This is a genomic window from Pseudomonas sp. A39 (assembly GCF_058145955.1).
In genome coordinates, this window is the sequence record NZ_JBYVMD010000032.1 from 1 (window position 1) to 54,492 (window position 54,492).

Annotated in this window: 59 protein-coding genes and 2 pseudogenes (1 of these 61 only partly in view); 34 read left to right on the plus strand and 27 right to left on the minus strand. The window is 60.2% G+C overall.

The annotated features are described in order from the left end of the window. Positions 1-159: 159 nt before the first annotated feature. Together AC3ZU9_RS21780 and AC3ZU9_RS21785 are read right to left on the minus strand one after the other, a co-directional pair. Positions 160-759 carry a LysE/ArgO family amino acid transporter gene (locus tag AC3ZU9_RS21780; protein ID WP_015885562.1) on the minus strand — a complete coding sequence of 200 codons (600 nt, stop codon included), beginning with the start codon at positions 757-759 and terminating at the stop codon, positions 160-162. A gap of 5 nt (positions 760-764) precedes the next feature. Beyond that, positions 765-1,166, minus strand: coding sequence for an ACT domain-containing protein (locus tag AC3ZU9_RS21785; RefSeq protein ID WP_015885561.1), 402 nt, complete (start codon positions 1,164-1,166; stop codon positions 765-767). 96 nt (positions 1,167-1,262) lie between these two features. Between AC3ZU9_RS21785 and AC3ZU9_RS21790 the strand changes: the two genes are divergently transcribed. From AC3ZU9_RS21790 to AC3ZU9_RS21835, 10 genes are all read left to right on the plus strand, one after another. After that, entirely contained in the window at positions 1,263-2,156 is an 894-nt protein-coding gene (locus AC3ZU9_RS21790; RefSeq protein ID WP_015885560.1) for a LysR family transcriptional regulator ArgP, read from the plus strand. A gap of 52 nt (positions 2,157-2,208) precedes the next feature. Continuing rightward, the gene (locus AC3ZU9_RS21795) at positions 2,209-3,207 is read left to right on the plus strand and encodes an NAD-dependent epimerase/dehydratase family protein (protein ID WP_490091303.1); all 999 of its coding nucleotides are present in this window, start codon (positions 2,209-2,211) and stop codon (positions 3,205-3,207) included. Positions 3,208-3,321: 114 nt separating this feature from the next. Next, positions 3,322-4,167 carry an ATPase gene (locus tag AC3ZU9_RS21800; RefSeq protein WP_102061310.1) on the plus strand — a complete coding sequence of 282 codons (846 nt, stop codon included), beginning with the start codon at positions 3,322-3,324 and terminating at the stop codon, positions 4,165-4,167. 115 nt (positions 4,168-4,282) lie between these two features. Then, positions 4,283-5,542, plus strand: a complete 1,260-nt coding sequence (locus AC3ZU9_RS21805; protein WP_490091304.1) for a D-mannose isomerase — start codon at positions 4,283-4,285, stop codon at positions 5,540-5,542. 104 nt (positions 5,543-5,646) lie between these two features. Beyond that, the gene (locus AC3ZU9_RS21810; protein ID WP_046035482.1) at positions 5,647-6,933 is read left to right on the plus strand and encodes an ABC transporter substrate-binding protein; all 1,287 of its coding nucleotides are present in this window, start codon (positions 5,647-5,649) and stop codon (positions 6,931-6,933) included. A gap of 142 nt (positions 6,934-7,075) precedes the next feature. Then, positions 7,076-7,984 carry a carbohydrate ABC transporter permease gene (locus tag AC3ZU9_RS21815; RefSeq protein WP_003175732.1) on the plus strand — a complete coding sequence of 303 codons (909 nt, stop codon included), beginning with the start codon at positions 7,076-7,078 and terminating at the stop codon, positions 7,982-7,984. Then, entirely contained in the window at positions 7,977-8,822 is an 846-nt protein-coding gene (locus tag AC3ZU9_RS21820; RefSeq protein WP_015885553.1) for a carbohydrate ABC transporter permease, read from the plus strand. The genes AC3ZU9_RS21815 and AC3ZU9_RS21820 overlap by 8 nt, the downstream gene beginning before the upstream one ends. Positions 8,823-8,824: 2 nt before the next feature. Next, entirely contained in the window at positions 8,825-9,985 is a 1,161-nt protein-coding gene (locus AC3ZU9_RS21825) for an ABC transporter ATP-binding protein (protein ID WP_015885552.1), read from the plus strand. Between the two features lie 84 nt (positions 9,986-10,069). Then, entirely contained in the window at positions 10,070-11,416 is a 1,347-nt protein-coding gene (locus AC3ZU9_RS21830) for a carbohydrate porin (RefSeq protein ID WP_102061307.1), read from the plus strand. Between the two features lie 103 nt (positions 11,417-11,519). Then, positions 11,520-12,365 (plus strand): D-hexose-6-phosphate mutarotase, encoded by an 846-nt coding sequence (locus AC3ZU9_RS21835; RefSeq protein WP_046035480.1) that lies wholly within the window; start codon positions 11,520-11,522, stop codon positions 12,363-12,365. A gap of 121 nt (positions 12,366-12,486) precedes the next feature. Here AC3ZU9_RS21835 and AC3ZU9_RS21840 read toward each other — a convergent pair whose 3' ends face one another. Continuing rightward, positions 12,487-13,347: a MurR/RpiR family transcriptional regulator gene (locus AC3ZU9_RS21840; RefSeq protein WP_170039859.1), complete on the minus strand. Its 861-nt coding sequence runs from the start codon at positions 13,345-13,347 to the stop codon at positions 12,487-12,489. Positions 13,348-13,565: 218 nt separating this feature from the next. Between AC3ZU9_RS21840 and zwf the strand changes: the two genes are divergently transcribed. The 3 genes from zwf to AC3ZU9_RS21855 are packed head-to-tail and all read left to right on the plus strand — an operon-like array spanning position 13,566 to position 16,415. Then, entirely contained in the window at positions 13,566-15,032 is a 1,467-nt protein-coding gene (gene zwf / locus AC3ZU9_RS21845) for a glucose-6-phosphate dehydrogenase (RefSeq protein ID WP_015885549.1), read from the plus strand. Then, entirely contained in the window at positions 15,019-15,732 is a 714-nt protein-coding gene (gene pgl, locus AC3ZU9_RS21850) for a 6-phosphogluconolactonase (RefSeq protein WP_093543163.1), read from the plus strand. The genes zwf and pgl overlap by 14 nt, the downstream gene beginning before the upstream one ends. Before the next feature lie 17 nt (positions 15,733-15,749). Further along, positions 15,750-16,415, plus strand: a complete 666-nt coding sequence (locus tag AC3ZU9_RS21855; RefSeq protein WP_026013852.1) for a bifunctional 4-hydroxy-2-oxoglutarate aldolase/2-dehydro-3-deoxy-phosphogluconate aldolase — start codon at positions 15,750-15,752, stop codon at positions 16,413-16,415. Between the two features lie 115 nt (positions 16,416-16,530). Here AC3ZU9_RS21855 and AC3ZU9_RS21860 read toward each other — a convergent pair whose 3' ends face one another. Together AC3ZU9_RS21860 and AC3ZU9_RS21865 are read right to left on the minus strand one after the other, a co-directional pair. Then, entirely contained in the window at positions 16,531-17,706 is a 1,176-nt protein-coding gene (locus AC3ZU9_RS21860; protein ID WP_490091305.1) for an aminotransferase class V-fold PLP-dependent enzyme, read from the minus strand. A gap of 9 nt (positions 17,707-17,715) precedes the next feature. Beyond that, positions 17,716-17,952 carry a DUF3820 family protein gene (locus AC3ZU9_RS21865; protein WP_010208204.1) on the minus strand — a complete coding sequence of 79 codons (237 nt, stop codon included), beginning with the start codon at positions 17,950-17,952 and terminating at the stop codon, positions 17,716-17,718. Between the two features lie 205 nt (positions 17,953-18,157). On the opposite strand from AC3ZU9_RS21865, the gene AC3ZU9_RS21870 reads away from it, so the two are divergent. Continuing rightward, positions 18,158-18,625: a ferritin-like domain-containing protein gene (locus AC3ZU9_RS21870; RefSeq protein WP_015885545.1), complete on the plus strand. Its 468-nt coding sequence runs from the start codon at positions 18,158-18,160 to the stop codon at positions 18,623-18,625. Between the two features lie 134 nt (positions 18,626-18,759). On the opposite strand, the gene AC3ZU9_RS21875 is transcribed toward AC3ZU9_RS21870, so the two are convergent. Continuing rightward, positions 18,760-19,230 (minus strand): MaoC family dehydratase, encoded by a 471-nt coding sequence (locus tag AC3ZU9_RS21875; protein ID WP_015885544.1) that lies wholly within the window; start codon positions 19,228-19,230, stop codon positions 18,760-18,762. A 57-nt stretch (positions 19,231-19,287) separates the two neighbouring features. Next, complete coding sequence (locus AC3ZU9_RS21880) at positions 19,288-20,232, minus strand: alpha/beta hydrolase (RefSeq protein WP_015885543.1); 945 nt, start codon at positions 20,230-20,232, stop codon at positions 19,288-19,290. A 249-nt stretch (positions 20,233-20,481) separates the two neighbouring features. Between AC3ZU9_RS21880 and fadD2 the strand changes: the two genes are divergently transcribed. After that, positions 20,482-22,170, plus strand: a complete 1,689-nt coding sequence (fadD2, locus tag AC3ZU9_RS21885; protein ID WP_046035477.1) for a long-chain-fatty-acid--CoA ligase FadD2 — start codon at positions 20,482-20,484, stop codon at positions 22,168-22,170. Between the two features lie 392 nt (positions 22,171-22,562). Beyond that, a complete protein-coding gene (gene fadD1, locus AC3ZU9_RS21890; protein ID WP_046035476.1) occupies positions 22,563-24,254 on the plus strand; it encodes a long-chain-fatty-acid--CoA ligase FadD1 in 1,692 nt (563 codons plus the stop codon). A gap of 114 nt (positions 24,255-24,368) precedes the next feature. On the opposite strand, the gene AC3ZU9_RS21895 is transcribed toward fadD1, so the two are convergent. Beyond that, complete coding sequence (locus tag AC3ZU9_RS21895; protein WP_015885540.1) at positions 24,369-24,746, minus strand: hypothetical protein; 378 nt, start codon at positions 24,744-24,746, stop codon at positions 24,369-24,371. A gap of 199 nt (positions 24,747-24,945) precedes the next feature. Between AC3ZU9_RS21895 and AC3ZU9_RS21900 the strand changes: the two genes are divergently transcribed. The 3 genes from AC3ZU9_RS21900 (at position 24,946) to def (ending at position 26,804) form a co-directional block, all read left to right on the plus strand. Then, complete coding sequence (locus AC3ZU9_RS21900) at positions 24,946-25,131, plus strand: CsbD family protein (RefSeq protein ID WP_028617689.1); 186 nt, start codon at positions 24,946-24,948, stop codon at positions 25,129-25,131. Between the two features lie 179 nt (positions 25,132-25,310). Next, positions 25,311-26,261: a YihY/virulence factor BrkB family protein gene (locus tag AC3ZU9_RS21905; protein ID WP_015885539.1), complete on the plus strand. Its 951-nt coding sequence runs from the start codon at positions 25,311-25,313 to the stop codon at positions 26,259-26,261. Between the two features lie 3 nt (positions 26,262-26,264). Next, positions 26,265-26,804, plus strand: coding sequence for a peptide deformylase (def, locus tag AC3ZU9_RS21910; protein WP_015885538.1), 540 nt, complete (start codon positions 26,265-26,267; stop codon positions 26,802-26,804). 75 nt (positions 26,805-26,879) lie between these two features. Here the strand turns inward: def and AC3ZU9_RS21915 are convergent, their stop codons facing one another. From AC3ZU9_RS21915 to gstA, 3 genes are all read right to left on the minus strand, one after another. Continuing rightward, positions 26,880-27,698 carry a class I SAM-dependent methyltransferase gene (locus tag AC3ZU9_RS21915; RefSeq protein WP_015885537.1) on the minus strand — a complete coding sequence of 273 codons (819 nt, stop codon included), beginning with the start codon at positions 27,696-27,698 and terminating at the stop codon, positions 26,880-26,882. A 59-nt stretch (positions 27,699-27,757) separates the two neighbouring features. Beyond that, positions 27,758-28,195 carry a GNAT family N-acetyltransferase gene (locus AC3ZU9_RS21920; protein ID WP_490091306.1) on the minus strand — a complete coding sequence of 146 codons (438 nt, stop codon included), beginning with the start codon at positions 28,193-28,195 and terminating at the stop codon, positions 27,758-27,760. 364 nt (positions 28,196-28,559) lie between these two features. After that, entirely contained in the window at positions 28,560-29,162 is a 603-nt protein-coding gene (gstA, locus tag AC3ZU9_RS21925) for a glutathione transferase GstA (RefSeq protein ID WP_102061305.1), read from the minus strand. Between the two features lie 96 nt (positions 29,163-29,258). Here gstA and AC3ZU9_RS21930 point away from each other — a divergent pair, with 96 nt between their 5' ends. The 3 genes and pseudogenes from AC3ZU9_RS21930 to AC3ZU9_RS21940 form a co-directional block, all read left to right on the plus strand. Next, positions 29,259-30,128, plus strand: a complete 870-nt coding sequence (locus AC3ZU9_RS21930; RefSeq protein ID WP_043205797.1) for a LysR family transcriptional regulator — start codon at positions 29,259-29,261, stop codon at positions 30,126-30,128. A gap of 167 nt (positions 30,129-30,295) precedes the next feature. Then, a pseudogene (locus AC3ZU9_RS21935) lies at positions 30,296-31,072 on the plus strand (PAS domain-containing protein); the annotation flags it as partial. A gap of 117 nt (positions 31,073-31,189) precedes the next feature. Further along, positions 31,190-31,615 (plus strand): annotated as a pseudogene (locus tag AC3ZU9_RS21940) (methyl-accepting chemotaxis protein); the annotation flags it as partial. Positions 31,616-31,776: 161 nt separating this feature from the next. Here AC3ZU9_RS21940 and AC3ZU9_RS21945 read toward each other — a convergent pair. The 8 genes from AC3ZU9_RS21945 to gntR form a co-directional block, all read right to left on the minus strand. Beyond that, positions 31,777-32,298, minus strand: a complete 522-nt coding sequence (locus AC3ZU9_RS21945) for a hypothetical protein (protein WP_015885532.1) — start codon at positions 32,296-32,298, stop codon at positions 31,777-31,779. Positions 32,299-32,450: 152 nt separating this feature from the next. Beyond that, a complete protein-coding gene (locus AC3ZU9_RS21950; RefSeq protein ID WP_102061304.1) occupies positions 32,451-32,936 on the minus strand; it encodes a hypothetical protein in 486 nt (161 codons plus the stop codon). A 129-nt stretch (positions 32,937-33,065) separates the two neighbouring features. Then, complete coding sequence (locus AC3ZU9_RS21955) at positions 33,066-34,475, minus strand: MFS transporter (protein ID WP_064053696.1); 1,410 nt, start codon at positions 34,473-34,475, stop codon at positions 33,066-33,068. A gap of 8 nt (positions 34,476-34,483) precedes the next feature. Continuing rightward, positions 34,484-35,221, minus strand: a complete 738-nt coding sequence (locus tag AC3ZU9_RS21960; protein WP_093543155.1) for an NAD-dependent epimerase/dehydratase family protein — start codon at positions 35,219-35,221, stop codon at positions 34,484-34,486. Positions 35,222-35,236: 15 nt separating this feature from the next. Further along, positions 35,237-35,869, minus strand: coding sequence for a glutathione S-transferase family protein (locus AC3ZU9_RS21965; protein ID WP_015885529.1), 633 nt, complete (start codon positions 35,867-35,869; stop codon positions 35,237-35,239). A gap of 152 nt (positions 35,870-36,021) precedes the next feature. Next, the gene (locus AC3ZU9_RS21970; RefSeq protein ID WP_490091307.1) at positions 36,022-36,447 is read right to left on the minus strand and encodes a hypothetical protein; all 426 of its coding nucleotides are present in this window, start codon (positions 36,445-36,447) and stop codon (positions 36,022-36,024) included. A 224-nt stretch (positions 36,448-36,671) separates the two neighbouring features. Beyond that, positions 36,672-36,902, minus strand: coding sequence for a DUF6124 family protein (locus AC3ZU9_RS21975; RefSeq protein WP_043205792.1), 231 nt, complete (start codon positions 36,900-36,902; stop codon positions 36,672-36,674). Between the two features lie 315 nt (positions 36,903-37,217). Then, positions 37,218-38,249, minus strand: coding sequence for an HTH-type transcriptional regulator GntR (gntR, locus tag AC3ZU9_RS21980; protein WP_162471082.1), 1,032 nt, complete (start codon positions 38,247-38,249; stop codon positions 37,218-37,220). 213 nt (positions 38,250-38,462) lie between these two features. Between gntR and AC3ZU9_RS21985 the strand changes: the two genes are divergently transcribed. Together AC3ZU9_RS21985 and AC3ZU9_RS21990 are read left to right on the plus strand one after the other, a co-directional pair. After that, positions 38,463-38,996, plus strand: a complete 534-nt coding sequence (locus tag AC3ZU9_RS21985; protein ID WP_015885525.1) for a gluconokinase — start codon at positions 38,463-38,465, stop codon at positions 38,994-38,996. An 84-nt stretch (positions 38,997-39,080) separates the two neighbouring features. After that, positions 39,081-40,433, plus strand: a complete 1,353-nt coding sequence (locus AC3ZU9_RS21990) for a GntP family permease (RefSeq protein ID WP_122811937.1) — start codon at positions 39,081-39,083, stop codon at positions 40,431-40,433. A gap of 157 nt (positions 40,434-40,590) precedes the next feature. On the opposite strand, the gene alaC is transcribed toward AC3ZU9_RS21990, so the two are convergent. Next, a complete protein-coding gene (gene alaC / locus AC3ZU9_RS21995; protein ID WP_015885523.1) occupies positions 40,591-41,802 on the minus strand; it encodes an alanine transaminase in 1,212 nt (403 codons plus the stop codon). Positions 41,803-41,998: 196 nt separating this feature from the next. On the opposite strand from alaC, the gene AC3ZU9_RS22000 reads away from it, so the two are divergent. Continuing rightward, positions 41,999-42,481 (plus strand): GyrI-like domain-containing protein, encoded by a 483-nt coding sequence (locus tag AC3ZU9_RS22000; RefSeq protein WP_043205791.1) that lies wholly within the window; start codon positions 41,999-42,001, stop codon positions 42,479-42,481. 43 nt (positions 42,482-42,524) lie between these two features. Here the strand turns inward: AC3ZU9_RS22000 and AC3ZU9_RS22005 are convergent, their stop codons facing one another. The 4 genes from AC3ZU9_RS22005 to AC3ZU9_RS22020 are packed head-to-tail and all read right to left on the minus strand — an operon-like array spanning position 42,525 to position 45,183. Then, entirely contained in the window at positions 42,525-43,130 is a 606-nt protein-coding gene (locus AC3ZU9_RS22005; RefSeq protein ID WP_064053690.1) for a pyridoxamine 5'-phosphate oxidase family protein, read from the minus strand. A gap of 36 nt (positions 43,131-43,166) precedes the next feature. Then, positions 43,167-44,375, minus strand: coding sequence for a type II toxin-antitoxin system HipA family toxin (locus AC3ZU9_RS22010; protein WP_490091308.1), 1,209 nt, complete (start codon positions 44,373-44,375; stop codon positions 43,167-43,169). Then, positions 44,368-44,622, minus strand: a complete 255-nt coding sequence (locus AC3ZU9_RS22015; protein WP_102061301.1) for a helix-turn-helix domain-containing protein — start codon at positions 44,620-44,622, stop codon at positions 44,368-44,370. Before AC3ZU9_RS22015 ends, AC3ZU9_RS22010 begins: the two co-directional genes overlap by 8 nt. A gap of 42 nt (positions 44,623-44,664) precedes the next feature. Further along, positions 44,665-45,183 carry a GNAT family N-acetyltransferase gene (locus tag AC3ZU9_RS22020; RefSeq protein WP_102061300.1) on the minus strand — a complete coding sequence of 173 codons (519 nt, stop codon included), beginning with the start codon at positions 45,181-45,183 and terminating at the stop codon, positions 44,665-44,667. A 147-nt stretch (positions 45,184-45,330) separates the two neighbouring features. Between AC3ZU9_RS22020 and AC3ZU9_RS22025 the strand changes: the two genes are divergently transcribed. From AC3ZU9_RS22025 to AC3ZU9_RS22040, 4 genes are read left to right on the plus strand one after another with little or no spacing between them, the layout of a single operon-like run. Next, complete coding sequence (locus tag AC3ZU9_RS22025; protein ID WP_015885519.1) at positions 45,331-45,750, plus strand: YybH family protein; 420 nt, start codon at positions 45,331-45,333, stop codon at positions 45,748-45,750. 42 nt (positions 45,751-45,792) lie between these two features. After that, a complete protein-coding gene (locus AC3ZU9_RS22030; RefSeq protein WP_064053688.1) occupies positions 45,793-46,137 on the plus strand; it encodes a YciI family protein in 345 nt (114 codons plus the stop codon). Positions 46,138-46,169: 32 nt separating this feature from the next. Beyond that, positions 46,170-46,649, plus strand: coding sequence for an SRPBCC family protein (locus tag AC3ZU9_RS22035; protein ID WP_046036465.1), 480 nt, complete (start codon positions 46,170-46,172; stop codon positions 46,647-46,649). Next, a complete protein-coding gene (locus AC3ZU9_RS22040) occupies positions 46,646-47,869 on the plus strand; it encodes an RNA polymerase sigma factor (protein WP_250947210.1) in 1,224 nt (407 codons plus the stop codon). The genes AC3ZU9_RS22035 and AC3ZU9_RS22040 overlap by 4 nt, the downstream gene beginning before the upstream one ends. 36 nt (positions 47,870-47,905) lie before the next feature. Here AC3ZU9_RS22040 and AC3ZU9_RS22045 read toward each other — a convergent pair whose 3' ends face one another. Then, entirely contained in the window at positions 47,906-48,760 is an 855-nt protein-coding gene (locus AC3ZU9_RS22045; protein WP_015885515.1) for a LysR family transcriptional regulator, read from the minus strand. 89 nt (positions 48,761-48,849) lie between these two features. On the opposite strand from AC3ZU9_RS22045, the gene AC3ZU9_RS22050 reads away from it, so the two are divergent. Next, on the plus strand, positions 48,850-49,362 hold the full coding sequence (locus tag AC3ZU9_RS22050) for a multidrug/biocide efflux PACE transporter (RefSeq protein WP_064053685.1): 513 nt from the start codon (positions 48,850-48,852) through the stop codon (positions 49,360-49,362). On the opposite strand, the gene AC3ZU9_RS22055 is transcribed toward AC3ZU9_RS22050, so the two are convergent. Continuing rightward, the gene (locus AC3ZU9_RS22055; protein ID WP_490091309.1) at positions 49,261-50,019 is read right to left on the minus strand and encodes an SDR family NAD(P)-dependent oxidoreductase; all 759 of its coding nucleotides are present in this window, start codon (positions 50,017-50,019) and stop codon (positions 49,261-49,263) included. The genes AC3ZU9_RS22050 and AC3ZU9_RS22055 overlap by 102 nt on opposite strands. 106 nt (positions 50,020-50,125) lie before the next feature. Between AC3ZU9_RS22055 and AC3ZU9_RS22060 the strand changes: the two genes are divergently transcribed. Then, entirely contained in the window at positions 50,126-51,022 is an 897-nt protein-coding gene (locus AC3ZU9_RS22060) for a LysR family transcriptional regulator (RefSeq protein ID WP_046036461.1), read from the plus strand. Here the strand turns inward: AC3ZU9_RS22060 and AC3ZU9_RS22065 are convergent. Further along, on the minus strand, positions 51,019-51,936 hold the full coding sequence (locus AC3ZU9_RS22065; protein ID WP_046036460.1) for a LysR family transcriptional regulator: 918 nt from the start codon (positions 51,934-51,936) through the stop codon (positions 51,019-51,021). The two genes, AC3ZU9_RS22060 and AC3ZU9_RS22065, sit on opposite strands and share 4 nt — an antisense overlap. A 120-nt stretch (positions 51,937-52,056) precedes the next feature. On the opposite strand from AC3ZU9_RS22065, the gene AC3ZU9_RS22070 reads away from it, so the two are divergent. The 3 genes from AC3ZU9_RS22070 to AC3ZU9_RS22080 form a co-directional block, all read left to right on the plus strand. After that, complete coding sequence (locus AC3ZU9_RS22070; protein ID WP_490091310.1) at positions 52,057-52,818, plus strand: 5-oxoprolinase subunit PxpA; 762 nt, start codon at positions 52,057-52,059, stop codon at positions 52,816-52,818. 283 nt (positions 52,819-53,101) lie between these two features. Further along, positions 53,102-53,980, plus strand: a complete 879-nt coding sequence (locus AC3ZU9_RS22075; protein WP_043205785.1) for a 5-oxoprolinase subunit B family protein — start codon at positions 53,102-53,104, stop codon at positions 53,978-53,980. Continuing rightward, a protein-coding gene (locus tag AC3ZU9_RS22080) for a 5-oxoprolinase subunit C family protein (RefSeq protein ID WP_015885509.1) crosses the window boundary here: on the plus strand, positions 53,977-54,492 show its 5' portion. 459 nt of this gene lie beyond the right edge of the window; the window shows 516 of its 975 coding nt (coding positions 1-516); it begins with the start codon at positions 53,977-53,979; its stop codon lies off the right edge, out of view. Before AC3ZU9_RS22075 ends, AC3ZU9_RS22080 begins: the two co-directional genes overlap by 4 nt.

Genomic DNA, 54,492 nt, shown 5'->3' on the forward strand with positions numbered 1-54,492 from the left:
TCAGTTGCGGTGAGCGCAAGGCCGATCACGGGCGGCCAAACAAGCGCCGGGGAGTTTGTACTCTTTGCGGCGCAGGGTCCGGATCATAGCACCGGGGGTGCGGCAAAACCACGCAACAACTGTGTGGGATAGAGGTTCCAGAGCGTTTTGGAATATTCATCAAGCGCTGATCAATTGATAGGCCACGCTGAACATCATCACTGCCACCAACAGGTCCAGCAGACGCCAGGTGGCAGGGCGTGCCAGCCAGGGTGCCAGCCACGCCGCGCCGAGCGCCAGGGTGGAGAACCACAGCAACGAAGCGCTGGCGGCACCGGCCACATAGGCGCCGGGCTCGGTTTGTTGGGCGCCGAGTGAGCCAATCAGCAACACGGTGTCCAGGTACACGTGAGGGTTGAGCAGCGTGACGGCCAACGCGCTCAGCAGCACCGCACGCAGTGAGCGCACCTTGAGATTATCCGCCTGGTCCAGGCTCTGTTTCGAACAGGCCCGGCGCAGTGCGCACGTCCCGTACCAGAGCAGAAACGCCGCGCCACCCCAACGTGCGACCGCCAGCAGCACCGGGCTTTGCGCCAGCACCGTCGCCAAACCGAACACCCCGGCAGCCACCAGCAGTGCATCGCACACCACGCACAGCGCCGCCACGGGCAAATGATGTTCACGGCGCAGGCTTTGCGCCAATACAAAAGCATTCTGGGTGCCGATGGCCATGATCAGGCCGAGGGCTACCAGCAGACCGTTCAGATAACTCTGCCACATAGGATTTACTCCGCGTCCGCTGCCAGTTGTTGCAACACCTGTAGGGCGCGCTGGGCATCGGCACGGCCAACGAACAGGTGATCGTGGTAATAGCCGGCAATCACGTTGCAACTGATGCCGGCGTTGCCCAGTGCACTGGCGACCGCGGCGGTCAGGCCCACGGCGTCCAGGGCCGAGTGCACATTCAAGGTGATCCACGCGGCGACATAGTCAAACGCCAGCCCGGCCTGTTGCGCGTGCTGGCGTTCGAGGATCAGCGTCAGGCCTTCCTGCTCGCGGAAACTGCCGATCACCTCGCAACCGGCAGGAATTCGGTGATCGGGCAGGGTGCAGAACACATAGTCACCGTCGTTGAGATGGGGGCTCATGCTGCGCAGCAGGGTTGCCAGAGCGGTTTCGCCAGCCATGGGAGATTCCTTATAAAGAGAAGCGATGCTGGCTATTCTCGTGAGGCAGGCTGTATAAGAAAAACAAATATTGCTGATCGCTCATTAGAGAAACTGATGTTCGACTATAAATTGCTTTCCGCGCTGGCGGCGGTGGTGGAACAAGCGGGCTTCGAGCGTGCCGCTCAAGTCCTGGGCCTTTCGCAATCGGCGATCTCCCAGCGCATCAAGTTGCTGGAAGCGCGTATCGGCCAGCCGGTACTGGTGCGCGCCACGCCGCCGACGCCCACCGATATCGGCCGGCGTCTGCTCAACCACGTGCAACAGGTGCGCCTGCTGGAACGTGACCTGCAAAGCCAGGTGCCGGCGCTGGACGACGAAGGCATGCCTGAGCGCCTGCGCATCGCGTTGAACGCCGACAGCCTTGCCACTTGGTGGGCCGAGGCTGTCAGCGGTTTTTGCGCCGAGCAGCATCTGCTGCTGGACCTGGTTGTAGAGGACCAGACCGTGGGCCTCAAGCGCATGCGCGCCGGGGAGGTGGCGGCCTGTATCTGCGCCAGCGAGCGCCCGGTGGCGGGCGCGCGCAGCCTCTTGCTGGGGGCCATGCGCTATCGCGCGTTGGCCAGTCCGGCCTTTATTGCCCGGCACTTTGCGCACGGCGTGCGCGCGGACCAACTGGCGCGTACGCCGGCCTTGGTCTTCGGTCCGGATGATTTCCTGCAACACCGCTACCTGGCATCCCTCGGTGTGGACGGCGGGTTCGAGCACCATTTATGCCCATCCTCCGAAGGTTTTATCCGCCTGACGGAAGCGGGGCTGGGCTGGGGGCTGGTGCCGGAATTGCAGGTACGTGACCAACTGGAAAAGGGCCTATTGGTCGAGTTATTGCCAGATAAGCCCATCGATGTGCCGTTGTACTGGCATCATTGGCGCAGTGGCGGGCAACTGCTGGGCTTGTTGACCGACCACCTGGCCCAGGCGTGTGGCCAATGGTTGGTGCCGTTGGAGTGATGGCGCGCGTCAAGGCAACAGCGATGAAAAATGAAAGAACACGGGGTAATACATGAAGATTCTGGTCACCGGCGCAAGCGGCTTCATTGGCGGGCGCTTTGCGCGTTTCGCTTTGGAGCAGGGCCTGGACGTACGGGTCAACGGGCGACGCGCCGAAGGTGTGGAACACCTGGTCAGGCGCGGCGCCGAGTTTATCCAGGGTGATTTGAATGACGCCGAGCTGGTGCGTGACCTGTGCCGCGATGTCGAAGCCGTGGTGCATTGCGCGGGCGCCGTTGGGCTGTGGGGGCGTTACCAGGACTTCCACCAAGGCAATGTGCTCGTTACCGAGAACGTCGTCGAAGCCTGCCTCAAGCAGCGCGTCGGCCGGTTGGTCCACCTGTCGTCACCGTCGATCTACTTTGATGGCCGCGATCATCTGGGCGTGACCGAAGAACAAGTTCCCAAGCGTTTCAAGCACCCCTATGCCGCCACCAAATACCTGGCCGAGCAGAAGGTGTTCGGCGCCCAGGAGTTTGGCCTCGAGGTACTGGCCTTGCGCCCGCGCTTCGTGACGGGCGCGGGTGACATGAGTATCTTCCCGCGGTTGCTGAAAATGCAGCGCAAGAACCGCCTGGCGATCGTCGGCGACGGGCTGAACAAGGTCGACTTCACCAGCGTGCACAACCTCAACGAGGCGCTGCTCAGCAGTCTGCTTGCCCCCGGCTCGGCACTCGGCAAGGCCTACAACATCAGCAACGGTGCGCCAGTGCCGGTGTGGGATGTGGTGAACTACGTGATGCGCCAGATGGAAATGCCGCAGGTGACGCGGTATCGGTCCTACGGCCTTTCCTACAGCGTGGCGGCACTTAACGAAGCGTTCTGCGCGATGTGGCCGGGGCGGCCGGAACCCGCGTTGTCTCGCCTGGGCATGCAAGTCATGAACAAAGATTTCACCCTCGACATCAGCCGTGCCAGGCATTATCTGGACTATGAGCCCAAGGTCAGCCTGTGGACCGCCCTCGACGAGTTCTGCAGTTGGTGGAAAGCCCAGGCGCCGGGGATCCAGTAAGCACACAACAGGCAACACTTCGGGAACCGATTTCGGCGTTCCGGGTCGATCAGTGCGCCGGGATCACGGTTTATACTCCCGTCGCTCGCCATTTCACCGATTCAGGGTTGATTCATGCGCAACGATGCTAAAGACGACTTCGACAACGTTCCCAGCCTGCGGGCCGATGTCGGGGATGATGATGATTTCGAGCCTTCTCCCGCCACCTCGGTGCGGTCACGCACAACCAAGGTGGTCAAGGTCAAGAGCGCCAGCACCGGCCCATTGTGGGCCTTGATCGGCGCGTTGCTGATCGCCTTTGCGGGCCTGGCCTGGTGGAGCTTCCAGCAGATCTCCTTGATGGGCCAGCAGTTGGTTGCCACCCAGGAAAGCTTTGCGCGCATCAGCGAAGAAGCGGCGGGGCGCCTGCAGGATATTTCCGGCAAGGTGGTGGCCAGTGAAGCCAGCGTCAACAATGGCAGCGAGGCGCTGAAACTGCAGATCAAGCAACTTGAAAGCCAGTTGCTGGAGCAGGGTAAACAGCAAGTCGGCGTGGCCGGCCAGGCGACCGAGTTGGATAAGCGCCTGGCGCAAATGACGGCCAGCACCACTGAGCTGTCCAACGCCAACAGCAAGCTGCAAGGCCAGGTCCAGGCCCTGACCGATGCTGTGGCAACGCTCAAGGCGGCGCAAGGTGATGCGAGCAAGCGCGATAGCGAAATCAAGGAGCTTTCCGCTGACGTGGCGGCCTTGAAGAAACAGGGCAACCCCAGTGCGGCCATCGCCCGTATCGAGCAGGATCTGGTAGTGCTCAAAAGCGCGCAGGATAACCAGCCGGTCAACAGCGATGCGCCCACCAATAAAGAGTTTGATGTGTTCCGCATCCAGACCACGCGCAATATCACCACGTTGCAGAGCCAAGTGCAGACGCTCAACCAGCAACTCAACGCGCCGGCGAAGATCACGCCCCTCGGCCAATAAGAGTGTAATGGCAAATGTCACCACTCGGTGACATTTCCCTTCCCCTTCGTTACTTGCCCCCACCGTGCCCTTGTTTAGACTCCGTTCATCCCACAAAAAATAATAAGGGCCACCCATGACCACGCAACCACTGCCTGCCAGCAGTTGGCTGAACGCGCCTGCCCATCACGCCTGGCTCGCCGCCGAAGGCCAGCGTCTGCTGGCATTTGCCAAGGCTTCTCGACTGCCCGACGGCTTCGGCAACCTGAACGATAAAGGCCAATTGCCGGCCGATGCTCGCGCCGAAACCATGAATACCGCCCGCATGACCCACAGCTTCGCCATGGCCCACGCCATGGGGTTGCCCGGTTATGCCGAGCTGGTTGAACACGGGGTTGCCTGCCTCAACGGCCCATTACGCGATGCTGAGCATGGCGGCTGGTTCGCCGCGCCCCACGCCCTCGATGGTAACCGTGGCAAGGCCGCTTACCTGCACGCCTTTGTCGCCCTGGCCGCCAGCTCTGCGGTTGTGGCCGGCGCTCCCGGCGCGCGCACCCTGCTGAACGACGCCATCCCTATCATCGACCAGTTTTTCTGGAGCGAGGAGGAGGGCGTGATGCTCGAGTCGTTTGCCCAGGACTGGAGCGGCGTCGAGGCCTACCGCGGCGCCAACAGCAACATGCACGCCACCGAGGCCTTCCTCGCCCTCGCCGATGTGACCGGCGATACGCGCTGGCTGGATCGCGCGCTGCGGATCGTCGAGCGTGTGATCCACACCTACGCCGCCGGTAACCAGTTCATGGTGATCGAGCATTTCGACGTTCATTGGCAACCTTTGCTCGGCTACAACGAAGACAACCCCGCCGATGGCTTTCGTCCCTATGGCATTACCCCCGGCCACGGCTTCGAGTGGGCGCGGCTGGTGCTGCACCTGGAGGCGGCGCGCCTGCAAGCCGGGCTCGTCACACCTGAATGGTTGGTGACTGACGCCAAGGGCTTGTTCGCCAGTGCCTGTGAATACGCCTGGGCAGTGGATGGCGCCCCCGGCATCGTCTACACGCTGGACTGGAACCATCGCCCAGTGGTGCGTGAACGCCTGCACTGGACCCATGCCGAAGCCAGCGCCGCTGCCCAGGCGTTGCTCAAGCGCACGGGCGAGTTGCATTACGAAACCTGGTACCGGCGTTTCTGGGAGTTTTGCGAGGCCCACTTTATCGACCGTCTCCACGGCAGTTGGCACCACGAACTCAGCCCGCACAACCAACCCAGCAGCAACATCTGGGGCGGCAAGCCAGACCTGTACCATGCTTGGCAAGCGGTCGTGCTGCCTGCACTGCCCTTGGCACCGAGTATGGCCAGTGCCATCGGGGCTGGGCTTTATGTCACCAGTTGGTGACATTTGTGCATCCCTTTGTTACCTGCGCCTCAAAAATCCATGTTTAAACTCCGTGCAGCGCAAGCTTAAGACTTGCATGCATAACAACAAGAAAAGGTACTCAGATGAACGCGATTAATCGCCTCGCCGTCGCTATTTCCATTGCCTCGTTGTTTCCCCTCAGTGCATTTGCCGCCGACTCGAAAGGGACGGTTGAAGTTGTGCATTGGTGGACCTCGGGTGGTGAGAAGGCGGCTGTAGATGTCCTGAAGGCCCAAGTTGAGAAAGACGGCTTCACCTGGAAAGACGGTGCCGTCGCAGGTGGCGGTGGCGCCACGGCCATGACCGTGCTGAAAAGCCGCGCGGTCGCCGGCAACCCGCCAGGTGTTGCCCAGATCAAAGGCCCCGACATCCAGGAATGGGCGTCTACCGGCCTGCTCGACACCGACGTGCTCAAAGACGTCGCCAAAGAAGAAAAGTGGGACTCCCTGCTCGACAAGAAAGTCTCCGATACCGTGAAGTACGACGGTGACTACGTCGCCGTACCGGTCAACATCCACCGCGTGAACTGGCTGTGGATCAACCCGGAAGTCTTCAAGAAAGCCGGTATCACCAAGAACCCGACCACCCTCGAAGAATTCTACGCCGCGGGCGACAAGCTGAAGAAAGCCGGCTTCATCGCGCTCGCCCACGGTGGCCAGCCGTGGCAGGACAGCACGGTGTTCGAAGCCGTCGTCCTGTCGGTGATGGGCGCAGAGGGTTACAAAAAAGCCCTGGTCGACCTGGATAACGGCGCGCTGACCGGTCCGGAAATGGTCAAGGCCCTGACTGAACTGAAAAAAGTCGCGACCTACATGGACGTCGACGGCAAAGGCCAGGACTGGAACCTCGAAGCGGGCAAGGTTATCAACGGCAAGGCCGGCATGCAGATCATGGGTGACTGGGCCAAGTCCGAATGGACGGCCGCCAAGAAAGTCGCCGGTAAAGACTACGAGTGCGTAGCCTTCCCAGGCACCGACAAAGCCTTCACCTACAACATCGACTCCCTGGCGGTGTTCAAGCAGAAAGACAAAGGCACGGCTGCGGGTCAGCAGGACATTGCCAAGGTCGTGCTGGGTGAAAACTTCCAGAAAGTCTTCAGCATCAACAAAGGCTCGATCCCGGTTCGTACCGACATGCTCAATGAAATGGACAAGCTCGGCTTTGACTCTTGTGCCCAGACTGCCGCCAAGGACTTCCTGGCAGACGCCAAGACCGGCGGCCTGCAGCCAAGCATGGCGCACAACATGGCCACCACCCTGGCTGTGCAAGGTGCGTTCTTTGATGTCGTGACCAACTACATCAACGACCCGAAAGCCGACCCGGCCGACACCGCCAAGAAACTCGGCGCTGCGATCAAGTCTGCCAAGTAACACCTTTTGTAGGAGTCGGGTTGCTGTGGCGAGGGAGCTTGCTCCCGCTGGGGTGCGAAGCACCCCCAAAGGCGGAGCGCCTTCGCCACAACACACTGGCTCCGACAGGCTGTAGTCCTTTTTCCCTGTACTGGATTTTCCCATGAGTTCTGTTGCTGTGTTCAGCAAAGCCTCGCCGTTCGATGCACTGCAGCGCTGGCTACCCAAACTGGTGCTGGCGCCCAGCATGTTCATCGTGTTGGTGGGCTTTTACGGCTACATCCTGTGGACGTTTGTACTGTCGTTCACCACATCGACGTTCCTGCCGAGTTACAAATGGGCAGGGCTTGCACAGTACGAGCGCCTGTTCGACAACGATCGCTGGTGGGTCGCGAGCAAAAACCTGGCCTTGTTCGGCGGGATGTTTATCGGTATCACCTTGGTCATCGGCGTGACACTGGCGATCTTCCTCGACCAGAAAATCCGTCGTGAAGGCTTTATCCGCACCATTTACCTGTACCCGATGGCGCTCTCCATGATCGTCACCGGTACCGCCTGGAAATGGCTGCTCAACCCGGGCATGGGCCTGGACAAACTCCTGCGTGACTGGGGCTGGGAAGGCTTCCGTCTCGACTGGCTGATCGACCCGGACCGCGTGGTCTACTGCCTGGTGATCGCCGCCGTCTGGCAAGCCTCGGGCTTCATCATGGCGATGTTCCTCGCCGGCCTGCGTGGCGTTGATCAATCGATCATCCGTGCCGCACAGATCGACGGTGCGAGCCTGCCGCGCATCTACTGGAGCGTGGTGCTGCCAAGCCTGCGTCCGGTGTTCTTCAGTGCGGTGATGATCCTGGCGCACATTGCGATCAAGAGCTTCGACCTGGTGGCGGCGATGACGGCCGGCGGCCCGGGCTACTCGTCCGACCTGCCAGCGATGTTCATGTACTCGTTCACCTTCAGCCGTGGCCAGATGGGCATGGGCTCGGCCAGTGCAATCCTGATGCTCGGTGCGATCCTCGCGATCATCGTGCCTTACCTCTATTCCGAGCTGAGGACCAAACGTAATGACTAGTCTCGCCTCCAAACCTGCCATCAGCCTGAGTCGCATCGCGATCTACGCGGTGCTGATCCTCGCCGTGCTGCTGTACCTGGTGCCGCTGGTGGTGATGCTGCTGACCAGCTTCAAGACCCCGGAAGACATCAGCACCGGCAACCTGCTGAGCTGGCCGACCGTGGTCTCCGGCATCGGCTGGGTCAAGGCCTGGGCCACCGTGGATGGCTACTTCTGGAACTCGATCAAGATCACCGTTCCCGCTGTGCTGATCTCCACCGCCATCGGTGCGTTGAACGGTTATGTGCTGTCGTTCTGGCGCTTCCGTGGTTCGCAGCTGTTCTTCGGTTTGCTGCTGTTCGGCTGCTTCCTGCCGTTCCAGACCGTACTGCTGCCGGCGTCGTTCACCCTCGGCAAGATGGGCCTGGCCAGCACCACCACCGGCCTGGTGTTTGTGCACGTGGTCTACGGCCTGGCGTTCACCACGCTGTTCTTCCGTAACTACTACGTGAGCATTCCGGATGCGCTGATCAAGGCGGCACGCCTGGACGGCGCCGGTTTCTTCACCATCTTCCGTCAGATCATTCTGCCGATGTCCACTCCGATCATCATGGTCTGCCTGATCTGGCAGTTCACCCAGATCTGGAACGACTTCCTGTTCGGTGTGGTGTTCTCCAGCGGCGACTCCCAGCCCATCACGGTGGCGCTGAACAACCTGGTCAACACCAGCACCGGGGCCAAGGAATATAACGTGGATATGGCGGCGGCGATGATCGCCGGGCTGCCGACCCTGCTGGTCTATGTGATCGCAGGCAAGTATTTCGTGCGCGGCCTCACGGCCGGCGCGGTCAAGGGGTAATCATGGCTACGCTTGAACTTCGCAATGTAAACAAGACCTATGGCGCCGGCCTGCCCGACACCTTGAAGAACATCGAACTGTCGATCAAGGAAGGCGAGTTCCTGATCCTGGTCGGCCCTTCGGGGTGCGGCAAATCCACGCTGATGAACTGCATCGCCGGCCTGGAAACCATCACCGGCGGCGCGATCATGATCGGCGACCAAGACGTGAGTGGCATGAGCCCCAAGGACCGTGACATCGCCATGGTGTTCCAGTCCTACGCGCTGTACCCGACCATGAGCGTGCGCCAGAACATCGAGTTCGGCCTCAAGATCCGCAAGATGGCCCAGGCGGACATCGACGCCGAAGTGGCGCGCGTGGCCAAGCTGCTGCAGATCGAACACCTGCTCAACCGCAAGCCGGGTCAACTGTCCGGTGGCCAGCAACAGCGTGTGGCCATGGGCCGGGCCCTGGCGCGCCGGCCGAAGATCTACCTGTTCGACGAGCCGCTGTCCAACCTCGACGCCAAGCTGCGCGTCGAGATGCGCACCGAAATGAAACTGATGCACCAGCGCCTCAAGACCACCACGGTCTACGTGACCCACGACCAGATCGAAGCGATGACCCTGGGCGACAAAGTGGCGGTGATGAAGGACGGCATCATCCAACAATTCGGCACGCCGAAAGAAATTTACAACGACCCGGCCAACCTGTTTGTGGCAAGCTTTATCGGTTCACCACCAATGAACTTCGTTCCTATGCGCCTAAAACGCAAGGAAGGTCGTTTGGTCGCGCTGCTCGACAGCGGCCAGGCCCGTTGCGAATTGCCGCTAGGCATGAACGACGCAGGCCTGGAGGACCGTGATGTGATTCTGGGCCTGCGCCCGGAGCAGATCGTGTTGGCGGCGGGTGAGGGCAACGGTTCGTCGAGCATTCGCGCTGAAGTCCAGGTCACCGAACCGACCGGTCCGGACACCCTGGTGTTCGTGCAGCTCAATGACACCAAGGTCTGCTGCCGTTTGGCGCCGGATGTGGCGCCCCAGGTCGGCGAGACCCTGACCCTGCAATTTGATCCGGCCAAGGTATTGCTGTTCGACGCCAACACTGGCGAACGCCTAGGCACTGCTTCTTCATTGCCCGCACAGGGGCATGCCGACAACGTGGCCCAATTCAAAGGCCGCTGAAGCAGCTAAGTTGTTGTTTTAAATAAAAAAGTAACCCGCGTTAGATAAAAACAGTTTAATAACAATAAAGACGAGGATGTAGGGATGAAAAAGCAACACAACAACACTCGGCTGATCTGCCAAATGTCAGCTGCAGCAGCCCTGGTTTTGTCCGCCAATGCGATGGCGGCCGATGCATTCAGTGCCGACTCCAAGTGGATGACCGGCGATTGGGGTGGTGAGCGTACCAAGCTGATCGAGCAAGGTATCGACATCAAGGCTGACTACGTAGGGGAAATGGGCGCCAACCTGCGCGGCGGCTACAACGACGACAGGACCGGCCGTTACTCTGACCAGTTCGGTCTGGGCGTAGCACTGGACCTGCAAAAGCTGTGGGGCTGGGATAACACCCAGGCCAAGATCCAGTTTACCAACCGTAATGGCCAGAACATCTCCAACGACCGCATTGGCGACCCGCGTGCCGGCACGCTGAGTTCCTCCATGGAAGTCTACGGCCGTGGCCACATGGTGCGTCTGACCCAGTTCTGGATCCAGCACCAGATGTTCGACAACAAGTTGGACGTGAAACTCGGTTACTTCGGTGAAGGCGAAGACTTCAACACCTTCCCATGCGACTTCCAGAACCTGTCGTTCTGCGGCTCGCAGGTCGGTAACTATGTGAACACCTGGTACAACTGGCCCGTCAGCCAAGCCGCGATCCGCGTGAAATACAACATCACGCCTGAGCTGTATGCGCAAATCGGTGCGTACAACCAGAACCCATCGCAGCTCGAGCACGGCAATGGCTTCAAGCTCAGCGGCAGCGGCACCAAAGGTACCGTGATTCCGGTGGAATTGGTCTGGTCGCCGAAGGTTAATAACCTGCCGGGCGAATACCGTGTGGGTTACTACAAAAGTGCCGCCGATGCCGCTGACGTACGTGAAGACGTGAACGGCAACGATGCCGCCACCACGCGTGCTGCATACCGTACCCGCAGCAGCAAGAAAGGCTACTGGTTCGTTGCCCAACAACAACTCACCACGCACAACGGCGACGCTTCGCGTGGCCTGAACATCGCGGCTAACGCGACCTTCCACGACAAAGAAACCAACCTGGTCGATAACTACCAGTCGTTGATGCTGGTGTACAAAGGCCCATTCGATGCGCGTCCAAAAGACGACGTGGGTATTGGTGCCGCACGTCTGCACGTCAACGACGACGTGAAGAAAAACGCCGAACTGCTCAACGTCGCCAATGGCGTGAACGACTACGACAACGCGCTGTTCTCGCCGATCCGCGAAACCGAGTACAACTTCGAAATCAACTACGGCTTCCACGTCACCAACTGGCTGACCGTGCGTCCCAACCTGCAATACGTCGTCCAACCGGGCGGCGTGGATAAAGTCGACAACGCGCTGGTGGCGGGCCTGAAAATTCAGTCTACGTTCTAACGCTGTTGCGATAAGCTCCTTCTCTCTGTGCGCATTTTGCGGGTAGCCATGGCTATCCGCTTTTTTTTGGGTTGCATTGTGAAGATATTCAGGACCGTGGCACATGCATGAGCAACCGCTGCAACGCTTTTTCAAATCCCTGCGCGAGCGTCCTGTGTTCGCCTGGGAGCGCTTCCAGATGCGCGACGTGCTGGTGATCGACCACCCGCTGTGCCAGGCGGTGTTCAGTCGCCAGGGCGCGCAACTGTTGCATTTCCAGCCCCGTGGCCAAAAACCCTGGCTGTGGTGTGCAGCCAAGTGGCCGCAAGTTGGCGCCATCCGTGGTGGCGTACCGGTGTGCTGGCCGTGGTATGGCCGCCATCCGAGTGAGAATGCCTGGCCGTCCCATGGCTGGGCGCGCTTGATCGACTGGAAACTGCTCGACAGCAGCACCGACGATGACGGCGTGCGCCTCCACTGGCAATTGCAGCTGTGCGACTGGCAGGTCGACCTCCACGCGCACTTGGGCGACACCCTGGAATTGCGCCTGAGCACCGAGCATCAGGACGAGCTGCCGTGCCAGTTGAGCCATGCGTTGCACGCTTACTGGCGTATTGGTCACGTTGACGAGGTAGCGCTGTCTGGGCTCGACGGTGCACAAGGTTACGACCAGCTCAATCGCCAGGTTTGCCAGCAGGAAGGCGAGCTGCGGGTGGAGGGCGGGTGCCAGCGGGTGTTCCATCACGAAGGCGAATTGCAACTCAAGGACCACGCCTGGCAGCGTGAACTGTGCATCGACACCGGCGACAGCGCCGACACGGTGGTGTGGCACCCAGGCAGTCGGCCGTTGTTAGGCGTGAGCTTCAACGAGGCGTCGGGGTTTGTGTGCGTGGAGTCGGCGATGGCGGGGGCGAGTTTGGCGCCGGGGGAGCGGGCGCATCTGAGTTTGCAGGCGCGGGCTGGGGTTTAGCGGTGTGGTTGATGGCCTCATCGGGGGCAAGCCCCCTCCCACACTTGAAGGTATTCACAAATTAAACTGTGGGAGGGGGCTTGCCCCCGATGAGGCCAGTGAAACCAACACACAGCCTGGCTCAGTTGAACTCGTCGCCCACCGGGTACCGGCTGTCATTCAAGCTCTCTTTGATCTTGCGCAAATGCGGCTGGAAATCCACGCCACGGCGCAAGGTCATGCCGGTTGCCAGCACATCCAGCACCGTCAATTGGATGATCCGCGAGGTCATCGGCATATAGATGTCGGTGTCTTCCGGCAGCGGAATGTTCAGGCTCACGGTACTGGCCTTGGCCAGCGGTGAGTTCTCGGCCGTCACGCCCAGCACTGACGCGCCGTTTTCCCGCGCGATACGCGCCACTTCCACCAGCTCACGGGTACGCCCGGTGTAGGAAATGATCACGAACAACTCGCCCGTGTGCGCCACCGACGCGATCATGCGCTGCATCAGCACGTCCGCGTGCGCGGTCACGGCCAGGTTGAAGCGGAAAAACTTGTGCAGCGCATCCATGGCCACCGGGGCCGAAGCGCCCAGGCCGAAGAAGTGGATTTGCCGTGCCTGGATCAACAGGTCCACGGCCTTGCTGATCAGCGCCGGGTCCAGGGCCTGGCAGGCGCTGTCCAGGGACGCAATGGCGCTGCCAAAGATCTTCTGGGTGTAGGCCTCAGGGTTATCATCGGCCTCCACGGCGCGGCTGACATACGCGGCGCCGCTGGCCAGGCTTTGCGCCAGTTGCAATTTAAGTTCAGGGTAACCGCTCACGCCGAACGAACGGCAGAAACGGTTGACCGTCGGTTCACTGACCGAGGCAGCCTGGGCGAGGGCGGCAATGGAGAAGCGGGTCGCCTGCTGCGGGTTGAGCAGGATGACCTCGGCGACTTTTTTCTCGGCCTTGTTCAATTCTTCGAGGCGGTTCCGGATCTGTTCCAGAAGATTTCGCACGCGGTCCATTCAGTCTTTCCTTCGGGCGACGATGCAAATTAGGGTGGTAACCAATCGATAAGTGGTCTTTTGCGGTGGCCTATCCTACTGAGGGTAGCTGAACACCACCACTCGGAATGCGTATTTCGGGAAAATGTTGTGGTTATTACTACATTTTTCCTTGAGTGATGCCTTGAAAAAAGGTATTTGTAGCTTAACTTGATAAAAGAACAAACATCATGCCTTCGATAACCGTAGAACCCTGCACCTTTGCCCTGTTTGGCGCCTTGGGTGATCTGGCGCTGCGCAAGTTATTTCCTGCCCTCTACCAACTTGATGGCGCGGGGCTCCTGCACGACGACACGCGCATCCTGGCCCTGGCCCGTGAAGCCGGTTCCGAGCAGCAGCACCTGGCGCACATCGAACAAGCACTGCGCAAATACGTCGGCAAGGAACTGGACGAAACCATCGCCCAGCGTTTCCTGGCGCGCCTGACCTATGTTCACGTCGACTTCATGAAAGCCGATGACTACGTGGCCCTGGCGGAAATCGCCGGCACTGCGCAGCGCCTGATCGCCTACTTCGCCACCCCGGCGGCGGTGTACGGAGCGATCTGCGAGAACCTGTCCAAGGTCGGCCTGGCGGAAAACACCCGCGTGGTGCTGGAAAAACCCATCGGTTCGGACCTGGAGTCCTCGCGCAAGGTCAACGATGCCGTGGCGCAGTTTTTCCCGGAGAACCGCACCTACCGCATCGACCACTACCTAGGCAAAGAGACCGTCCAGAACCTGATCGCCCTGCGTTTCGCCAACAGCCTGTTCGAAACCCAGTGGAACCAGAACTACATCTCCCACGTGGAAATCACCGTGGCCGAGCAGGTCGGTATCGAAGGCCGTTGGGGCTATTTCGACAAGGCCGGCCAGCTGCGTGACATGATCCAGAACCACCTGCTGCAACTGCTTTGCCTGATCGCCATGGACCCGCCGGCCGACCTGTCCGCCGACAGCATCCGCGACGAGAAGGTCAAAGTGCTCAAGGCCCTGGCGCCGATCAGCCCGGATGGCCTGACCACCCAAGTGGTACGCGGCCAGTACATCGCCGGCTACAGCGCCGGCAAGCCGGTGCCGGGTTACCTGGAAGAAGAGAACTCCAACACCCAGAGCGACACCGAGACCTTCGTCGCCCTGCGTGCCGATATCCGCAACTGGCGATGGGCCGGGGTGCCGTTCTACCTGCGCACCGGCAAGCGTATGCCGCAAAAGCTGTCGCAGATCGTCATCCACTTCAAGGAACCGTCCCACTACATCTTCGCCCCCGAGCAGCGCCTGCAGATCAGCAACAAACTGATCATCCGCCTGCAGCCGGACGAAGGTATTTCCTTGCGCGTGATGACCAAGGAGCAGGGCCTGGACAAGGGCATGCAACTGCGCAGCGGCCCGCTGCAACTGAATTTTTCCGACACCTACCGCAGCGCCCGTATCCCGGATGCCTACGAGCGGTTGTTGCTGGAAGTGATGCGCGGCAATCAGAACCTGTTTGTTCGCAAAGATGAAATCGAAGCCGCGTGGAAGTGGTGTGACCAGTTGATTGCCGGGTGGAAAAAGTCCGGTGATGCGCCCAAGCCGTACGCGGCGGGTTCCTGGGGGCCGATGAGCTCGATTGCACTGATCACGCGGGATGGGAGGTCGTGGTATGGCGATATCTGAATTGAAACTGCCTCAGGGTGTGACGGCCCATGAGTTCCGTACGCCTGCCTTGTTGGCGGACGGCCTGGCTAATGACGTGGCCGAACAACTGCGTGAGGCCATCAGTGCCCGTGGCGAAGCGACGCTGGTCGTCTCCGGCGGCCGTAGCCCCGTCGCGTTTTTCCAGAACCTGGCCAAGCAAGGCCTGGACTGGTCCAAGGTCACCGTTACCCTGGCTGATGAGCGCTGGGTACCGGTGGAGCACGCGGACAGCAACGCCGGTTTGCTCAAAGCAAACCTGTTGCAAGGCCCGGCGGCTAAAGCCAAGTTCCTCAGCCTCTACAGCGCTGCGGCCAACCTTGAAGAGGCCGCCGAACAGGCCGATCGCCTGCTGGCCGAGCTGCCCGCCATTGATGTGCTGGTATTGGGCATGGGCGATGACGGCCACACCGCTTCGCTGTTTCCCAACAGTCCGAACCTCGCTGAAGCACTGCAGGCCGACGGTACCCGCCGTTGCTGGCCGATGCTGGCGCCGACCGTGCCGCACCAGCGCCTGACCATGAGTCGCGCGTTGCTGGCCACGGCGAACTACACCGTGCTGTCGATTTCCGGCAGTTCGAAGTTGACCACCTTGAGCGCCGCGCTGGCCAGCAACGACGTTGCTGCCATGCCGATTCGCGCGTTTTTGCAACCCACATTAGAGATTTACTGGTGCCCATGAGCCAAGGATCAGCCGCTATGAAAAGCCCTCAACCGACCGTGTCCATGGCGGATAAAGTTGCCCTGATCGACAGCCTCTGCGCCAAGGCGCGGATCCTGCCGGTGATCACCATCGCCCGCGAACAGGACATCCTGCCGCTGGCCGATGCCCTGGCAGCCGGTGGTTTGACCGCATTGGAAGTGACCCTGCGTTCCGAGTTCGGCCTCAAGGCCATTCAGGTGCTGCGTGAGCAACGTCCTGAACTGTGCACCGGTGCCGGCACCGTACTCGACCGTCACATGCTCGAAGCGGCCGAAGTGGCCGGTTCGCAATTCATCGTCACCCCTGGCATTACCCGCGACTTGCTGGAAGCCTCGGTGCACAGCCCGATCCCGCTGCTGCCGGGCATCAGCAATGCCTCGGGCATCATGGAAGGCTATGGCCTGGGCTACCGCCGCTTCAAGCTGTTCCCGGCCGAAGTCAGCGGCGGCGTCGCGGCCATCAAGGCCCTGGGCGGCCCGTTCGGCGAAGTGAAGTTCTGCCCAACCGGCGGCGTGGGCCCGGCCAACATCAAAAACTACATGGCGTTGAAAAACGTGATGTGCGTGGGAGGTAGCTGGATGCTGGACCCGGAGTGGGTCAAGAACGGCGACTGGGCCCGCATCCAGGAAGTCACCGCACAGGCGCTGGCGCTGCTGGATTGAGCTGATTTACCGAATCGTTGTTGCTGTGCTTAACGGCATTTTTGCGGCGCACTTGGTCGGTGTGCCGCTTTTTTTTGCCTGTAGAAAACTTGAATTCAACGCCGCTCCCACATTTTTAGTCTGCGTTCAGTTGGGTAATCGCGTTCACCAACACGCTGATGTCCGCAGCTGAAGTCACTAGCCCCGGCGTTACCCGGATACACGTGCCAAATGCTGCACCGACACGCGTGGTAGTAAACAAGTCAAAGTCCCTGAGCAACCGATCCACCATCACCTGCTGGTCCCTTCCGACAAACTTGAACGCCGTAATCCCGCAATACAACCTGGGATCATCCGGCGTCAGCACTTCAATCCCCGGCAAAGCCCGCACTTGGTTCACCCACAAATCCCGCAGGTAATTAACCCGCGCACCCTTGGCCGCCGAGCCACCCAACTTCCGGTGCTCTTCAAACACCAATGGCAGTGTCATCAGCGCCGGAAAGTTCGGCGTGCTGTAGGACGTGCGTGCGCGTACGTCGGTAGCCGGGTAGTGAAACTCGCCCATGTCCGGGTCGATATCGGCCAGGCGCTCCGGGGCGATGTACAGAAAGCCCAGGGTCAGCGGCGCGCCGATCCATTTGTGCAGGTTGAAACCGGCAAACTGAATGCCTAACTCGGCGAGGTTGAACTCGATTTGGCCCAGGGCATGGGCGCCATCGAGGATCACGTCGATATCATGCTCGCGCGCCGCCTGGGCAATCGCGGCAACGGGCATGACCAGCCCGGTGCGGTGGGTAACGTGGGTCAGCGCCATCAACTTGAGGCGCGGGTACTGAGTGAACGCGTCACGATAGGTTTGCACGAGGCTGTCGAAACTGGCCGGGTGAGTGTGGGACAGTTCGATCACCTCCACGCCACGGTAACGCGCCAACCAGCGCATGGCCCCCTTGACCGTGTCGTACTCCAGTTCGCTGATCAGCACCTGGTCACCCGGTTGCAGGCAGTTGTAGTTGCGGATCAGTGATTGCAAGGCTTCGGTGGCGTTACGGGTAAACGCCAGCGATTCGGGATCAGCCTCCATCAGCTCGCCGAGTTGTCGACGAATCTCCACATTCTCACCCTGCTCGAACGTCTGACGCACATACAGCGAGTTACTGCGGTTGATAAACGCAACCTGCTCCAGATAGTGCGTTTGCACCGCGTGGCTCATGCGGCCGAAATAGCCGTTTTCCAGATTGATCGGGCCGGGATCCAGCGCATAGCGCTGCGCGACGGCCTGCCAGTGACGTTCGTTGTCTGCATTCCGTGGCATAGGTGGCTCTTAATGACGAGGGGCGGGCTTGCCGTGTTTGGCGCGCAGGGGTTCAAGCAGTTCAGACAAACCGTTGCTGTCGATTTCCTGCATCAATGCCAGCAAACCGCCGAGTTCACCGTGGGGGAAACCCTCGCGGGCGAACCAGTTCAGGTAAGGGCCGGGCAGGTCGGCGATGATCCGTCCCTTGTATTTGCCGAAGGGCATTTCGCGGGTGATCAGCAGTTCGAGTTTTTCCGGGTTCATGAGCTTCAGGCGGTAGAGGCGAGGTCTTCGAAAATACAGGCATTCTGCATGAAGGCCAAATGACAGATCATGCAAATAACGTACATACAGATGGTTCAATAATTCGTAAGCTATTGATAATTAATAGAAAAGTTGTTTGTCAAAACCTGGCACGGGCGCTGCAATTACTAAGACACGTTTCTAAACCCGCACAAGGAATTGAAAAATGACTGACATCAACAAAGAATCGATCTCCGTACTCAACGACCTGATCGAGACCAGCAAAGACGGCCAGAAAGGCTTCGCGACTTGTGCTGAAGACATCAAGCATCCAGAGCTCAAAGCCCTGTTTGTGAAACGTTCTGCTGACTGTGCTACTGCGGCTGCCGAGCTGCAGACCGCTGTTCGTGCTCTGGGTGGCGATCCGGAAGAGTCCGGCAGCGTGGCCGGCGCCCTGCACCGTGGCTGGGTCGACGTGAAGTCGATGGTCACCGGTAAAGATGAAGAGGCCGTGCTGAACGAAGCCGAGCGCGGTGAAGACCACGCCCTGAAGGCTTACAAGGAAGCGATCGAGAAGATCAACAAGCACAACCTGCTGGGCATTCGTGACCTGGTTGAGCGTCAGTTCCACGGCGCACAACGCAACCACGACCAAGTAAAAGCCCTGCGTAACCAGGCTCGCGCCCAGTCGTAAGCCCTGTGCTGTAAATGCTGTAAGAAATGTGGGAGGGGGCTTGCCCCCGATTGCGGAGTGTCAATCACTGCATCTTGTGACTGATCTACCGCTATCGGGGGCAAGCCCCCTCCCACATTCGTATTGCATAAGTTTTAGCCAATGCTGATCGGCGGCAACTCGGTCAGGGTCACGACTTGCTGCTTACGCGGCGCCAGAATTTCCGCCTCGCCGTCCACCACCAACTCATCGCGCTGGTTGAATACACGGGTGGCAATGCGCACGCGGAACTTCGGCAGTTTTTCGAGGATCTCCAGGCGCACCGTCAGCGTGTCGCCGATCTTCACCGGCTTCTGGAAGGTCATCTGCTGGCCGATATAGATCGTGCCCGGCCCAGGCAGCTCACAGGCCACCGCCGCACTGATCAGGGCGCCGCTGAACATGCCGTGGGCGATACGCTCCTTGAACATGGTCGCCTTGGCGTATTCGGCATCCAAATGCACCGGGTTGTGGTCACCGGACATCGCGGCGAACAACTGGATATCGCGCTCTTCCACCAATTTGCTGTAGCTGGCGGTCTGGCCGACTTCGAGGGCTTCGTACGGGGTGTTGGTTACCTGGGTCATCTAAAGGTGCATCCTGTGGCTAATCGGTAATTTAACTGTTTGATTTTAAGTGAAAATTCATTCGCAGCGGGCGGGCCTGTGCAAGGTCAGGGCCTGGTCGAGCCACGTCAGCACATCCGCGGTGACGTCATCGCGGTTGGTCTCATTGAACACTTCGTGACGCGCCTGCGGGTAAATCGTCAATTGCAGGTGCTGGCAGCCGGCTTCACGCAGGGCGTGGGCCAGGTGTTTGAGACGCTTGCCCTCACTCACCGGATCACATTCGCCGCCCATCACCAGGATCGGCAGGCCGGGATCGATCTGCGCGAGATTGGACGCTTTGCTGATTTGCTGCAAGCCGCCGAGCAGGTCGATCCACAGCTGATTGGTGCAGCGGAACCCACACAGCGGGTCGTTGATGTACCTGTCGACTTCCGCCGGGTCGCGGCTGAGCCAGTCGAAAGCGGTGCGATTGGGTTTGAACGCCTTGTTGAACGATCCAAACGACAGGAACTCGATCAGCGCACTGCGCCCGCGCAAGCCCTGGCGCAGGCGCTCGGCCCGTGCGATCACCCGCGCGGCGCGGTACAGCGCCACCGGCTGGAAATTCGAACCGCTGAGGATCGCCCCGGTCAGGCTGGCGCTGTGGTGCACCAAGTAGGCCTGGGCGATGTAACTGCCCATGCTGTGCCCAAGCAGAATGATCGGTAACCCCGGCTGCTGCTGGCCGATATGCTGGTTGAGGCTGGCCAGGTCGCCCACCACCTTGTTCCAGCCGTCCTTCTCTGCGTACAGACCCAACGTGCCTTCATCGGCGGTACGGCCGTGGCCACGCTGGTCCAGCGCGTAAAGGCCGTAGCCGGCACCGCACAAGGCTTCGGCCAAGCGTGCGTAGCGCCCGCTGTGCTCGGCCATCCCATGGGAGAGCATCACCAGGGCCTTGGGCGGACCGTCGGGCATCCATTGATTGACGTACAGGCGGCAGCGGTCATTCGCGGTCAGCCAGAAGGTGCTGTGGTTCATGGCGGTTCCTTTTCTCAAGGTCTGCTCAAGGTCTGGTCTGCTCAGGTTCGTTCCAGTGTATAGCTCATCCCGAGGGAAGCGTCTGATCAGTGCAGGGCCTTGTAGGAAGATTCACACAGTTAATGACGCTCTTTCCTGTATTTGCCTGTTTGGCCATAGCTGCTAACGTCCCCTGAGCTCCGCTTTTTATAGATGTAGAGGTTTTACACCAGCAGCGGCCGGACACACTCAGGTAAGAGGACAAGAATAATGCAACCTGATTTCTGGAATGACAAACGCGCGGCGGGCGTACCCAATGACATCGACCTCGCGGCCTACAAGTCGGTGATCGAAGTCTTCGAGCGTTCCTGCAAGGCCTTTGCCGACCGTCCGGCATTCAGCAACATGGGCATCACCCTGACCTACGCCGAGCTTGAACGCCAGAGCGCAGCGTTCGCCGGCTACCTGCAGCAGCACACCGACCTCAAGCCGGGCGAGCGCATTGCGGTGCAGATGCCCAACGTGCTGCATTACCCGGTTGCCGTGTTCGGTGCCTTGCGCGCCGGGCTGATCGTGGTCAACACCAACCCGCTGTACACCCCGCGCGAGATGCGTCACCAGTTCAAGGATGCCGGTGTGCGTGCGTTGGTCTACCTCAACCTCTTCGGTTCGCGGGTGCAAGAGGTGTGCAGCGACACCGAGATCGACTACCTGATCGAAGCCAAGATGGGCGACTTCATGCCCGCCGCAAAGGGTTGGCTGGTGAACACCCTGGTCGACAAGGTCAAGAAGATGGTCCCGGCCTACAGCCTGCCGCGCGCGGTGTCGTTCAAGCGCGCCCTGCGCATGGGCGCAGGCCTGGGGGTGACCCGCCACCCGGTGACCCTGGATGACATCGCCGTGCTGCAATACACCGGCGGCACCACTGGCTTGGCCAAGGGCGCGATGCTCACCCACGGCAACCTGGTGGCAAACATGCAACAGGTGCGCGCCTGCATGTCCCAGACCGGCGAGGACGGCCATCCACTGATCAAGGAAGGGCAGGAGGTGATGATCGCGCCGCTGCCGCTTTACCACATCTATGCTTTCACCGCGAATTGCATGTGCATGATGGTGTCCGGCAATCACAACGTGCTGATCACCAACCCGCGCGACATCGGCGGCTTTATCAAGGAGCTTAAAAAGTGGCGCTTTACCGGGCTGTTGGGGCTCAACACGCTGTTTGTGGCCTTGATGGACCACCCGGATTTCAAAAGCCTGGATTTTTCCCACCTCAAGCTCACCAACTCCGGCGGCACCGCGCTGATCAAGGCCACGGCCGAGCGCTGGGAGCAGATCACCGGCTGTGCGATAGGCGAGGGCTACGGTCTCACCGAAACGTCCCCTGTGGCCAGCACCAACCCCTACGGCAACAAATCACGCCTGGGCACCGTGGGCATTCCTGTGCCAGCCACGGCAATGAAGGTGATTGATGACCAGGGCCTCGAACTGCCGTTGGGTGAACGCGGCGAGCTGTGCATCAAGGGCCCGCAGGTGATGAAGGGCTACTGGCAGCAACCGGCTGCCACCGCCGAAGCGCTGGACGCCGAAGGTTGGCTGAAGACCGGCGACATTGCAGTGATCGATGACGATGGCTTTGTGCGCATTGTCGACCGCAAGAAGGACCTGATCATCGTCTCGGGCTTCAACGTGTACCCCAACGAGATCGAAGACGTGGTGATGGCCCACCCGGCGGTGGCCAACTGTGCCGTGATCGGCGTACCGGATGATCGCACCGGGGAGGCGGTGAAGCTGTTTGTGGTGGCGCGTGCGCAAGGGGTGAGCCTTGAGGAATTGAAGGCGTACTGCAAGACCAACTTCACGGGGTACAAGGTGCCCAAGCATATTGTGTTGCGTGAGTCGTTGCCGATGACGCCGGTTGGCAAGATTTTGCGGCGTGAGTTGCGCGACATCGCCTGATTTGAAATGCAGTAAAAATGTGGGAGGGGGCTTGCTCCCGATGGCGGTAGGTCAGTCACAACATATGTCGACTGAACCGGCGCCATCGGGGGCAAGCCCCCTCCCACATGGGGACTGTGTTGTCCTGAAAGCCTCGTTCCAGAGCCATTCATGAGCGTATTTCGGCTTCGTTTAAAGCGTGACCAATTATTGTAGGACAGTCGTGTTTATGACCGTGGGCCCCTTCTTTGGCTCTAGGCGGCCCTTGGCAAAGCTGCTACTCTCGGCGCGCTTTGTGACGTCTCGGCCTGCTTGAAAGCGCCAGATTCACCTAAAAAAACATACACCAATAATAATCGCATCAAATGCGATGATGAATTCGCGTCGCTGACGTCGCTGAGGAGTGGGCTTCCATGAACGAAGACTTTTGGAAGGATAAGTACCCCGCCGGGATTGCTGCACAAATCAATCCAGACGAGTATCCGAATATTCAGGCGGTACTGAAGCAGTCCTGCCAGCGCTTCGCCAACAAACCGGCTTTCAGCAACCTGGGCAAGACAATCACCTACGGTGAATTGTATGAATTGTCCGGCGCCTTCGCCGCGTACCTGCAGCAACATACCGACTTGAAGCCCGGCGACCGCATCGCCGTGCAGTTGCCCAACGTCCTCCAGTACCCGGTTGCCGTATTCGGTGCCATCCGCGCCGGCCTGATCGTGGTCAACACCAACCCGCTGTACACCGCGCGGGAAATGGAACACCAATTCAACGACTCCGGGGCCAAGGCCTTGGTCTGCCTGGCCAACATGGCTCACCTGGCGGAAAAGGTCGTGCCCAAGACCGCCATCAAGCACGTGATCGTCACTGAAGTCGCTGACCTGTTGCCGCCGCTCAAGCGCCTGCTGATCAACAGCGTCATCAAGTACGTGAAGAAAATGGTCCCGGCGTTTCACTTGCCCAAGGCGATCAAGTTCAACGACGTGTTGGCCAAGGGGCATGGCCAACCGGTCAGCGACGCCAACCCGGCCAGCGGCGATGTAGCCGTGCTGCAATACACTGGCGGCACCACCGGCGTGGCGAAGGGCGCGATGCTCACTCACCGCAACCTGGTCGCGAACATGCTGCAATGCAAGGCGCTGATGGGTTCCAACCTCAACGAAGGTTGCGAGATCCTGATCACGCCGCTGCCGCTGTACCACATCTATGCGTTCACCTTTCATTGCATGGCGATGATGCTGATCGGCAACCACAACATCCTGATCAGCAACCCGCGCGACCTGCCGGCGATGGTCAAGGAGCTGTCGAAGTGGAAGTTCAGCGGCTTTGTCGGCTTGAACACCCTGTTCGTCGCGCTGTGCAACAACGAAGCCTTCCGCAAGCTGGACTTCTCCGCGCTGAAAGTCACCCTGTCGGGCGGCATGGCATTGCAACTGGCAGCCGCTGAACGCTGGAAGGCCGTGACCGGCTGTGGCATCTGCGAAGGCTACGGCATGACCGAAACCAGCCCCGTGGCTACCGTGAACCCGATCCAGCACATCCAGATCGGCACCATCGGCATTCCCGTGCCGTCCACCGTGTGTAAAGTCATCGCCGACGACGGCACCGAACTCGCACTGGGTGAAACCGGCGAGCTCTGCGTCAAGGGTCCGCAAGTGATGAAGGGCTACTGGCAGCGCCAGGAAGCCACCGACGAGATGCTCGACAGCGAAGGCTGGCTGAAGACCGGTGACATCGCGATCATCCAGCCCGACGGCTATATGCGCATTGTCGACCGCAAGAAAGACATGATCCTGGTCTCGGGCTTCAACGTGTACCCCAACGAACTGGAAGACGTGTTGGCGGGCTTGCCGGGGGTGCTGCAGTGCGCGGCCATCGGCGTGCCGGACGAGAAGTCCGGGGAGCACATCAAGCTGTTTATCGTGGTCAAGCCAGGCGCAACCCTGACCAAGGAGCAGGTGATGGAGCACATGCGCGCCAACGTCACCGCCTACAAAGTGCCCAGGGCCGTGGAGTTCCGCGATGCGTTGCCGACCACCAACGTAGGCAAGATCCTGCGGCGTGAGTTGCGCGATGAAGAGTTGAAGAAGCTCGGTCTGAAAAAGTAACGCTATACCCATGTGGGAGGGGGCTTGCCCCCGATAGCGGTGTATCAGTCAGCAATCTGCAGCTGACACACCGGCATCGGGGGCAAGCCCCCTCCCACATTTTTTATGCGTTTTCTACAGGGCGAACTGCGCGAAGCTCACACCGGCGCCTGCAGGGCGCACATCCTTCAAGAACGAATCCTTATCCGCGCTCAGCTCCAGGGTGATCTCCGGCTTGCGCTTGCCCGCGTTGCGCACCACCAGGCCTTCAAGATTCTCGCGCAGGAACACCGTCGGCACCTTCAGATGCAGCAACTGGTCGGTCTCGGCGTTATGCATCAACAGATGAATCCACTCGTACTGGCCCACGCCAATCCGCACCACCGGCAAGTCGAACCACCAGATGTTGCGTTTGCTGTCCAGGTCGGTGAAGTGGCAGTTGTTGACGCCGAGTACGGCACCGCCCAGTTCAGTGTTTCTGCGGGCGATGGCCTGTGCTTTATTGAGTTTCATAACCTTCCTACGGGATCTGTTATTCAGCGTTATAGCCTGAATGTGCCGGGCATTCTCGTGGGTTGGCCGCAAAACATAAAGCCAAACCTGCAACCGGCGATGAAATGCCTGCGCAAAAATAATTGAAACTCTGCCGAACGGCCTCAGGTCAATCTTTACGTAATGACCAAAAACCATCGATTGTTTCAGGAGAAATACCATGAGCAGTACATCCGATAAGGTTAAAGGCGTAGCGAACGAAGCGGTCGGCAACATTAAGCAAGGCGTCGGTAAAGTCACCGGCAACGACAAACTGCGCGCTGAAGGCGTGGTGCAGGAAAAGAAAGGCGAAGTTCAGAAAGCTGTCGGCGATACCAAAGACGCCGTGAAAAAAGCGACCAAGTAAGCCTGAATCGCTGGCTGGTTTCACGCAGCCCGACGGCCATCCACGGATGGCCGTTTTTGTGTCACCTGATGCGGTTAAAGTTTCGAAATTGTTTCAAGGTCGCCAAATAGGCTACCTTGATGTAGAAAACGGCCCCTGAGTCGCCCACGAACCTTCCTTTTGCGGCGAAAGGAGACGCTATGATTTTCCCGGTACTAGAAGGCCTCAAGCTGCACAAAGTGCTGGTGCGCACCGTCAAGGAATTTGTCGATGACGAGATGCCCACCTACGCCTCGGCGCTGGCCTACCAGATGCTGTTCTCGCTGTTTCCCTTCCTGCTGTTCCTGATTGCCCTGATCGGTTTCCTGCACCTGCCGGACTTCTTTACCTGGCTGCGCCTGCAGTCCGAGCTGGTGTTGCCGCCCCAGGCCCTGGAGCAGGTCAACCCGGTGATCGACCAGTTGCAGCAATCCAAGGGTGGCCTGTTGTCGGTGGGTATCGTGATTGCGCTGTGGACGGCCTCGGCCGGCGTGCGTCTGATGATGAGTGCGATGAACGCCGCGTATGACGTGGTCGAAGGTCGGCCTATCTGGAAGCGCTTTCCGCTGTCGATTTTCTACACCGTCGGCATCGCCGGCATGCTGTTGGCCGCTGCAGCGTTGATGGTGCTCGGCCCGCAGGTGATGGAGTGGTTGGCGGGGCAGATCGGCATGCAGGAGTTCGTGGTCACCTTGTGGACCATCGTGCGCTGGCCGTTGATCGTGATCCTGCTGATGTTTGCCGTGGCCCTCATGTATTACGTGATGCCGGACGTCGAGCAGAAATTTCGCTTTATCACCCCAGGCTCGGTGCTGGCCGTGGTGGTCTGGATCGTGGCCTCCCTGGGTTTTGGTTATTACGTCAAAACCTTTGCCGACTACAACGCCATGTATGGCAGCATCGGTGCGATCATCGTGTTGCTCCTGTACTTCTACATTTCTGCGGCCGTGCTGTTGCTGGGCGCGGAGATGAATGCGGTGATCGAGCACATGTCCGCCGAGGGCAAGGACCCTGGCGAAAAAGAGTTCGATGAACCCGGCCACACCGTTGAAAAACAGCACGTCTCAGGCCTTGGCCGGGACCATTCCAAGCCCACCCCTGACGAAGTCTGATCGATGATCCGTGAAATCCTGAAAATGGGCGACGAACGCCTTCTGCGTATCGCGCCTCCGGTTCCGCCGGAAATGTTCGACAGCCCCGAACTGTGGCAATTGATCGATGACATGTTCCAGACCATGGAACACGTGGGCGGCGTCGGCCTGGCCGCGCCGCAGATCGGCGTTGACCTGCAATTGGTGATCTTCGGTTTCGAGGCCAGCGAACGCTACCCGGACGCGCCGCCGGTGCCGCAGACGATCCTGATCAACCCGCTGATCACGCCGCTGGGCCCGGTGCTTGAAGAGGGGTATGAAGGCTGTCTGTCCGTGCCCGGCATGCGGGGCGCGGTGAGCCGTTACCAGCAGATTCGCTATGAAGGGTTTGATCCGAAGGGCGAACCTATCGTGCGGTTTGCCGATGGTTTTCATGCGCGGTTGGTGCAGCATGAGTGCGATCACTTGATCGGCCGGTTGTACCCGTCGCGGATCACTGACTTCAGCAAATTCGGGTTTATCGAGGTGATGTTTCCGGACATGGATCCCACGGCCGACGCCTAGCGTTCAGGCCCAATGAGACCGAACGGTGGGAGCGAGCAAGCCCGCTCCCACCGTTGGAACACCTTTCAAGTCGGGTTATTTGGCCGGCTTCACAAACCGCAACGTCATCCGATCCGACTCGCCAATCGCCACATACTTGGCCTTATCCTGCTCCCCCAATTTCAATGTCGGCGGCAACGTCCACACCCCAGCCGGATAGTCCTTGGTGTCTTTCGGATTGGCGTTGATTTCGCTCTGTCCCGCCAGCTTGAACCCGGCATCCGTCGCCAGTTTCACCACCTGGGCCGTGGTCAGGTAACCGCTGTCTTTGATCGCGTCCAGATCGGCCCCCTCCTTGGCCCGATGATCCTCCACGCCCAGCACGCCACCCGGTTTCAGCACGGTGTAGAAGGCACTGAACGTCTTCGCTGCGGTATCGGCCGCGACCCAGTTATGCACATTACGGAATGTCAGCACGGCGTCTGCCGAAGCGGGTTTGCCGAACACCGGCGCCTTGGGGTCGAACTCGACCACCTCAGCCTTGCCGTACCGAACAGGGTCAGCCGCGAATTTCTTTTTCAGGTTCTCTTCCGAGGTGCGCGCATAGGCACTGCTGCTCGCGGCCTGCACCGCCGCGATGTAATGCCCGTGATCCTTGAGCAGCGGTGCCAGCACCTCGCTGTACCAGCCGCCACCGGGGGTGATCTCGATCACGGTTTGCTTGGCGCCCAAGCCAAAGAACGCCAGTGTCTGTTGCGGATGGCGATAACCGTCGCGGGCGCTGTTGGCCGGGTCGCGCCAACTGCCGGCGAGCACGCTCTGGTACTGCTGGGCGGTGAAGGTGGCGTCGGCTGCCTGGCTTAAAACCGGGGCGAGCAGGGCGGTGAGGGACAGAGCTGCGAGTGTGGTTTTCATGATCATCCTGTAAAGGGCCACTGTGCCGCCGAGGCTAGCATGGGCCCTGTACGCTCGGATCACACATTATCCGAGGTCGACCTCACCAAACGATCTAAGCCCATCGCGATCATCGGTTTGTTGCGTTTGTAGCGCACCAGCCGTTCGCTGAGAGACTGCGGCAACAGCGTGTCCTGACTGAACCCCATGCGCTGATACAACCCCTCCAAGTCCGGATGGCACAACAACCACACTGTACCTTCGACATCGGCCACCGCCGCCGCGATCACCTGCGCCGCCAGCCCCTGGCCGCGATAGGCCGGATCAACAAACACTCCGGTCAGCCACTGCCCGCCGACCACGGGTGTGAGGCACAGACCCGCGACAATCTCGCCATCGCGCGCCACCCACAAACGCCCGCCCTTGAGCGCCTTCATCGGCGAATTGTGGCTGAGGTAAAATTTATTCAGCAACGGCCAAAGCGGCTCTGCCAGCGGTTCGATGTGCAATGGGGGCATGGTGTTCAGGCAAGCGTTATCAAGGACCGGGGATTATAAGCGCCTTCTGTCTTGCAATAGGTGGTATACCCACTGCTACATCCCCTGTCAGTGGAGCACGCATCATGGCCAAAGGTATGGATTCAAAGAAAGCCGCGAAGAAGAAACCGGCAAAGACCGCAGATGAAAAACGCGCCGACAAAAAAGCCAAGAAAACTGAGACAGGTCTGTTCGGTCACTGAGTGACACGCTTGAAAGCAAACCCTCTGCAAGATTTCCCAGCCTCTACCGTAAGCCCCAAATGGCCGCTTGAAACCGGTTCTCTGCAGCGAAGCCGATCAAATGTGGGAGCACGCCCGCTCCCACAGGTTGATTGCATTTCAGTTCATCGGCTTTCTGCTGCCAGGGCCGTAATCACCGCCGGCCGTGCGCCGATTCGCTGCTGAAACGCCGCCAGCGCCGGCCACTCGCCCAGATCAATAGCGTGAAAGCCTGCCCAGCGCAGCACCACGAACAGGTAGGCGTCCGCTACCGAATATGCGGTGCCCAACAGATAATCCTGGTGTTCCAGCGTCTGCACCAGCACCGCGAAACGCTTGAAGAGGGTGGCCTGGAACAGGGCACGCACCTCGCCCTGGATGGCATCGTTGAAGAACACCGCCAACCCGCCGTGCACTTCGGTCGCGATGAAATTCAGCCATTCCTGCAACCGCACGCGCTCCCAGCTGCCATTGGCCGGGGCCAGTCCGACGGTGGGTTTCAGGTCGGCCAAGTACTGCAGGATCGCGCTGGCTTCGGTCAGCACCTGGCCATCGTCCAGCCTCAGCGCGGCGACGTAGCCCTTGGGGTTGATCTGCAGGAAATCCTCGCCATCGGCGGTGGTTTTGGCCTGGTTATCAACCCGCACCAGGTCGAACGGCAACGCCAATTCGCGCAGGACGATATGCGGGGCGAGGGAACAGGCGTGGGGGGCGAAATACAGTTTCATCTGGGGCAGCTCCGTTGAATTTGCGCCAGTCTCGTGGGCGTGGCACCTTGCGTAAAATTAAACCTTCAGACCCCTGCCATAAGGATCGCTACTGCCATGATGAACCTGATGCATTGGCGCCTGCTGGTGGCGGTGGCCGATCACGGCAGCATCACCGCCGCCGCCGAGCATGTGGGCATGACCCAATCCGCCGCCAGCCAGGCCATGGCCGGCATGGAGGCATCACTGGGTGCGCAGCTGTTTACCCGCGAGCCGCGCAAGACCTTGCCCACTGCCTTGGGCTTGAGTGTGGTCGAGCAGGCGCGGGTGATGCTCACAGCCTTGCAGGCGATTCGCAGCACCGTGGACGAAGCCAGGCCCATGCTGCGTGGGAGTATTCGCATTGCAAGTTTCCCCATGGTGCTGGTTGCCTTTCTCACTCCGTTGTTACAACGCTTCGCGCAGCTTCACCCCGGTATAGAGGTCACCACCCTTGAAGTCACTGACAACGAAGTGAACACGTTGCTCGACGCAGGCCTGATCGACTTCGGCGTAGTGCTCAACCCCCATCCTGGGCGCAATGCCACGGTGTTGGGGCGGGACAATTGGCTGGCGGTGTTGCCGGTGCAGCACGCGCTGGCCCAACGTCCGGCGCAGGCCACGGTGACGCTGGAGGAATTGCTGGCACAGCCCTTTGTGCTGGCCACTGGTGGCTGCACCGCCAATGCGCGCAGCCTGGGCGCTGATGCCGGGCTGACGCTGAGTGATATTCGCGTGGAAGTGCGCGAGTGGAGCAGTGCCTTCAGCCTGGTTCGCGAAGGTGTCGGCGTGACCCTGGTGCCGGAAATGACCCTGCCAGCCCAACGCCAGGGCCTGCGGGTGATGCCACTGGCCGTGCCCGTGCACCGCGAGTTCTCCCTGGTCGCAGCGCAACACTGTCCGCCCTCCGCTGCTGCCGGCGCATTGTTAAAAATGCTGGCTGACTAGTGGCCTTGCATAGCGCCAAGCCGTGTCTATGCTCACCCAGAACCGTTGATGACGCTTGGCATATAAAGCGATTTGGATGGTTATTTCCCCATGAAGGTGTGCCAGCAATAGCCAACAAATGAATGGAATGCGCCTTCTGGGCGCCGGTAATCAAGGGTGATCTGACCATGTTCAACCGCCATCACAAATCCGACCTGCAACAAATCGAACGTTTCTCCTGCGCACTCACTGAATCCAACGCCAAGCTCGCCGCCATCAGCCGTTCCATGGCCATGATCGAGTTCGACCCCAGTGGCGTGATTCTCGACGCCAACGACAACTTCTGCAAAGCCATGGGCTACAGCGCCGAGGAGATTTGCGGCAAACATCACCGCCTTTTTTGCGACGAGGCCTACACCCAAACCGACGCCTACGCCAAGCTTTGGCGTGACCTGGCGCGGGGCGAGGCGCTCAGTGGCACCTTTATGCGCTTGAACAAACAGGGCCAGGAAGTCTGGCTCGAAGCCAGCTACATGCCGGTGCTGGACAAAGACAATCACGTATTGAGCGTGATCAAAGTCGCGTCGGATATTTCCGCACGGGTTCACCATGAGCATGAAAACCAGAGCCTGATCGACGCCATCGGCCGCTCTATGGCGGTGATCGAATTCACGCCCCAGGGCCAGATCCTCAACGCCAACGACAACTTCCTGAAAACCGTGCAGTACTCCCTGGATGAGATCGTCGGCCAGCACCACAGCCTGTTCTGCCACCGCAGCGAAGTGGAGTCGCCCGCCTATAAGGCGTTCTGGGCGTCCCTCAACCGCGGCGAGTACCACTCGCACCGCTTCGAGCGCAAAAACAAATACGGCAAGACGCTGTTCCTGGAAGCCTCCTACAACCCGATCTTCGACACCAATGGCCGCTTGTACAAAGTGGTGAAGTTCGCCAGCGACATCACCGACCAAGTCACCACCCTGCGCAGCGCCGCTGACTCGGCTCACGCCACCTCGGTGCAAAACGATGCCTGCGCCCGTAAGGGGTCGGAAGTAGTGCAGCAAACTGTGCAGATCATCGAAGAAATCTCCCTCGACCTGAACCAGGCGGCCGTGAGTATCGACGCGGTCAGCAAGCAGTCGGACATCATCGGCGCCATTGTGCAGACCATCCGCAGCATTGCCGAGCAGACCAATATGCTCGCGCTCAACGCTGCCATTGAAGCGGCGCGGGCCGGTGAGCATGGGCGCGGGTTTGCAGTGGTGGCCGACGAAGTGCGCAGCCTTGCGGGGCGGACCAGCCAGGCGACGGTGGAAATTGTTGATGTGGTGCGCAAGAACCACGACCTGTCGCTGAGCGCCGTGTCGAGCATGCAATCGAGCTTGAGCCGCACAGGGCTGGGTGTAGAGTTGGCGAACGAAGCGGGGCAGGTGATCCTGGAGATTCAGGAAGGCTCACGGCATGTGGTGGATGCGATCGGGCAGTTCAATTCGACGTTGCAGTTGCAGTAACCCCGAGCACGCTTTGCGTAGTGAGCGGGCTTGCCCCGCGCTGGGGGGCGAAGCCGCCCCAATAAAAACGCCGCATTCTGTCAGGCAGAATGCGGCGACTGGTTTTAGGGCGGCTTCGCCCCCCAGCGCGGGGCAAGCCCGCTCACTACAGGCTAAGGGGCTTAGATCGCGGCCAGGGTTTCTTTTACCGCCCGCGCCTGCGGGTCAGTGGTCTTTGCAGCTACCTGCTGCTCTTGCTGCTGCTTCAAGCGTTCCGCCACTTGCTTGGAAATAGCGTCCTGCTTTTCCTGCGACATGTTCTGCACATCCGCCTCGGTCAAACCCTGCTCCTTGAGCAACTGCTCACGAATGCGCTCGGCCGGGGATTTGCTCATGTAATCGGTGAACTCGGACCGCGCCGTGCTGGTGGTCGAACCGGTTTTCGGCACGTCTGTTGTCGCCGTGGAGGCGGTAACGGCCTCAGTGGTGGTCTGCAACTGCACGCGGGTCTTGGCGAAGGCTTCGTCGATACGGTCAGTCGCCTTGTCCAACTCCTTCTGCGCGGCCGGCACGGTCACGCTTTGCTGCGCAGCTTGCAAGGCACCGCTGTACAGCGCGCTTGCGGCGGCGTTGGCGGGGTCCATGTCGGGCCGTTTGATCTGTTGAAGGGTCGACACGGCTTGGGTGTTGTTGTTAACCAGCATGATCGGTCACCTGGGGAAATGTTCGGTGCCTCAGGAGGAGCAAATAGCGTGCCGGGTGTGAACGCCTGGAATTAGGGCGCGTATCTATGTCGCTAAGGCAAGAACTGTCCTGTTTGCGGCCAATTCTTGCCGTTGGCGGCTGTCTCACGGCATCACTCAGTGTGTGGTGGTGTGATGGCTTGGTTGTTATCTAGAACGCCAATTCCAGTCAAATCCATCTCCCCACCATTGACTTCTAAGGAGTTTCCATCTGTGTCACTGGCTCTGAAGTAGAACCTTGCGAAAACTTTTCCAGTGTTGGTATTAAATTCAAAAAACGTAATTTGCCCCGCTGTCGCTTGAAAACGGATCTGCTGAGGGTCGGAGGCGTATTTTAAATCGCAGGTAGCGGTCACTGGGCCGCCGGGGGTGATGTCGTATTTGTCGCGGTTTCCGGTAATTCCAAGTGGGAGATGGAATTCCATATAAACGACATCGCTACCTCTCTGAGTCGTGTCCAATGTGTAGCGGAAGGCCATTCTTCTTAAGCTGATTTCATCGGCTCTGTATTCAAGAACCAAACTACCTCTCACGAGTTGTGCTGTGAATTTCCCATTTGTGGGGTTCCTATGGTTACTTTCCATTTGGGAGTCTGTCATGGCGCCGTCCTTGTTTATTAACTGGTGAATTGACAGAGCTGTGTCGCAAGCCCTGCGCAAATCAGGCGCCCATAACTGCCGCAGGTCCACTGTCAGAAATAACAGTTACGACCAATGGTTGCGTCGTCATCAGTGGGCGATATTTTCCAGCGCCAGGTTACGCGTGCGTGGCCCGAACCAACTGATGGTGATCATCACGATCAACATGCTGCTGGCAATAAACGCCAGTACGCCCGGCGTGCCCAGGTGTTCGAGGATAAAGCCGATCAACAGGCTGCTGAACACCGTCGACAAGCGGCTGAACGAGTAACAGAACCCGACCGCCCGTGCGCGGATGTTGGTCGGGAACAGTTCGCTCTGGTACGAGTGATAACTGAAGCTCAGCCAGGCATTGCAGAAGGTGATCATCACCCCGCAGATCACCAGCCCCACCGCCGTGGTTTGCAGGGCAAACAGGCTGCCGAAGATCACGGCGCCCAAGGCCGAGCCGACGATCTGCCATTTGTTTTCAAAGCGGTTGGCCACCTTCACGAATAACAACGGCCCCAGCGGGTAGGCGAGGGTGATGATGAAGGCGTAGAGCAAACTGTGGGTCACGCTGACGCCCTGGCCTGAGAGCAGCGCGGGCAGCCAATTGCCGAAGCCGAAAAACCCGATGGCCTGGAACACATGGAACACGATCAGCATCAACGCGCGGCGGCGGTACGGCGGTTGCCAGATGTCGGCAAAGCGGCCGCTGCCCTGCACGCTGACGGCTTGCGGTTCGGGCTCGTCCAGCGGTTTGCCGTGATCCTTTCGGCAGCGCGCTTCCAGGTTGTCCATGATCTTCCCGGCTTCGTCAAAGCGGCCTTTCTGTGCCAGCCAGCGCGGTGATTCCGGCAGGCGTTTGCGCAGTTGCCAGATAAACAACGCGAACACGGCGCTCGACAGCACCACCCAGCGCCAACCCGAGATGCCGAACGGCGCCTGCGGCACCAGCCACCACGACATCAGCGCCACCGCCGGCACCGACAGGAACTGGATAAAAAACGCAAAGGCAAACGCCGAACTGCGCATGCGCTTGGGCACCAGTTCCGAGAGGTAGGCGTCGATAGTGACCAGCTCGATGCCCAGGCCGATACCCACCAGGAAGCGCATGCAGATGATGCCCAAGGCCGAGGTCTGGATGCCCATCAATACGGTGGCGACCGTGTACCAGATCAGCGCAAAGGTAAAGATTGCCCGGCGCCCAAAACGGTCGGCGATGGGGCTGAGCAGGCTGGCGCCGAGGAACAGGCCCAGGAAGGTCGCAGAGGCGAAGGCCGCCTGGTCCGAGAAGCCGAACACGCCTTCGCTGCCGGTGTGGAAAATCCCGTCGCTGATCAGGCCGGGGCTGATGTAGGCGGTCTGGAACAGGTCATACAGCTCGAAAAAACCACCAATCGACAGCAGCGCCACCAAGCGCCAAACGGTAGCGACGGCGGGCAGACGGTCGATGCGCGCACTGATGTGGGCGGCGCGGAGGGGGTCGATGCCGTCGGTACTGGAGAGTGTGGGCATGGGGAAACTCAATAAGTGATCGGAATCTCGAATGTTTGAAACGCGTCATCCTGGGGATGGTAACCCAGCACCCGCGTGGTCTCGCTCAAATCCAAGCGCTTGAAGCGGTTATTGGAAATACCATGGGCAATCAAGTGCTTCACGCCCTCGGCCTCCACCGAACGTTGCAGCAACTGCACCGCATCACGGGGGCTGAGCCACGCGCTGAGGTCGCGGGCGTTGTTCAGGTCGTGGGTTTCGGGGAACTCGAAGGCGCCGATGCGCAGGGCAATCGTCGACAGCGGGGTTTTTGCCGCGTAGTAGCCGCACAACGCCTCGCCGTAGCATTTGCTCACACCGTACAGGTTAGCGGGCAACACGGGCATGCCGGGTGTGATCTGGCGATCCACCGGGTAGCCTTCGATGGTTTGCGCGCTGCTGGCGAATACCAGGCGTTTTACCCCGGCGTTCACAGCGGCTTCAAACAGGTAGGTCGTGGCGAGGATATTGTTGGGCAGCAACTCGTCGAACGAGGCGCTGGCATGGGGGATGCCCGACAGGTGCACGATCACGTCGATGCCGTCGAGCAGGGCAACCAGGCTGGATTGATCGCTGAGGTCGGCGTGCACGAAGCGGTGTTGGCCCACGTCGAAATCCGGCGCGATGCGATCGGTGAGGGTGAAGCGGTAGCGGTCTTTCGAGCCTTCGAAAAACGTCTTGCCGATTCTGCCGCAGGCGCCGGTCAGCAGTACGTTGAGTCCTTTCACTGTGTCGTGCTTGGTTTAGTTGTGACCGTCGAGGGCAAAGGCCTTGAAGCCAGCGTGCTGACTGAGGCGTTGATAGTACGCCGCGATGGCGGGGTAGGGTGGGCGCTCCATGGGCGTCATTTGCCAGCGGTGCACCGAGAGGCCGATCAGGATATCGGCGAGGGTGAATTCGTCGCCGGCCACGTAGGCACCGGTCTTGGTCAGCTGGCGTTCCAGAATGCCCATCTTGTCGTTCCACCGCTGCACGGCGGCGGCAATCTGCGTCGCGTCCAGACCCTCCGGGTTGCCGCGCACCAGGGCTGTGAAGGCATCGCCCCAGGCGCGGTTGAGTTCGACGGCTTGCCAGTCTATCCACTGCTCGACCCGCGCGCGCGGTGCGGGTTCGGCGGGCAGCAGATCATGCCGTTGGTAAAGGTTCACGAGGTAGCGGCAGATGGTGTTGGACTCCCACAGCACGCCGTGGTCGTCGATCAATACGGGGATCTGGGCGTTGGGGTTCAGGGCGAGGAATTCGTCGGACTGGGTGGGCTTGAAGCCAATGCCCCAGTCTTCGCGCTGGTAGTCGATGCCCAGTTCCTGGCAGGTCCAGAGTACTTTGCGCACGTTGATGGAGGACGTGCGACCCAAGATTTTCAGTGAGTGGCCCATGGTGCTTCCCTGGCGGTGGAAATGTGCAGTGGCCAATGTAGCAGGGAGCACGTATAAGAGCGAGTTGCGCGGAAACTGTGCCGATGAAAGAAACCGGCTCAGAGTGTTATAGAGAGCCGGTTGGCTGAGAAGTCTCAATGTATGAGAGGTTGTTATAGTTCATCAAAGTATTGAATGTTGGCCTCACCTTTAATTTCGTGCTCCTGTCCTTTTATGTTTATAAAGAAACTGAATTCCAGCGTTACATGCAGTTGGTTAGGAATATAGGTTGATTTAACCTTCCCACGTAAAGCCTGGTAGCTTGTAGTGTCGATATCGTAAAAACCCCAAGGAGGTACGTCATCACTTACGATCTCACCCTCGACAGAGCCGGGCTCATTGCCGATATACACAGTGACTCGAGTGTTTTCGTTTGAGTGAATATGAGTGCCGGTTAAGCGAAATATGCCCTGTCGATCGGTCATAATTACATCGCTAGTAAAAAAAGCTCCGATCGGAGACGCTTCAATATCAAAGTGCCCTTTAGCCTTTTTAGTTTTGATGTTGATGTCGGGTGTGTGTGGGATGCCAGCGGTCATGATTGCTTTCCTCCGGTTTAAATAAACGTTTGGTCCTGAGCATATTGGGAGTCAGGAAGCTTATTAGTCCGTATTATCGGAACCACGTCTACTGTCAGAAATCACAGTGTCTTATTGTATTTGACTGGGCTAACGTACTGAGATTTTATAGTGGGCTTTCTGACGCAATAACTTGGACTTTGTTCTGCAGGGGCAATCAATTGTTAAACTCACGCAGCCTTCTTTCAGCAGCTTGGTGTGTGCTGGTCCACGGCTTTTCCTAGCAGCAAGATGCTCAGTTCACTCAGTTGGTAAATCGCCAGGGCCACATCGCGGTGCTTGCCGCTGAGGTCATCGGACAGGTCGAGCAGCAAGGTGCTGACGGAACATACGGCTTCGTAGCTGTTGATCAGCAGGGTTTCTGTGGAGGTGTCAGGGATGACAGTGAAGAGCGTGTGCGTGGGGATGCTGTGCATGAGTGAAGTACCTGATATGGGCTGATACCTCATCGCTACTAAACGAGGGTGGCAGCTGTACGCAGGTTAGTAGACCGGTATCCCACACAAACCCGGCGCACCCGAAGGCGCCCTGCGCACAGCCACCATCAAGCATCGATAGGCTCATTTATCTTGTGTGAGGAAGCGGGCTACATAAACCCGATCACCGAGAAATTCAGCGACCAGACAACCTTAGAGACCCCCACCCAGGCGCACAAGCCGGCGGATTCTGACGTAAGCGTAGGCAACCGGGCAAGGCGCTTACCGCAATGTCAGCCGCGTCCTACAGGCGTCCTACGTACTCTCCCGCACCTGCAACTCAAACCCCATGTCCACCACCGGTTTGGCGATCTTGTTGCCCGCCATGATCGTCAATAAATGCTCCGCCGCCCGCCGGCCAATCGCTTCACGCGGGGTGCTGATGCTGCTCAGGCGCGGCACCATGAACGAAGACGCCGGCAAGTCGTTGAAGCCCAGCACCGCCACACGCTCCGGCACCTTGATGCCATGGCGCAGGGCTTCCAGCAGCGCGCCCTGGGCCAGGTCGTCGTTGCCGAAGAAGATCGCGTCCACGTCCGGATGCGCCGCCAGTAACTGTAAAAACAACTCGCCGCCCAGGCCCACGGAGGAGGGGCGCGGCGTCAGCAACTCCAGCGCCGGGTCGTACAGGCCGGCTTGTTGCAGCGCTCGGCGAAAACCTTCGCCACGCAGCAAGGTGCGTTGGTCCAACTGCGCACCGATGTACGCCAGGCGCTTGCGCCCACGGGAGATCAAATGCGCTGCCGCCGTCTCGCCCGCCGCCAGCTGCGAGAACCCCACGCAGTTCACGCCGGCGTTCGGGTCCAGGTCCATCATGTACACGCACGGCACATTGCTGGCCTCGACCATCCGTCGGGCGCTTTCGGTGCGATCAAACCCGGTCAGCAACAAACCGCGTGGCTGGTAGGCCATGTAGTTGCGCAGCAGGTTTTCTTCTTCATCGCGCGAATAGTGGGAGTTGCCGATCAGCACTTCAAAGCCCTTGGGCCGCAGTACCTGGTGGATGGCTTCGAGGGTTTCGATAAACAGCAGGTTGGACAACGACGGCACCAGCACCACCACCGAATGGCTCTGGGCCGAGGCCAGGGCGCGGGCGGCGGGGTTGACCACGTAGTTCAGTTCGGCTGCGGCGTGTTGCACTTTTTCCACCAGTTCGGTGGCGACGGTGCTGATGCCGCGTAGGGCACGGGAGGCGGTAATCGGGCTGACGCCGGCCAGGCGGGCGACTTCGTTAAGGGTCGGGCGACCGGTAGTGCGCATTTTTTTATCGTTCTTAGAGGTCATCAGGCGGCTTGCCAAACAAAAATCGAGGCACTAAGGTAGCGCTGTCTCCAAAGGGCTGCAAATTCTTGAACAAAGGGTTGCCTGATCCTGTTCAACGCGTTGGAGCGGATGCACGCGTCACTCCATAAAAAAAGACAAGACGGCGCGGGAAAAGCCTGTTTTTGCACTAGCCTTACAGCGTGCAAAGGTAGCGCTATCTGCGTCCTGAGGTGTTCCATGAGTCAACCTGTTACCGCCCTGGTCATCATGGGTGTTTCCGGCTGTGGCAAGTCCAGCGTCAGCGAGGCCCTGTGCCGCCTGAACGGTGCGACCGCCATTGAAGGCGACAGCTTTCACCCCGCCGCCAACATCGAAAAGATGAGCGCCGGCCACCCCCTCAACGACGACGACCGCGCCGGCTGGCTCGACATCCTGTGCGATGAACTGCGCCGTTCGCTGAAAGCGGGCGAGCATCCCGTACTCACCTGTTCAGCGCTTAAAAAGAAATACCGCGACCACCTGCGCGAAGCCGCGCCGGGCCTGGGTTTCGTCTTCCTGGAACTGACCCGCGCCGTGGCCGCTGACCGCGTGTCCCATCGCCCCGGCCATTTCATGCCGGCAAGCCTGATCGACAGCCAGTTCGCCACCCTTGAGTCGCCCAAAGGCGAGCCGCTGACCTTGGCCCTCAACGCCAGCGAAGACAGCGTCGAGGAATTGGCCGAGCAGACCAATGCCTGGTGGCTGAAACACGGTTTTGAACCATCCAAATAATTTTTTGCCGGAAAAGATAGCGCTATCCCCGGCAGGAAATTCAACACCCGCTTTAATAACAACAACAAACAGGAGAGACCCCCCATGTTTGGCATGTCCCACGAGTCGTACCTGCTGTTAGATGCAGTCGTCACCATCATCGGGCTGATCGTGTTGATCACCCGGTTCAAGGTTCACCCCTTTATTGCGTTGATCATCGCCGCAGGTTTCCTCGGCCTGACCTCGGGCATGCCCGTGGACAAGATCATCAAGGCCTTCCAGGACGGCTTCGGCGGGGTGCTTGGCTTTGTCGGCATCATCCTCGCGCTGGGCACGATGCTTGGCAAGATGATGGCTGAGTCCGGCGGCGCCGATCAGATCGCCCAGACCCTGATCCGCGCCTTTGGCAAAGAAAAGGTCCAGTGGGCCATGATGTTCGCCGCGTTCCTGGTGGGCATCCCGCTGTTCTTCGAGATCGGCTTTGTGCTGCTGATCCCGCTGGTGTTCATCGTCGCGCGCCGTACCGGTGTGTCGCTGATCAAGATCGGTATCCCGCTGCTGGCCGGCCTGTCGGCGGTACACGGCCTGGTGCCACCGCACCCCGGCCCGCTGCTGGCCATCGGCGTGTTTGGCGCGGACATCGGCAAGACCATCCTGTACGGCCTGATCGTCGCCTTGCCGACCGCCATCATTGCCGGTCCGATCTTCGGTACGTTCATCGCCAAGTACATCCCGGGCAACCCGTCCCAGGAACTGGTCGACCAACTGGCCCGCGAGACCGATAACAAGTCGTTGCCGAGCTTCGGCATCACCCTGGTCACCGTGCTGCTGCCGGTGTTCCTGATGCTGCTGAAAACCTTCGCCGACATCGCGTTTGCCGAAGGCAACGTGGTGCGCAACTGGATGGACATGATCGGTCACCCGATCACCGCGTTGCTGCTGGCGTTGCTGCTGTCGCTGTACACCTTTGGCCATCGCCAGGGCATCCATTCCAAGCAGATCCTCAAGCTGCTCGACGCCAGCCTGGCGCCGACCGCCGCGATCATCCTGATCATCGGTGCCGGTGGTGGCTTCAAGCAGATGCTGGTGACCAGCGGCGTGGGTGACGTGATCGGCCACATGGCGGTGAACGCACAGATCAACCCGATCCTGCTGGCGTGGCTGGTGGCGGCAGTGATTCGTGTGGCAACCGGTTCGGCCACCGTGGCAACCATTACCGGCGCGGGCATCGTGGTGCCGGTGGTGGGGATGATTCCAGGCGTTAACCGTGAACTGCTGGTGTTGGCAACGGGGGCGGGGTCGTTGATTCTGTCTCACGTCAACGATGCGGGGTTCTGGCTGGTGAAGCAGTATTTCAATATGACCGTGGCTGAGACGTTCAAGACGTGGACGGCGATGGAGACCATTCTGTCGGTCGTGGCGTTGATCTTCATCATGTTGCTGTCGCTGGTGGTGTAAGCCACACCGCAGCATCCCATGGGGTCACCCAATCAAATGTGGGAGGGGGCTTGCCCCCGATGGCAGTGGTTCAGTCACCGGATGCAGTGACTGACACTCTGCTATCGGGGGCAAGCCCCCTCCCACAGTTTGAGCATATTTCTTCAGGTGGATCGGGTCAGGCTTTCTGGGCCAACCCATCCGCCCTGAACATCCCCCGGATCCCCCGCACCGCCTGGCGAATGCGGTCCTGGTTCTCGATCAGCGCAAAGCGCACATGGTCATCGCCATACTCGCCAAAGCCAATCCCCGGCGACACACACACCTTCGCGTCCAGCAGCAATTTCTTGGCAAACTCCAGCGACCCCATGGCGGCATACTGCTCGGGAATCTTCGCCCAGACGTACATCGACGCCTTCGGATTCTCCACCATCCAGCCCAGCTCATGCAGGCCCTTGACCAGCACATTGCGGCGCTGGCGGTACTGCTCGGCGATGTCTTTCACGCACTGTTGGTCGCCTTCCAGCGCCGCAATCGCCGCCACCTGCAGCGGGGTGAAGGTGCCGTAGTCGTGGTAACTCTTGATCCGCGCCAGGGCGTTGACCAGTTCCGGGTTACCGACCATGAAGCCGATGCGCCAGCCGGCCATGTTGTAGCTCTTGGACAGGGTGAAAAACTCCACCGCAATGTCCTTGGCGCCCGGCACCTGCATGATCGACGGGGCTTTCCAGCCGTCGTAGACGATGTCGGCGTAGGCCAGGTCATGCACCACCAGCACGTCGTACTGCTTGGCCAGCGCAATCACGCGCTCGAAGAAGTCCAGCTCCACGCACTGCGCGGTGGGGTTGGACGGGAAGCCGAGGATCATCATCTTTGGCTTGGGGATCGAGCCGCGAATCGCCCGCTCCAGCTCGTCGAAGAAGTCCACGCCGGGCACCAGCGGCACCGATCGCACCTGGGCGCCGGCAATCACGGCACCGTAGATGTGAATCGGGTAGCTCGGGTTCGGCACCAACACCGTGTCGCCCTGGTCCAGGGTGGCCAGCATCAAGTGCGCCAGGCCTTCCTTGGAACCGATGGTGACGATGGCCTCGGTTTCGGGGTCGATGTCCACTTCATAACGGTCTTTGTACCAGCGCGAAATCGCCCGGCGCAGGCGCGGAATGCCTTTGGACGTGGAGTAGCCGTGGGTGTCTTCACGCTGGGCGACGGTGACCATTTTCTCCACGATATGCGGGGGAGTGGCGCCGTCCGGGTTACCCATGCTTAAGTCGATGATGTCTTCGCCGCGCCGACGCGCAGCCATCTTCAGCTCGGCAGTGATATTAAAAACGTAAGGGGGGAGTCGATCTATGCGCGCAAAGCGGCGCGGCGAACCTTGGTCTGCCATTGTTGCCTCGAGAGTACGTAAGCGCCCGGAACCGTCCGAGCGACGTCGGCCACTGCGGTGGCCTGCGGGGCAGACAATACGGTCGATGATGGCCAGTTGTCCAGATGCGTAGGAAAATTTTCTGCATGGAGTCCAGCGCGGATATGCCCCTATACTCGATACGGGTTTGTACCCTCATAAGAAGGAGACTGTTCGTATGGATCAGCAGACAAAACAACCGTTAGAGCCACGCATGGAAGCCGGTAAAGCCCTGGTGATCGCCGGGGTGCAAGGGCGTTACTCAAAGGCCACCGTGGGGGATATCCCCAAGCTGTGGGAATTGTTCGATACCTGCATCAAGGACATCAAGAAACGGGTTGGCGGTGTGACGTATGGTGTTTGCCACAACCCCAAGCATGGCGAATTCGACTACATGGCCGGTGTCGAGGTCCCGACCAAGGGCGACGTACCGAGCAACTTCGAGTCCATCGAGATTCCGCCGCTCAACTATGCCGTGTTCCCGCATTACGGGCCGGTGCAGGCACTGGAACAAACGTACGAGCGCATCATGTTCGAATGGCTGCCGCATTCGGGCTACAAGGTGATGGGCGCGGATTTCGAGCGCTACAGTGCCGATTTTGACGGGCGCAAGGGCACCGGGACGGTGGAAATCTGGTTGCCGGTAGGCGAAAGAGGCTGACCGCGACCCTTGTGGGAGCCGGCACGCCGGCTCCTACGGGACATCAATACAACGTACTTCTGACCCGCTCCGGCATCTCCCGGTCATACGCCTCGGCATCAAACTGCCCATCATTGAGCCGCTTGTGAAACGCCCCCGCTGACGGCAACGCCGAGCGGTCCAAATGTTTCTCCGGGTTCCAGCAGTCCGAGCGCACAAACGCCTTGGAACAGTGGAAATACGCGGCCTCTACCTGCACCAGAATCACCGACCGCGCCGGCTTGCCATTCACCGCAAAACTCTCCAGCAGTTCAGGCTCGATGGAAATCTGCGCCCGGCCGTTCACGCGCAAGGTTTCGCCAACCCCTGGAATGATGAACAGCAACGCAATCCGCGGGTCCTGCACCAAGTTGCGCAAGGTATCCACGCGATTGTTCCCCGGCCGGTCCGGAATCGCCAAGGTGCGCTCATCCACAATCCGCACAAACCCAGGCACATCGCCGCGTGGCGAACCGTCGATGCCGTCCGGCCCGGACGAACTCACCACCACCAACGGCGAAGCCCGCACCATGGCCTGGTAGTCCTCGTTGAGAAACGGGATTTCCTTGCGCACGGCGCGCTCGTGGGGGAGGCCGTAGAGGGTTTCGAGTTGTTCGAGGGTTGTCAGCATGTGAGTCACCTTGTCCTTGGATGAATACAGGGGCGTTCAGCCGCCAAAGCTGTGTTGGTAGCTCTGTGCGGATTGCCGAATGGCTTTTGCAACGTGAGGTGCCAACCGACAGTAATCGTCTTCCCGCTTGAGTGTTATTTCGAGGGTTTGGAGCAGCGCCTGGATACGCGTTTCGGGATATTCGACTTCGCAGGCTCTCGCAAAATCGAGGATACCCAGGCGTGAGGCGAACAATGATCTATTTCCGCTCAGGTCCAGCGCCAGCGAGTCCTCGGGGATGTAGGCGGTGGTATTCACGATGTCGTAAGCAGGGGCCAACCGCGTATCCGATTTCACCGGGTCACTGTAGAGCACACCGAAGTTTTTCAGATGTGCATCGCCATTCCCCACTATGCAACTCAGTGCCACGCTATCGAACAACTGATCAAGCGAGCTGCGTAGATGTTCCGGCGCGCAGAAGACGCGCACGGCCTTGGCGACCGCAGCGTAACTCTTGGTGTACTTTTGCTCGGCGGACAGGCCCATCAGTGTGGTCATGTCCTCGAACCCCAGGGGGTTGAGGTGATCGTCCCGATCAAAGCGCCGCATGATGAACAGCTTATTATTCTGTGACAGGTAAAACGGCGGTACGGGCAGGCCTGCATCGCGGGCAATGGACATGCACAGGTATTCATTGATGGCCAGCCCCGGAAATTCGTTGCGCCCGCTTTTGATAATCAGGTCGTTGGTTTTCGAGGTGAATTTGTGTTCGGGTGTATGCGGTTTTTCCGGCACCAGCACTTTAGGCTGCACACCCGAAATACCCGCTCGCAGAATGTAGCGATCCACCAGTTGGACGAATAGATCTTCCGCGCCGTCCCAGGCAAGGATTTCGTCGAGACTTTCCCCGGTCGTGGGAGGGCTGTTGCGATGGAGCAGATCGTTTACTTGATCCGAAGACACAAAAATACGGCCGATCGGCGCGCTGCTACCGGAGAGCGCCAGCAGCAACATCGGGTCGACTTTAACCGTCTTGGCGAGTCGATTGCGCAGTTGCTCCAGGACGTAGCCTTCCGGCAAGTTCATTTGGAAGATAGGGTGAAGTTCTCGGCGGCGATATTCTTCTACGCGGACAGGCATCGACAGACTGACTGCGCTATGTGCGAGTGTTCTATCGTCATAGCGAAACAAATAGTCGTCGGCACTCATCAACACACGGCCGCTTTCACCTTGAGGGGTATGAACGCGTAAGTGGGGGCTATTCATTGAACAAGTCCTCCAGTTCCTCCAAGGTCGGCAGGGTCACAGGCACTAATTTGAATTCGCTGCCCAAGGCTGCAGTCACGCGGGCATAGGCATTCATCGAGACCGAGAGGCTGCCTTTCTCGATTTCGATCAGTTTTTGTCGTGTAACCCCGGCCAACTTCGCCAGATCCGCCTGTTTATAGCCACGGTTAAGGCGCATGGTACGGAGTTGGTTGCCGAGTCGCTGAGTGATTACAGAAATATCCATGTCACATATTCATTACTTGGTTATATTTAAGTTATGTATACGTTACATTTTGAAGGTGTCAAGTTTGGCCTGACCAACCACCCACCTCAACCTTCGCTCATACCCAATCCGGCCCTTATACGCCTCCCCGCTATCCACCCATCCAGCCCTCAAGTACAACCCCATCGCCGCCACATTATCCGCGTCCACCGACAACTCCAGGCCCTTGATCTGCGGCCATGCCTGCAATGCCGCCGCCGGCAGCGCCTGCAAGCAGGCCTTGCCGAACCCGCGCCCTTGTTGATGCCGATCCACCTGCAACGCATGCAAGGTCGCGCTGTGCTCATCCGCCCAATGGGGCAGGCACGGTGGGCGTTTGAGCAGCAGAAAGGCCACGGGCAGGTCGTCGGCGAGCAGGGCGAAGCCTTTGATGGCGTTGGGGTTGGGGTTGACCAACAGGCTGTTCAGCGCGCAGTAGATATCGCCGGAGTACGCCAGTTGCTCGGGATGCACTTGCAGGGTGTCGAGGTGCTGTTTCTGCACAAGGCTCAGCGTCTCATAGGGGACGAGGCGGGTTTCCATCAGTGGCGCATCCGAAATCCTACAAAGAGGCGTGGATTCTAGCGGGTTTGCCGGGGGCGAAATTATTTTTCAGTGGGCTGTCGATTTGCCGCTGGCTTGTTCGATTAAGGGTGTATTCCGCGCTTTTCCTCCCGAAGGAGTATCACCATGAGCACCGCCATCAACACCCTGATCGAACAATGGAAACACGCCGTCACCGCCAAGGATGTCGAGAAAATTGTCAGCTTCTACGCCGACGATATCGTCGCGTTCGACGCCGTCAGCGCCCTGCAATTCAAGGGCAAGGCCGCTTACCAGGCGCACTGGCAGGCCTGCATGGAGTTTTGCCCTGGCCCCGGCGTGTTTGACTTTCATGAGCTGCATATCGTCGCCGCCGACGACAGCGCCTTTGCCCACTGGCTCGCCCACTGTGGTGGCACCGGGCCGGATGGCGTGCTTAAAACCTGCTGGATGCGCGTGACCGCGGGTTACCAGCGCATTAATGGCCAATGGAAAGTGGTGCATGAGCACTGGTCTGCGCCTTTCGACATGGAAACCGGCACCGGTCTGTTCGACCTGAAACCTTGACCATCGCGATCTATAGTCAGTAGTCCGAAAACGGAGAACGTCATGAAATACCTGTGCCTGGTCTACAGCGACGAAGCGTTGCTGCACAGTCTGCCCGACAGCCCCAAGGACCCGGAATGCCATGCTTATGCGGCGTCCGTTCACGGCAGTGGCCGCATGCTGGCCGCCGAAGCGCTGGAGTCGGTCACCACCGCCACCACCGTGCGCATGCGCCATGGCAAGGTGTCGATCACCGACGGGCCGTTTGCCGAGACCAAGGAGCAGCTCGCCGGCTTCTACCTGATCGAGGCGCGGGACCTGAACGAAGCGATCCAGGTGGCCGGCGGCATTCCGGCCGCCCGGGTCGGCAGTGTGGAAGTGCGCCCCGTGCGCGAATTGAATCTCTGAACAACAACCATAAGACTCAAGAGGTTTACCCCATGTCTACGCAACCTGCCGAGTTTGAATTGTCCATCAGCCGCGTGATCGATGCACCGCGAAGCCGCGTGTTCCGTGCCTGGACCGAGCCCACGTTGCTCCAGCAATGGTGGGGCCCCCACGGCATGACCACCCCCGAGTGCGAAATGAACCTGTGGGTCGGAGGCCTGTTTCGCACCCTGATGCGTGCGCCCGACGGTGCGGAGTACCCGACCCAGGGCGTGTTCCTGGAGATCGTCGCGCCACGGCGGTTGGTGTTTACCGACGCCTTTACGCCGGGCTGGATTCCGTCGGGCAAGCCGTTCATGACCGCCGAAGTGACCCTGCAGGAGGTCGAGGGCAACAAGACCCTCTACACCGCCCGCGCCATGCATTGGCGTGCCGAAGACAAACAGGCCCACGAAGCCATGGGCTTTCACGATGGCTGGGGTCAGAGTCTCGACCGCCTGGTAACCCTGGTCACCCAAGGCATGCGCGATTGACCCTTTCGGTCGAGGCGATCTACCGCAGCGAATCAAGGCGGGTGCTCGCGACGCTGATTCGCGTGCTCGGCGACTTCGACCTGGCCGAAGAAGCCCTGCACGAAGCGTTTTTCGTCGCGGTGCAACGTTGGCCGCTGGACGGTGTGCCGCACAACCCACGCGCGTGGCTGGTCTCGACCGGGCGCTTCAAGGCCATCGACCGTCTGCGCCGCCAGGCGCGTTTTACCCCGTTGCTGCAGGCGCAGGCCGATGCACTGGAGGCGGCTGACTGGAGTGATGAAGACGTGGAAGACGACCGCCTGCGCCTGATCTTCACCTGCTGCCATCCGGCGCTGGCGGCCGACGCCCAGGCGGCGCTGACCTTGCGCGAGATCTGCGACCTCACCACCGAGGAAATCGCCCGGGCGTTTCTGGCCACGCCGGCCACCATCGCCCAACGTATCGTGCGGGCGAAGGGCAAGATCCGCGAGGCCGCAATTCCGTATCAGGTGCCGTCCCTGGCGGAGCTGCCCGAGCGTCTCGACAGCGTGTTGCGCGTGATTTACCTGGTGTTCAACGAGGGCTATTCGGCCTCCATGGGCGCTGACCTGACCCGTGAAGCGTTGACGCGCGAAGCTATCCGCCTGGGGCGTCTGTTGATGGCGTTGCTGCCCGAGCCGGAAGTCATGGGGCTGCTGGCGCTGATGCTGTTGCACGAGTCCCGACGCTCGGCGCGCACCTCGGCGAGTGGCGAATTGGTGCTGTTGGATGAACAGGACCGCTCGCTGTGGGATGCGTCCCTGATCGCCGAAGGCTGTGCGTTGGCGGAACAGGCGCTGAGCGCCCGGCGCTTTGGCCCGTATGGCCTGCAGGCCGCCATCGCGGCGGTGCATGCCGAAGCCACACGTGCAGACCAGACGGACTGGCGGCAAATCGTCGGGCTCTACGATGTGCTGCTCAGGACAATGCCGTCACCGGTTATCGAACTGAACCGCGCCGTAGCGGTGGCCATGCGCGATGGCCCGCTGGCGGGGTTGCAGCAGGTAGAGGGGATTCTGGCGCGCGGCGAGTTGCAGGATTATCACCTGGCGCATTCGGCGCGGGGCGAGTTCTGTCGGCAACTGGGGCGTGTCGAAGCAGCGCGCACGGCCTACGAAAAAGCCCTGTCACTGACCCAGCAAATCCCGGAAAGACGCTTCCTCGAACAACGCCTGGCCGAACTCCAATCCCCCAGACAATGAAGCCCGCTCCCACACTGCCTTCATTGTCCAGAGGGCTCACTCCAGCATCGTGGCCAACAACCAACTCCCTGCCGGCCCCGGTGCATGCTGGCGCGACCACAACGCATCCACCGTGACCGAGCGTGGCCAGCCCCGCACCTTGAGTTCCTGCAGGCTGGCGTTGCCAAAACGCTCCACCAGCCAGCGGGGCAGGGGCGCCCAGCCGAAACCCAGCTGGGCCATCTCCATCAACATCAGGTAACTGGCGGCGGACCAGACCCGGCCAGCGGCGCGGTTGTCGTAAGGTTTGACGATGCTCGCCAAGCGCAATTCGCGATGGTGTTTCAAGGTCTGGTGGTCGACGCTGTCGAGGCTGGCCAAGGCATGTTGCGGCGACACGAACAACGCGATCTCGGTGCGCTCCTGCACCGGCGAGCGCGTCAGGTCAGGCGGGTAGACGTCCTGCTGTTCGATAAACGCAATCTGCGCCCGGCCGCTTTGCACCAGGTCGATCAGGTCGTCGCATTCGGCGATCAGCCATTCCAGTTCGAGGTCGGGGTAACGCTCGGCGAACGCAATGATCGCGGTTTCAAAACGCTGCGATTGATACGTGTCCGACATCGCAATCGTCAGTCTCGGCTCCAACCCCTGGGCTAACTGACTCGCCGCCAGTTCCAGGCGGCTGCTGGCTTCCAGCACCTGCTCGGCCCGTTCCAGCAGCACATGGCCGGCTGGCGTCAACGTCGGCTTGCGGCTGCTGCGATCGAACAGCACCACATCCAGGTCGATTTCCAAGCTCGCGACTGCCGCGCTGACGGTGGACTGGCTCTTGCCCAGCTTGCGCGCCGCGGCGGAAAACGACCCTTGGGTGGCCGCCTGGACAAACGCTTGCAGCACTTCGTTGGACGCCATGTCTATCGCCTTGGTCGATGGTTATTGGTTATGAAGTATCGAGTCAGGGCGTGATCATGGCAACCCTCGTCATTCATGGAGCGCAGGTTATGAGCCCTACCAAGTCGATTACTGAACGCGTTTGCCAAGCCCTGGGCTTTGAAGGCTTGGCGTTGTTGATTTGTACACCGCTGCTGGTGTGGATCACCGGCAGGCCGGCCCTGGAAATGGGCGCGGTGACCTTGGGGCTGAGCCTGCTGGCACTGACCTGGAACATCGTGTTCAACAGCCTGTTCGACCGCCTCAAGGTGCGCCTGCAACTCCCCGCGGGTGGCTGGACGCGGGTGCTGCATGCGCTGATGTTTGAAGGCGGGCTGATTATCGTGGCCGTGCCGCTGATCGCGGCGTGGCTGAATATCAGCCTGATGCAGGCGTTTATGCTCGACATCGGTGTACTGCTGTTCTTCCTGCCGTACACCTATGTGTATCACTGGGGGTATGACGTGCTGCGCGACAAACTCCTACAGAAACATACCGCCCGAGGCCTCGATCCGCTGGCCGGTGATCCAGTGGCTACCGTCGGCCAGCAGGCTGGCAATCGCTCCGCCGATATCGTCCGGTAAGCCGGCGCGGCCGAGCGCAGTGTTACTGGCGACCATTGCGTTGAGGTTGGCGTTGTCGCGTACCGCGCCGCCGCCGAAGTCGGTTTCAATCGCGCCCGGGGCGAGGATGTTGACGCTGATGCCACGCCCACCCAGTTCCTTGGCCTGGTAGCGGGTGAGCACCTCCATGGCGCCTTTCATGGCGGCGTAAGCGGCGTAGCCGGGCAAGCTGAAACGCGCCAGGCCGCTGGAGATATTAAGGATGCGGCCGCCGTCGCGGATCAGTGGCAACAGCTTCTGGGTGAGGAAAAACGGGCCTTTGAATTGAATCGCTACCAGTTGGTCGAACTGCGCTTCGGTGGTGTCGGCAAAGCTGGCGTGAATGCCGATACCGGCGTTGTTGATCAGAAAATCGAACTGATCCTGTGCGAAAACATCCTTGAGTGCGCTGGCAACCTCGCCGACGAAATCGCCAAAGGTCGCGCTTTGGCTCACGTCGAGTTTCAGCATCACCGCGCGGCCGCCCCGTTGTTCGATCTGGGCGACCAACGCCTGCGCTTCATCGGCCTTGCTGTGGTAAGTGCCGATGATATCGACGCCTTGAGCTGCCAAGTGCAACGCGGTGTTTTTGCCCAGGCCGCGGCTGGCACCGGTGATCAATGCGATTTTGCGGGTCATGGTGATGTCCTCTGTGATTGAGCGTTGGGAGCAGTTTATTTGTCCGGCCATATCGTGATAAACAGCGCTATACCGGAATCACTGGCCGGATAAGGCGAACAATCCCATGAACAAACTTGAGCTGCTGCGCACCTTCGTGCGCGTCACCGAACTGTCGAGTTTTACCCAGGCCGGCGAGAGCCTGGGCTTGCCGCGCTCAACCGTGTCCGAGCACGTGCAGGCGCTGGAGGAACTGCTCGGCGCGCGCCTGTTGCAGCGCACTACGCGCACGGTGCAGGCGACTCAGGACGGACGTGTGCTGTATGAGCGCAGCAAGGATTTGCTGTCGCACATGGAGGAGCTGGAGGGGCTGTTTCGCCAGGATGAAGCGCAACTCAGCGGGCGTATTCGAGTGGACATGCCCAATATGATGGCGCGGGAATTGATCCTGCCGCGCCTGCCGCCATTCATGGATGCGCACCCGTTGATTGAGCTGGAAATCAGCACCACCGACCGCCAGGTCGACCTGCTCGCCGAAGGGTTTGATTGTGTGTTGCGGGTCGGCGCACAGCCGGACCAGACGGTGGTGGCACGGCGGTTGTGCAGCCTGCCGATGATCAACTGCGCGAGCGCGGCCTACCTGCAACGTCATGGCGTGCCCGAGACCCTGGCCGACCTGGCGCAGCATCAGTTGGTGCATTACGTGCGACCACTGGGCGCGCGTTCGGCGGGGTTTGAATACGTGCAGGGCAACAAGGTGCAGCGTATTGCCATGGCCGGGCGCGTGACGGTCAACAGCACCGATGCGTACAAAGCGGCGTGCCTGGGGGGCTTCGGGATTACTCAGGTGCCGGCCTTGGGCATCGGTGATTTATTGGCCAGCGGTGAACTGGTCGCAGTGCTGCCGGATTACCCCGCGCCAGCGCTGGATGTATCACTGCTCTACGCGGGCCAACGGCACCTGCCGCAGCGCGTGCGGGTGTTCATGGATTGGCTGGCGGCAACGTTGCAATCCCAGCTCTAACGCCGCGCCGATAATTGCTGCGGGGCCAGGAACGCATCGTGGAAGTAATCGCGTACCGCCTGCATCGCCGGGGTGAATGTGCGCTCGCGGTGCCAGGCCAGGCCCACGCTCATCGGCGTGACCGGGTCAGTCACCGTCAGGGTTTCGATGCGCTTGCCTTCCAGCGACCAGGGCCGATGCACCAGGTCCGACAGGATCGCCACGCCGCTGCCGTTCGCGACCATGCTGCGCACCGCCTCCACCGAGCTGGTACGCAGCCGCACCTGGGGCGTTTGTCCGGCCTGTTCCCAGTAGCGCATGGCGCTGTGTTCGGCCTCGTCGACGGTGAGCAGGATGTAGGGCTCGCGGGCCACATCGGCCAGGCTCACGGCGCCACGTTCGCACAAGGGATGATGGCTGGGCAGCCACAGGCGGCGTTCCGAATTGAACAGGATTTCCGAGACAATATCCGGGTGAGTGAGGTTGGCGGTGAGCACCACGGCCATGTCGAACTGGCCGTCGAGCAAACCGTGCTCGATGGCCTGGCGCTCCTGCTCGAAGACCTCGATGGTCACGTCCGGGTGCCAGTGTTCCATGCGCTGCAAGTGGTGCGGCAGGAAGTAGCCGAGTACCGTGTAACTGGCGGCCAGGCGCAGCACGCCGCTGGCGCGGTAGTCGGGCAGCGGGCTGTTCAGCGCGTCATCGACGCTGCGCAGAATCACATAGGCGCGGTTGAGAAAGTGCCGCCCGGCGTCGGTCAGGTTCATGCCTTGGGCCGAGCGCACGAACAACTGCACGCCGAGCATGGCTTCCAGTTCCTTGATTGCCGTAGTCACCGCCGACTGGGAGATGTTCAGGTGGATGGCCGCCTGGGAAATCTGGCCGATTTCGGCAGTGGCGACGAAGTAGCGGACTTGGCGCAGGGTCAGGGACATCGGCCTCTCCAAAACGTAGGGCTATCTGATTTTCAGAAGATGGGCCATCTGATAATAGATCTTCCCAAGGGGTCAAGCCGCAGCCTACTTTTCCAGCATCACTTAGGCGGAGCGACCTCGATGCAGGCAGTGGATTTCAATTCGGACATGGGCGAAGGCTTCGGCCCCTGGACCATCGGCGACGGTGTGGATGCGGAGCTGATGGCGTACATCAGCTCGGCCAATATCGCCACCGGCTTTCACGCTGGCGACCCCGGCACCATGCGTCGTACGGTTGAGCGGGCCAAGCAATTGGGCGTGGCCATCGGCGCGCATCCGGGCTTTCGGGACCTGGTCGGCTTTGGCCGTCGCCACATCAACGCGCCGGCCCAGGAATTGGTCGACGACATGCTCTACCAGCTCGGCGCCCTGCGTGAAATCGCACGGGCCCAGGGCATGACCTTGCAACACATCAAACCCCATGGCGCGCTGTATATGCACCTCGCCCGCGATGAAGAAGCGGCGCGGTTGCTGGTGCAGAACCTGCAAATCCTCGAGCCGACGCTGTTGCTCTACTGCATGCCCAATTCGGTGATCTGGCGGGTCGCCACGGAACTGGGGCAACCGGTGGTGCGCGAGTTTTATGCTGACCGTGAGTACGATCTCAGCGGCTCCATCGTGTTTACCCGCCAGGTCCGGGCGCTGGATCCGGCAACGGTCGCGGCGCGAGTCTTGCGTGCGTGCCAGACCGGTCTGGTGCGCACCGTAGAAGGCGAAGACGTGTTTATCGAATTCGATTCCATCTGCCTGCACAGCGACACGCCCGGCGCGCTTGAGTTGGTAGAAGCCACCCGCGAAGCCCTGGATCAAGCAGGAATCACAGTGACAAATACGCTTCTGTAGTGAGCGGGCTTGCCCCGCGCTGGGTGGCGAAGCCGCCCCAGTACGACCACCGCGTAGTGTCAGGCTACACGCGGCGTCGGGTTTAGGGGCCGCTTCGCAGCCCAGCGCGGGGCAAGCCCGCTCACCACAGCAAGCCCGCTCACCACAACAAGCGTGTTCACCACAGCAAGCCCGCTCACCACAACAAGGGTGTTCACCACAGTAAGCCCAGTCACTACAACAAGAAACGCCCTGAACATTTTTTTTCGCCTGCCTTTCTACAATGATTCCAAGAGGAACAGACATGGCTGAAATGTCCCCCATCCGCTACAGCTTCGGCGGTGATGAACACCTGTTTGCCGAGGTCAGTGACAGCATGTCCCTGGAAGCCTTTTTCAAAGGCATGGCGGTGACACGCGCCGTGGAACGCCTGGCGCTCGAAGGCGTGCTGGATGTGTGCCTGGCCAATGCGTCGTTCCAGATTCGCTTCGACCCCGACCGCATCGCCCCCCATGTGTTGCTCGATGCGGTGCAGACTGCCGAAGCCCAGGCTGTGGCCGAGCGCACCTTGCACACGCGCATCATCGAAATCCCGGTGCTCTACAACGACCCCTGGACCCATGAAACGCTCATGCGTTTTCGCGACCGCCATCAAGACCCCAGCGGCACCGACCTGGAGTACGCCGCGCGCATCAATGGCCTGGCCGATGTCGATGCGTTTATCGCCGCCCACAGCGGCGCGCCGTGGTTTGTGTCGATGGTCGGGTTTGTCGCGGGCTTGCCGTTCATGTTCCAGATGGTCGAGCGCGAGCGCCAATTGCAGGTGCCCAAGTACCTGCGGCCGCGCACCGATACACCGAAGCTGACCCTCGGCCATGGCGGCTGTTTTGGTTGCATCTACTCGGTGCGCGGTGCCGGCGGTTACCAGATGTTCGGTGTGACCCCGGCGCCCATCTACGACCCGGCGCAGCAATTGGCGTACCTCAAGGAACACATGGTGTTCTTCCGCCCCGGTGACATCGTGCAGTTCAAACCCATGGACCGCGACGCTTACGATCTTGCCGTCGCCGAGGTGGACGCAGGACGCTTCGACTTGCGCATCCGTCCGGTGGAGTTTTCCCTCGACGCCTTTCTCGCCGACCCCATCGGCTATCCGAAAACCCTGCAGGAGGCGCTGGCATGATCAAGGTCCTCAAACCCGGCCTCGCCACCTCCGTGCAGGACCTTGGCCGCGAAGGTTATTACCATTTGGGCATCCCGCCGTCGGGCGCACTGGACCAGTACGCACTGAGTGCGGCCAACCACCTGGTGGGCAACCCGGTGGGCGCGGCGGGCTTGGAATGCACGCTGATCGGCCCCGAGCTTGAGTTTCAGCAGGACGCGCTGGTGGCACTCAGCGGCGCCTTGATGTCGCCGCGCCTGGACGGTGAAGTCGTGCATCAGGACACTGCATTCCAGGTGCGCGCCGGGCAGGTCTTGCGCTTTGAGTTTCCCAAGGCCGGCGCGCGCACCTACCTCGCGGTGGCGGGTGGCATTGACGTGCCGCTGGTGCTCGGCAGTCGCTCCACCTATACCCTTGGCGCACTCGGCGGGTTTCACGGTCGACGCTTGCAGGCAGGCGATGAATTGCCTATCGGCGAACCCAGCGGCACGGGCCGTGCGGGCAACAGCCTGCCGATGGCGTTGCGCCGGTCG

Coding starts and splice junctions, on each gene's coding strand:
- AC3ZU9_RS21780 (WP_015885562.1), bottom strand. CDS start 759: ATGTGGCAGAGTTATCTGAACGGTCTGCTGGTAGCCCTCGGCCTGATC.
- AC3ZU9_RS21785 (WP_015885561.1), bottom strand. CDS start 1,166: ATGGCTGGCGAAACCGCTCTGGCAACCCTGCTGCGCAGCATGAGCCCC.
- AC3ZU9_RS21790 (WP_015885560.1), top strand. CDS start 1,263: ATGTTCGACTATAAATTGCTTTCCGCGCTGGCGGCGGTGGTGGAACAA.
- AC3ZU9_RS21795 (WP_490091303.1), top strand. CDS start 2,209: ATGAAGATTCTGGTCACCGGCGCAAGCGGCTTCATTGGCGGGCGCTTT.
- AC3ZU9_RS21800 (WP_102061310.1), top strand. CDS start 3,322: ATGCGCAACGATGCTAAAGACGACTTCGACAACGTTCCCAGCCTGCGG.
- AC3ZU9_RS21805 (WP_490091304.1), top strand. CDS start 4,283: ATGACCACGCAACCACTGCCTGCCAGCAGTTGGCTGAACGCGCCTGCC.
- AC3ZU9_RS21810 (WP_046035482.1), top strand. CDS start 5,647: ATGAACGCGATTAATCGCCTCGCCGTCGCTATTTCCATTGCCTCGTTG.
- AC3ZU9_RS21815 (WP_003175732.1), top strand. CDS start 7,076: ATGAGTTCTGTTGCTGTGTTCAGCAAAGCCTCGCCGTTCGATGCACTG.
- AC3ZU9_RS21820 (WP_015885553.1), top strand. CDS start 7,977: ATGACTAGTCTCGCCTCCAAACCTGCCATCAGCCTGAGTCGCATCGCG.
- AC3ZU9_RS21825 (WP_015885552.1), top strand. CDS start 8,825: ATGGCTACGCTTGAACTTCGCAATGTAAACAAGACCTATGGCGCCGGC.
- AC3ZU9_RS21830 (WP_102061307.1), top strand. CDS start 10,070: ATGAAAAAGCAACACAACAACACTCGGCTGATCTGCCAAATGTCAGCT.
- AC3ZU9_RS21835 (WP_046035480.1), top strand. CDS start 11,520: ATGCATGAGCAACCGCTGCAACGCTTTTTCAAATCCCTGCGCGAGCGT.
- zwf (WP_015885549.1), top strand. CDS start 13,566: ATGCCTTCGATAACCGTAGAACCCTGCACCTTTGCCCTGTTTGGCGCC.
- pgl (WP_093543163.1), top strand. CDS start 15,019: ATGGCGATATCTGAATTGAAACTGCCTCAGGGTGTGACGGCCCATGAG.
- AC3ZU9_RS21855 (WP_026013852.1), top strand. CDS start 15,750: ATGAAAAGCCCTCAACCGACCGTGTCCATGGCGGATAAAGTTGCCCTG.
- AC3ZU9_RS21860 (WP_490091305.1), bottom strand. CDS start 17,706: ATGCCACGGAATGCAGACAACGAACGTCACTGGCAGGCCGTCGCGCAG.
- AC3ZU9_RS21865 (WP_010208204.1), bottom strand. CDS start 17,952: ATGAACCCGGAAAAACTCGAACTGCTGATCACCCGCGAAATGCCCTTC.
- AC3ZU9_RS21870 (WP_015885545.1), top strand. CDS start 18,158: ATGACTGACATCAACAAAGAATCGATCTCCGTACTCAACGACCTGATC.
- AC3ZU9_RS21875 (WP_015885544.1), bottom strand. CDS start 19,230: ATGACCCAGGTAACCAACACCCCGTACGAAGCCCTCGAAGTCGGCCAG.
- AC3ZU9_RS21880 (WP_015885543.1), bottom strand. CDS start 20,232: ATGAACCACAGCACCTTCTGGCTGACCGCGAATGACCGCTGCCGCCTG.
- fadD2 (WP_046035477.1), top strand. CDS start 20,482: ATGCAACCTGATTTCTGGAATGACAAACGCGCGGCGGGCGTACCCAAT.
- fadD1 (WP_046035476.1), top strand. CDS start 22,563: ATGAACGAAGACTTTTGGAAGGATAAGTACCCCGCCGGGATTGCTGCA.
- AC3ZU9_RS21895 (WP_015885540.1), bottom strand. CDS start 24,746: ATGAAACTCAATAAAGCACAGGCCATCGCCCGCAGAAACACTGAACTG.
- AC3ZU9_RS21900 (WP_028617689.1), top strand. CDS start 24,946: ATGAGCAGTACATCCGATAAGGTTAAAGGCGTAGCGAACGAAGCGGTC.
- AC3ZU9_RS21905 (WP_015885539.1), top strand. CDS start 25,311: ATGATTTTCCCGGTACTAGAAGGCCTCAAGCTGCACAAAGTGCTGGTG.
- def (WP_015885538.1), top strand. CDS start 26,265: ATGATCCGTGAAATCCTGAAAATGGGCGACGAACGCCTTCTGCGTATC.
- AC3ZU9_RS21915 (WP_015885537.1), bottom strand. CDS start 27,698: ATGAAAACCACACTCGCAGCTCTGTCCCTCACCGCCCTGCTCGCCCCG.
- AC3ZU9_RS21920 (WP_490091306.1), bottom strand. CDS start 28,195: ATGCCCCCATTGCACATCGAACCGCTGGCAGAGCCGCTTTGGCCGTTG.
- gstA (WP_102061305.1), bottom strand. CDS start 29,162: ATGAAACTGTATTTCGCCCCCCACGCCTGTTCCCTCGCCCCGCATATC.
- AC3ZU9_RS21930 (WP_043205797.1), top strand. CDS start 29,259: ATGATGAACCTGATGCATTGGCGCCTGCTGGTGGCGGTGGCCGATCAC.
- AC3ZU9_RS21945 (WP_015885532.1), bottom strand. CDS start 32,298: ATGCTGGTTAACAACAACACCCAAGCCGTGTCGACCCTTCAACAGATC.
- AC3ZU9_RS21950 (WP_102061304.1), bottom strand. CDS start 32,936: ATGACAGACTCCCAAATGGAAAGTAACCATAGGAACCCCACAAATGGG.
- AC3ZU9_RS21955 (WP_064053696.1), bottom strand. CDS start 34,475: ATGCCCACACTCTCCAGTACCGACGGCATCGACCCCCTCCGCGCCGCC.
- AC3ZU9_RS21965 (WP_015885529.1), bottom strand. CDS start 35,869: ATGGGCCACTCACTGAAAATCTTGGGTCGCACGTCCTCCATCAACGTG.
- AC3ZU9_RS21970 (WP_490091307.1), bottom strand. CDS start 36,447: ATGACCGCTGGCATCCCACACACACCCGACATCAACATCAAAACTAAA.
- AC3ZU9_RS21975 (WP_043205792.1), bottom strand. CDS start 36,902: ATGCACAGCATCCCCACGCACACGCTCTTCACTGTCATCCCTGACACC.
- AC3ZU9_RS21985 (WP_015885525.1), top strand. CDS start 38,463: ATGAGTCAACCTGTTACCGCCCTGGTCATCATGGGTGTTTCCGGCTGT.
- AC3ZU9_RS21990 (WP_122811937.1), top strand. CDS start 39,081: ATGTTTGGCATGTCCCACGAGTCGTACCTGCTGTTAGATGCAGTCGTC.
- alaC (WP_015885523.1), bottom strand. CDS start 41,802: ATGGCAGACCAAGGTTCGCCGCGCCGCTTTGCGCGCATAGATCGACTC.
- AC3ZU9_RS22000 (WP_043205791.1), top strand. CDS start 41,999: ATGGATCAGCAGACAAAACAACCGTTAGAGCCACGCATGGAAGCCGGT.
- AC3ZU9_RS22005 (WP_064053690.1), bottom strand. CDS start 43,130: ATGCTGACAACCCTCGAACAACTCGAAACCCTCTACGGCCTCCCCCAC.
- AC3ZU9_RS22010 (WP_490091308.1), bottom strand. CDS start 44,375: ATGAATAGCCCCCACTTACGCGTTCATACCCCTCAAGGTGAAAGCGGC.
- AC3ZU9_RS22015 (WP_102061301.1), bottom strand. CDS start 44,622: ATGGATATTTCTGTAATCACTCAGCGACTCGGCAACCAACTCCGTACC.
- AC3ZU9_RS22020 (WP_102061300.1), bottom strand. CDS start 45,183: ATGGAAACCCGCCTCGTCCCCTATGAGACGCTGAGCCTTGTGCAGAAA.
- AC3ZU9_RS22025 (WP_015885519.1), top strand. CDS start 45,331: ATGAGCACCGCCATCAACACCCTGATCGAACAATGGAAACACGCCGTC.
- AC3ZU9_RS22030 (WP_064053688.1), top strand. CDS start 45,793: ATGAAATACCTGTGCCTGGTCTACAGCGACGAAGCGTTGCTGCACAGT.
- AC3ZU9_RS22035 (WP_046036465.1), top strand. CDS start 46,170: ATGTCTACGCAACCTGCCGAGTTTGAATTGTCCATCAGCCGCGTGATC.
- AC3ZU9_RS22045 (WP_015885515.1), bottom strand. CDS start 48,760: ATGGCGTCCAACGAAGTGCTGCAAGCGTTTGTCCAGGCGGCCACCCAA.
- AC3ZU9_RS22050 (WP_064053685.1), top strand. CDS start 48,850: ATGAGCCCTACCAAGTCGATTACTGAACGCGTTTGCCAAGCCCTGGGC.
- AC3ZU9_RS22055 (WP_490091309.1), bottom strand. CDS start 50,019: ATGACCCGCAAAATCGCATTGATCACCGGTGCCAGCCGCGGCCTGGGC.
- AC3ZU9_RS22060 (WP_046036461.1), top strand. CDS start 50,126: ATGAACAAACTTGAGCTGCTGCGCACCTTCGTGCGCGTCACCGAACTG.
- AC3ZU9_RS22065 (WP_046036460.1), bottom strand. CDS start 51,936: ATGTCCCTGACCCTGCGCCAAGTCCGCTACTTCGTCGCCACTGCCGAA.
- AC3ZU9_RS22070 (WP_490091310.1), top strand. CDS start 52,057: ATGCAGGCAGTGGATTTCAATTCGGACATGGGCGAAGGCTTCGGCCCC.
- AC3ZU9_RS22075 (WP_043205785.1), top strand. CDS start 53,102: ATGGCTGAAATGTCCCCCATCCGCTACAGCTTCGGCGGTGATGAACAC.